Here is a 42307-nt window from a genome sequence, read left to right as displayed (position 1 = left end):
AACTATAAGGGGCAGTATCACTCATCATCAGTTCCGAATGCACCAAATAGAGCATCTTTTTCCTCCGGAGTTACCGTCGTAGTTACCTCGGCAACTTCAATTGATGGACCTTGTACACAATTGCGACCAGCGTGTTTTGCACGATACAACCAGGCATCAACGCGCTCAACAAAGCCTTCAGGGCTATCGCTATGATTACCACGAAATTCGTCAACACCAAGGCTGGCGGTAATTGTGATGCTGTTTTCTTCATGCACTAAAGCTGTTGTTGCAACTATCTCACGCAAGCGCTCGGCAACATTCATCGCTTGGCGCAAGTCAGTGTTAGGTAGCAAAATAACAAACTCTTCCCCACCGAAACGGCAAGCAAAGTCCAACTTGCGGATTGTCAGTGCTACTAGTTTTGCGATGTGAGTTAACGCGCGATTGCCCAACTCGTGACCCCAGCGGTCATTAAATCCTTTGAAGTGATCAATATCCAAAACAATTAACGAGAGCGGCTGAAAGGAACGGCGAGCACGCTCCATCTCCAAAGGTAAAGCATCAGAGAAAAAACGAAAATTGTAGAGTCCGGTCAACGCATCAGTGCGAACCTGCTCTTTGAGCAAATCCACCTCTTGCCGCAAGGTTTGAAGCTCCTGCTGGAATTGGCAGGGAATATCACTGAGTGGACATGACTGGGAAGCAAAATCAGAAGGAGATGCAGGAGAATCCATAAACGTTGCTTTGTTCGATAAGGGATATTTAAGCTGGTTTAAGTCTAGACGATAAAACTGGTCCTCACCAGAAAGTATTTTGCACCTACATTAGGATAAAAAAGCCATGAAAATCACAGCCTCTTAACGTCAATCCCGATAAATTTTTAATAAATCTCCATAGTGCTCTATTCGTCGATCACGCAAATACGGCCACATACGGCGAACCTGTTCGCTACGCTGCATGTCGATAGCAACAACCTGTGTTTCCTCTCGATCAACACTTGCACTGAACAAAAATTCGCCTTGCGGCCCAACAACAAAGCTACTGCCCCAAAAATTCAACCCGGGACCATTAGCTGGATCAGGCTCATGTCCCACGCGGTTAACACTCACAACAGGAATACCATTAGCAATCGCATGGGCGCGCTGAACAGTAATCCATGCATCGCGTTGGCGAACCTTTTCATCTGCTGCTTCTTCCGGGCTCCAACCAATGGCGGTTGGATAAATTAACAACTCAGCTCCCGCCATTGCCATGAGGCGCGCAGCTTCGGGAAACCATTGATCCCAACACACCAAAATGCCCAATTTTCCAACCGAGGTTTGAATCGGATGAAAACCTAAATCACCGGGAGTGAAGTAAAATTTTTCGTAATATCCAGGATCATCCGGGATGTGCATTTTGCGATATTTCCCGGCAATACTGCCATCGCACTCAATGACAACAGCCGTATTGTGATGCAAGCCCACCGCTCGCTTTTCGAATAATGACGCAACAATAACGATATCCAATTCCTGTGCAAGCGCACTTAAAACTTGCGTGCTTGGGCCAGGAATCGTTTCGGCCAAATCAAATTGTGCGGCAATTTCTTGCTGGCAAAAATACAACCCCCGATGCAATTCCTGCAGCACTACCAACTTTGCTCCCTGCTGTGCAACACGACGAATTTGCGCAATAGATTTAGCAAAGTTCGCATCCACATCAGCAGTACAAGATTGTTGTACCACTCCAACCTGCAATATTTTTGTATTTGCAGTTTCTCTAAGATTTGAATTTTGCATCACAATTGCTCCAATACGCCTTCAGGTAATTGCATAGTGATGCAATGTAAACTGCCGCCCTGTTCGATTAATGAAATGCAGGGAATACCGAAGATTTCATAACCAGGAAACGCTTGGGAAATAACTTCCAGAGCATCTTCATCCATAGGTAAATTATAAATCGGAACCAACACTGCTTCGTTAACGATCAAAAAATTAGCGTAAGTTGAAGGCAAGCGCTCATCACTTTCATCACCCAACACAACGCCAGCCCAAGGCAAAGGCAACAAGCGATAAGGCTCGCCATCTGCATTAGTGAAGGATTGCAGTTGCGCTTCCATTTTCTTTAACTCTGCATAATGTTCATCCTGATCATCATCGCAAGCGGTGTAAACGATTGTGTTATTTGGACATAACCGGGCAAGGGTATCTATGTGACCATCCGTATCATCACCTGCGAGATACCCATGATCCAGCCAATTAATTTTCTTAACACCAAACTCAGCGATTAAGCGAGCTTCAACATCTGCCTTTGACAAATTGGGGTTGCGATTTTTATTCAATAAGCAGGAAGAGGTAGTCATCAAGGTACCCTGCCCATCCACCTCAACTGAACCGCCTTCCAGCACCCAATCTTTAGTTTCTAGAGTCGCGAAAGGAAATGCTTTTTTTGAAAATAATTCGCGTGAAATTTGATTATCAAGATCGTGCGGAAACTTGTTTCCCCAACCGTTGAACTGGAAATCAAGCAACTTGAAACCATCCGGTGTTTCAACAGTTAATGGGCCATGATCGCGAGCCCAACTATCATTGCTGGCACAAGGGTATAAATGGATATACTCCATCGGAGCACCCATAGCCTCAAGGCGTGAGCGCACTTCTTCCAATTGGTTTTCCGGTACAGCAATTACTACATCAGCATAATCACAGATGACTGTCGCCAAAGCTTCATACAATTCGACTACATCATCCAAAATCCAATCCCAAGGAGAATCTTTGTGCGGCCAGGTCAGCATGATCGCATCTTGCGGCTCCCACTCGGCGGGTAAACGTTGGTTTGACATAATATGCTCCTCAAAAATGCAAAATGGCCGGTCTAATGCCGGCCATTATAAACAAACACTTTCTCGCAATATATTACCGGGGAGAAATAGTCTCCTGCGCAGGCAATACAATAACGCTATCTGACTGGGCATCAGAACTGTTAACAGATGCTTTTTGCTTTGTCACGGGAGTGTCACCTACCTGCAAAATAACCGCTATCACTCGGGACACTGATTGCTCACCCGTTTTTACCGTCACATGCAATTGAATATAGAAACGCCCCTCTTGCGCAGCATTGATGGTAAGCGGTATCACATATTCCCCACCATCTTGAAGTGCAAACTCGAATTGGGTGATGGGCGATAATATTGCTATGCCATCCCCCGCTGACGCAACCACAGTCATTTCTCCCGCGCTCACAGGCGATATTAACGACAGGTGATATTCATAAGCGCCGGGTACAGATGCATGTAACGGACTTGAATCTTTTAGACTAACAGCAGCGCCTGGTTTGACACGCTTGTGATGCTTTTCTGCATCCTCAGCTGACAGCTCATTTTTAGTTTTAGGCTGCAATTCCGTTTCGGGCGAGGTAGGTTCAGAACGGCAAGCACTCAAACCGCATAAAACCAATAGTATTCCCACTATAGGTACATAATTATTTACATAAGTGTTCATTGTTCAGCCTCAGATTAATTGATGCGCTGCACGCGCACATCAAAACATGCCGTAACTTCACTAATACTTTCGTTGTATTTTGCGCTGTCATCAACCAACTCAAGCACGTAGGTATCTGCTGACAAAAGCCGAAGCAAACTTTCCTGATCCGCGGTAGAGCTCTCGGCATAATCAATCAATTCCCCGCGACGATACAGATATATATCAGGATCGGAACTACCGGAATCGCCTCCCGCTTTCTGCACAGAAAATTGATAAGCACCCGATAAAGGAATATCCAACAAAAGGAATTGGGACACCGCCAACTTGTTGTACGAGCCGAAACGATTAGTACTACATACATTGATCGGAGTATTGTCTGCGGCTAACACCTTATAAAGCGGCAAACTGCCCGCGTAACCACCGCTATTACTTTCACCCACACCAAAAGCATTGGTATTTTCAATATTTTGTTCAAACAACAGAGAATTGAACACCGCAGAATGCTGTGGTGAAATTGTTCTCAATTCATTGGCAAATACATAGATCGAGATCATCGCAGAATTACTTGCATAACCCGAAGAACTGATCACATTAAAAATATCGCTAAACTTTTTCTCATTCTTATAAAAATTATAAAGCACTGACTGGATTGAAGCCTCTGAATACCAACCACGTACAGTGTGGGATTTACGGCTAATATCACTTGCAAAACCGCTAACCTGTTGCACACCACTAGCATCGCGATAATCAGGGTCATCCAGCATCATTGCTGAAAATGCGTTAGCAAATCCCTCGGACATAGCAACACGCATGTCCATTTTATCGCCGTACATATGGTCGCCGCCGATTGAGTCCGAACGAGAAAATTGATCTTCAAGATAATGTCCCCATTCATGCAATATCACATGGCGATCATATTCATCAGTATCGTTATTTTCATCGCCCAGAATATAAATTGCTGAACTACCGTAAAAACTGGTTCCTATTTCACCCAACGCTAAGTTTCCATCTGCTGCTTTATTTTTAACACTCCAACGAAACTCCAATGGCGAAAAAGTGAGACTATTATTCACTGCTGCAATTCGCTCCAGACCGCCGTAGATCGAATCCAGAATCGCAAAAGGTGCTGCAACCCGCGGTTGGGTATAGCCAGTACCCGTCCATCCGGATCCTGCATGTAAATTACGGATTGCGGTCGTTTGATTTGCTTCTACTAATGTTCCATCCATCACATACAAACTGTTGCCACTCGTGTTGTCAGTGACCTTAAAATTCCAAACAGGTAATAGCGTGCGCAGCAATTGCGCCTTAACACGAATTTTTACCGTCTTGTTAAGATCAACCATAAAACTATAGTTGCCGAGACTGTCGGTATTGGTTGTCGCTAATACAAGATTATTGCTGTCGAGTAATTCCACCACCAATCCACGCCCAGCTTGCACACTAACCGCGGAATAATTCAAACCAATTTTATTATCATTGTGTGGGACAAAATCATAAGTGACCCGACCAGTCAGGTTAATAAGTGAGTTGGCTGATGAATTGGACTGGGATGAATTAGCTGCAGAGATTTGACTTGAAGATGCAACACTCACTGACGAAACACTAACGGAGCTTTGGGCTAAAGAAGTTGGCTGGCTGCTGACAGGCACGACTGCCTTAGAGCCGCCACCACCGCCGCCTCCACAAGAGACTAAAGTTAAGCAGCTGCTCAAAAATAAGAAAAATATCCCACGTGCTAACAAGGTTGAATTCATTGTGACCTTTTTGCTCGACAGCATCGACCAACACCTTTATTAAAATTGTAATAATTTAATGACGAAAGCATAGCCAATATAGAGCATGTGCACAAAATTCAGGCTACCGGGACTCAAGGCTAGAGCCTATAATGGCCACCTGTTTAACGGAGGCCCTATGTTTAAGATTCTGGTTTTTGCGGTCATAGTGACAACAATTATCATCGGCAGTGCCCGCTATAAAAAAATGGATCCCGCGCAACAACGCAAAACCTTATGGCGATTGGCTGGCGGCATTTTTATCGGTGTTTTAGTGATATTGGTTGTTACCGGACGTATGCATTGGGTCGGTGCTTTGTTGGGCGCACTCATTCCATTCGTTCGCACGTTGTACGGCTTACTAGGTCATATATTACCCTACTGGTTAAAGCGCAAAGCTGCGCAAGAAAACCAACAACATCAAGGGGCACCAACACCAGCACCTATCAATATGGCAACCCAGGAAGCACTTGATCTTCTCGGATTGTCCGGAGACCCCGCCAAGGGCGAAATAACCGAAACAATGATTCAGGAAGCACATCGCCGACTAATTCAAAAACTTCATCCTGATCGTGGCGGCAACGACTATTTGGCCGCAAAAATCAATCAAGCACGCGATCTGCTCCTGGAAAAAATCAAACAGCCTTAGCAGGTGCTCGCAGCAATAAATGCACATAACGACCTAATGAACGATATGGCTCTTGCTGCGAGAACTCCAACTCTAATTCCAACAAGGTGCGCGGTTCACGCTCACGGTGTTCCTCATTAAAAATGTAGTCATGAAACACCCGAATACCACTGTGACCAAGCAACTGTAACTGTAAATCTGCTGTCCATTGCAAAACTTGCTGCGGTTCAAGTGGGTTGATTGGAGTCAGACTACCTCGTGAACCACCATAATCTTTGCTGATAATTTTCTTAAAATTTGTCCGCAGTAAATTTTTGTAAATCAATGAATGGATATTATAAAAAGTGAGCGACAAATAACCTTGCGGTTTAATGTACTCTAGCAGACAAGGCAGCAATGACTGCGGCTCTTGCATCCACTCCATTACCGCGTGGCAAATAACAAAATCAAATTGCTGCTGGGAGTCAGATAAATGCTGCGGAAGATCCTGTATCGCGCAATGAATAAGCTGCACACGATCTGCCAAACCCAATTGCTCAACTTGCTCCCGCGCCAAAGCCAACATTTCCGCTGAAATATCGCAAATCACTACCTTGTGACCTGCTTGAGCCAAGCGCAGCGAAAACTGCCCTTGCCCACCACCTGCATCGAGAATTGTCCAGCATTCCGTCGATACAGAAAAAGGAGTGATGGGTAAATGCGCAGCGCAATCGCGCTCCAATACTGCAAGGCGGATATCGCCTTTTAAACCGCCGTAAATATTTTTCTTGAAGCGTTTTGCAAGATCATCAAAATTACGATCCTGACCGTTTGATTCTTTTGCCATATAATTCGTTGTACCCACTCAAAACATGCTGTTGCCATATGACGCTGCCGAAGACCTCACCAACCCACTGGTTTGTCTACATGATCCGCACTAGCGATGAACAAGTGTACACCGGAATCACGACAGATATGGTGCGTCGTTGGCGCGAACACGAATCGGGAAAGTTGGGCGCGCGCTACTTTCGCGGGCGCAAACCCGTGCAGCTTTGCTATTTGGAGATGGACCATAATCGCTCCACGGCCAGCCAACGCGAATATGCGATCAAAGCACTGAGTTCCGCCGCGAAAAAACAATTGATTGCAGCACAAGCAACGCGCACTAATGCCACTATCAAACTGCATCAATTAGAGGAGCTACCTCATTGATAGCTGATGAATCAACAAAACGCCCCACTTGCCCGCACTGTACAAGACCGCAGCGCAACTGTATCTGCGCACTGGTAACGAGCATCACTAATCAAGTCGATACACTTATACTCCAGCATCCAGACGAAACTCGAAACGCCAAAAATACCGCCGGCTTGCTGCATTTAAGCCTAAAAAATAGCCAGATCGAAATAGGTGAAACCTTCGATAAGCAAAGTCTGGATAACTGGCTAAGTTTCGCGGGAAAACAACCGCTGCTGCTTTACCCGGATATCCCTGAATACAAGGCGTTGGGCTTAGCAACACCGCCACCACCCATCGCAGCCAATGAGTTACTTCCAGACAAAATTCGCCTGGTTGTCATAGATGCAACTTGGCGCAAAAGCCGAAAAATGATCTACCTCAACCCTGCCCTGCAAAGTCTTCCGCGTTTTGCAATGGCACAAACACCAGCGTCGATTTACAAAATTCGCAAAGCACATAGCGAAAATCAGCTTTCCACGCTGGAGGCAAGTTGTTACGCTCTACAACAACTGGAACAGCGGCAAAGTGAGTATGCTCCGCTTTTGCGCGCGATGAGTCTGTTCGTTGAACAACAGAGTTCGTTTGTTCCCTAACAAATCCGTTTGCTCCCGATGAGAGAATTCCAAGCCTATGAGTTATCCGACGTTTGAATTACTGCGCAGCCAAACTATTGATGCGTTAAAAATCCGTGTTGAAGAATATCAACACCGAGTTACCGGCGCCCAACATATTCATTTGGCCGCGGATAATAATGAAAACGTTTTTCTCGTCGCGCTGCGCACAGTGCCGCATGATTCTACTGGCGTAGCACATATCCTTGAGCACACCGCTCTCTGCGGCAGCCAAAAATATCCCGTGCGCGACCCCTTCTTTATGATGGTGCGCCGCTCGCTGAATACTTTTATGAATGCTTTTACCAGTTCCGACTGGACCGCTTATCCATTCGCCAGCCAGAACCAGAAAGATTTCAACAATCTGCTTGATGTTTATCTGGATGCAGTATTTTTCTCGCGTTTGGATGAATTGGACTTTGCACAGGAAGGCCATCGCGTTGAGTTTGCAGAGGCGGATAATCCTAACTCCGATTTGGTTTTTAAAGGCGTTGTATTTAATGAAATGAAAGGCGCGATGAGTTCTGTATCGTCACAGGTATGGCATACGCTCTGTAAATATCTCTACCCAACTACAACTTATCATTTCAACAGCGGCGGCGAACCGGAAGACATTCCCAATTTAACCTATCAGCAACTGCAAGATTTTTATCGCACCCATTATCATCCCAGCAATGCAATTTTTATGACCTATGGGGATATTCCTGCTGCTGTGCATCAAGAAAAATTTGAAGCACAAGCATTAAGCAAATTTGAAAAGCTTGAAGAAGTCATTGCGGTGGGTGATGAAAAACGCTACCACGCGCCGGTGGCTGTAGAAGAAGCTTATCCACTTGATGAAAACGATGCGGATGATATTGAAAACAAACATCACGTAGTTGTTGCATGGCTGCTGGGAAAAACAACCAACCTTGATGAATCACTTGAAGCGCAATTAATTTCCAACATTTTGCTCGACAATAGTGCCTCGCCTTTGCAGCAAGCGCTTGAAACCAGCGAACTCGGCCAAGCGCCTTCACCTTTGTGTGGACTGGATGACTCATCACGTGAAATGGCATTTGTGTGTGGACTCGAAGGTTGCTCGTTAGAAAATGCGGCAAAGGTCGAAACCATGATTTTAGATATCATGAAAAAAGTCGCCGCAGAGGGTGTACCACAAGAACAAATTGAAGCTTCGCTACATCAACTGGAATTATCGCAACGCGAAGTTGGCGGTGATGGTTACCCTTACGGCCTACAACTTATTTTAACAGGCCTGACATCAGCAACACACAGAGGCGATCCTATCGCATTGCTGGATATGGACGCGGCATTGGAAAACTTGCGCAGTAAAACGCGCAATCCAAACTTTATCCAGGAAACTGTGCATAAATGGTTGGTGGATAATCCGCACCGCGTACGCCTGACCATGCGCCCCGATTTGCAAATGAGTTCACGTATCCAGGCAGCAGAGATTGCACGCTTGGCGCAACTTAAAGCCGGACTCAGCGACGAGGAAAAGCAAAGTATCATTGCTCGCACCCACGCACTGCAAGAACGCCAATTGCAGCAAGATGATGAAAGTATTCTGCCTAAAGTCGGCTTGGAAGATATTCCAGCTAACTTGCATTACACACCGGGCAGCCACGAATCTTTCCATAATTTTCCACTGCGCTGTTACAGCGCCGGCACTAATGGATTGGTGTATCAACAAATTACCTGCAAGCTACCTGCGCTCACTGATGAGCAAATCAGTCTGTTGCCGTTCTACAGTATTTGCCTCACTGAACTAGGTGCAGGTGAAAAAGATTATTTGGCAACCCAGCGCTGGCAAGCAGAAGTTATCGGATCAATCCACGCATTTAGCAGCATTCGCGGCGCAGGTAACGATGTCCAAAATATCGATGCTTACTTAACGCTTTCATCAAAAGCGTTAAGCCGAAATAGCAATGCAATGAATGAATTGATGCAGGAAACATTACTTAATGTGCGTTTTGATGAGCTTGCGCGCATCCGCGAATTGATTGCACAAAATCGCGCACGTCGCGAACAAAGCATTACCGGTCACGGTCATAGTTTGGCGATGACTGCTGCATGCGCTGGCATGAGCCCTGCCGCAAAAGTCTCTCACCAGCTTGGTGGATTGGAAGGCATAGCAGCAGTTAAAACGCTCGACAACTCTCTTGATGACGAAAAAAATCTGGCTAATTTTGCTGCACAATTACATGCAATTCATCAATTGGTATTACAAGCTCCAAAGCAATTTTTAATTGTCGGCGAAGAGGAGCATCTCGATTCTTATCGCAACGCGTTGCAAGCCCGTTGGCCAGCAGAAACAGCGAACGATGATTTTGCATCGTTTGATTTGGCTCCCGTGAGCGAAACCATTCGCGAAGCATGGATCACTAATACCCAGGTAAACTTTTGCGCGAAAGCCTACGCAACAGTACCGAGCGAACATCCTGATGCCGCTGCATTAACAGTGCTGGGTGGGTTCCTGCGCAATGGTTATTTACATCGCGCTATTCGCGAACAAGGTGGAGCTTACGGTGGCGGTGCAAGCCAGGACAGCAACAGCGCATCATTCCGTTTCTATTCTTATCGCGATCCACGCTTGAGCGAAACATTAAGCGACTTCGACAACTCACTGAACTGGCTGCAAGAAACCGATCACCAATGGCAATCGGTAGAAGAAGCTATCCTCGGTGTTATCGGCAGTATTGATAAACCCGGCTCACCAGCAGGTGAAGCAAAATCAACCTATCAAGCTGAGTTGTTTGGCCGCACTCGCGAAAAACGAGAGCTGTTCCGGAATCGCGTATTGGCCGTGACCGCTGAAGACTTAAAGCGTGTTGCCAGTGTTTATTTGAGCCCGGAAAAAGCCAGCATTGCACTGGTTACGCACACGGGCCACAAAGAACTGGCAGAGAATATGGGGCTGGCAATCAAGACCTGTTAATTCAAAAGCAACGAAGTGTGCCGGGGCGCATAGTTTTCCCCCGGTCACATAGTTTTCCCCACTAAAGTCATCTAGTATTGGCACATAACGATTCAATAACAATTCCTACAATAGCATTGATGCTTGCCAATACTTATGACCATCAACCCGCTGGAATATAGCGCCGCCTCCCACCCGGGATTGATGCGCGACAACAACGAAGACTGCTTTCTAAGCCAGCCGGAACATGGGCTTTGGTTGGTCGCTGATGGAATGGGCGGCCATGAAGCTGGCGAAGTGGCAAGCGCCATAGTGCGCGATACCATTGAACGCGAAACACACGAAAACCCCGCCATCTCCCTGCTCGACACCATCCAACATGCCCACGCCACTATCCTTAAATCTGCCGCACAAGGCATAGGCGCGCCAGGCATGGGCTCAACCGTGGTTGCCTTAAAAAGTAATTCGGAGAGTTATCAGGTTGCCTGGGTGGGCGATAGCCGCGCGTATTTGTGGACCCCCTCGCGTGAAGGTGGCCGGTTGGAGCGCTTGAGCACTGATCATTCTTACGTGCAAATGCTGGTAGAAACAGGTGTAATACGCGCGGAAGATGCCGAATTTCATCCGGAAAAGAATATCATTACCCAATGCCTTGGTATGCAAGAACTACCGCAAGTCAGAGTGGACTTTGTTGAACACCAATGGCACAAAGATCAATGGATATTATTGTGTAGCGATGGATTGACCGATGAGGTGAATGACAAAACTATCGCGCAAATTTTATTTGAATCCAACAACTGTCTGGCCGCTGTGGATCAACTTTTACACGCAGCGCTAACTGGTGGTGGCCGCGATAACATCACCTTACAAATTATTGAGTCACCGCTGCGCGATAATCCGCTGCGCAAAGGTTTGTGGCAATGGGTGCCCTACCTCACTGGCAAAACGCTGGTGGACGCCTGGATTTTCGGTGCTGCGCTTGCATCGCTAGTGAGTATCTTATTTTACGTCATGTATTTTTAACGATTCCTGACAACACAAACAGCGGCAAAAAATTAAACTACAAGAATTGATATTGATACAGATTTGATATGGCAATGCATATTCCCGGTTATCGGGTGATAAGAAAAATTAACCAGGGTGGGATGTCCACAGTTTACCTCGCGATCCAAATCAGCGTGGGGCGCGTTGTTGCACTAAAAGTAATGAATCCGCAGCTCAATAGTGATCCTGCGTTTAGTGAGCGCTTCCAACGCGAGGCGACAATCGTCGGGCAATTATCCCATCCCAATATTGTGGCGATTTACGATATAGGTCGCCATGAAGATTTAAATTACATCGCCATGGATTACCTGCCCAACGGCTCTGTGCACGACAAAATGGGTACAGGGCTTAGCGGCGAAGAAGTGCTACGCATCACCCGCGAGATCGCCAGCGCGCTCGATCACGCGCATGAAAAAGGCTACATCCATCGCGATATAAAACCGGAAAATATTTTATTCCGTGCGGATAATTCGGCCGTGCTATCCGACTTCGGCGTAGCGCGCGGACTCTCTACCAACTCACGCATGACTCATGTAGGCACCGTGGTTGGAACACCGCACTACATGAGCCCCGAACAAACCAAGGGCAACAGTGTCGATGGCCGTTCCGATCTCTACAGTTTGGGCATCGTATTTTACGAAATGCTTACCGGCACCCTTCCTTACCAAGGCGACGAAGCAGTTACCATCGCACTCAAACATATCAGCGCGCCTATTCCAAAATTGCCAATGCAATATTTGGCTTACCAGAAAATTCTGGAAAAATTACTCGCAAAAGATCCCGAACAACGTTTTCAGCGCGGGCGCGATTTAATTGCCGCCATTGAAGATCTGGAAAAAAATTACCGCGCGCCCAGTACAACGGTTACTCACCCTGCAGATGTAACAGTAGTCAATCTGGCAAAGGCGTTGGTCTCGGCAACCTATAATGCGGTGCGTTGGCGTTGGAACAAAATAAAGGCAATCCGCTGGAGTCCTGGCAGAGGTTTTTATCAGCGGCCGGCCACTAAAATTACCGAAATTTTTTTTAATGCGCAGCATACTCCAGCGCTCGCTGTGCGCGCCGAAATGGAAACGCAAGTTCACAGCGCCTTCAGCAAAAAAAATGCTTCGTTTGCCAAACTCGCTCTCGCCGCCAGCCTCGTCGTTATAGGCTGGATTGGGTTCAGTTTTTGGTATACCAAAAATACCATCATCACCGAACATACTTCAGCGGCAGGAAAACTGGCAGTAGCGACAGCGGCACTGTTTGGCATTGCTCCGGCAGCAATCAATAAAACAGATGCAGCCATTGTTGCCACAGCCATCTCAAGCATTGCAACTTCAACTAATGCCACTTCATCGGCAATCAGCCATATCAGCAGTAATCAACCAATAGCAGAATCAGTTGGTATGACGGCTACGCTAGAGGAAAGCACTGAATCCTCAGCAGCAAGTAGTGCGCCGCTGGTCACTTACGCTCTCACTGTAAAAACCTCACCGGCACAAGCGCGCGTGCGCATAATGAATATTCCTGAACGATACGAACCCGGCATCCAATTACCTGCAGGTCGCTATCACATTGAAGTCAGTCAAGCAGGTTACGACACGCAACGCACCTGGATTGAGATCGTCGACCAACCACTCGCCCCTACGTTTTCATTGAGTGAAACCATTGCGCCGGGTGATGAAATTAGCAGCCAGGTAGTGACCTCGATAAAAAGTCAGGGGCCTGACATGATCAGCATTCCCACTGGCGAATTCTTTATGGGTAACAAAGACAATCCCACAACCATGCCCGTGCATAAAGTTGCCATCAACAAACCCTTCGCGATGAGCAAATATGAAATCACCTTCGATGATTACGATATGTTTGCCCAAGCGACCAAACGCACGCTCCCGAGCGATAACCGTTGGGGACGCGGCAATCGCCCTGTCATTAATGTGAGCTTTGAAGACGCGCGCGCTTATGCACAATGGCTGAGTGAAACTACCGGCAAAAAATATCGTCTACCAACAGAATCTGAATGGGAATATGTTGCGCGCGCCGATACCACAACACTGTTTTGGTGGGGCAATGAAATAAAAGAATCAGCCGGAAAAGCGAATTGTCGCCGTGGATGCAACAGCAAATTTTCCGGTTTATTTGGTGCTAAAACGGCACCTGTTGGCAGCTATCCGGCAAATGGTTTTGGTGTTTACGACACAGCAGGTAATGTCGCCGAGTGGGTGGAGGATTGCTTCGCCGAGAACTACACCCAGCACCCTAAAAATGGTCAGGCAACCATCTTGAAAAGCTGCGATGCACATGTTGTACGTGGCGGATCAGCTAAAGATAATGCCGAGCGCTTAGCTAACCATATCCGCGATTATCATCGCGCTGAAATTTTTGATGCGCATTTAGGTTTTCGTGTGGTGATGGAATTAAAGTAACCCATCACCACCGAATAATGTTATTGAGCATTACGAACTAACACGGCAACAAACATCGTATCCGAATCCAATTCCGGCACACCCAAAACACGCTGCGATTGAATGGTGAAGTCAGGATGCTGCTGCACAAACCATTCGATTTGCTCTTCATTCTCGCTCACCTGCCAACTGCAAGTTGCATAAACAAAATGGCCGCCCGCGCGCACCGCAGGCGCAGCGTTCGTGAGCAATTGACGCTGCAATTGAATCAGCTCTTGTGTGTCTCTCGCATCAAAACGCCAGCGCGCATCGGGGTTGCGGCGCCAGGTTCCCGCCGAACTACAGGGAGCATCAATAAGCACCCAATCAAATCCGCGTTGCTGCGCAATTTCTTTGGGCAAACGCAAAGGTTCCAGACCAGTCCAGGTAAAAGCACGTACATTAAAAATATCAGCGCGTTTAACACGGCGCTTTAGCTCATCTAATTTGTATTCATGCAAATCGGTTGCAACCAAAGCACCCTTGTTATTCATTTTGGACGCAATCGCCAGCGTCTTACCACCGGCACCGGCGCAAGCATCCCACACCTTCTGACCGGGTTTGGCTGCAACAGTTAACGCGATGTGCTGGCTGGCGATATCCTGAATTTCAACGATACCCGTTTTGTATTCAGCGGTGGTATGCACGCCTGCCCCGCCTTGCGCAAACAGACGATTGGCATCATCCAAAGTAACCTTCACTCCTTGCTTCTGCAAACCCGCACAAACTTGCTCAACATCGCTATTTTTTTGCACGCGCAACCATAACGGAGGTGTAGTAACTTGCTGCTGGATAAAATGCTGCAAGGTTTTATCATCCCACTGGCTTGCCAATTTGCGCGCATTAAGCAAATCAATCCATTGCGGACGCAAGCCATACCACAGCAAATATATCGGCATATTGTCCGGTGTTACCTGACCGACAAACTGATTAAAAAACTGGCGACGGTCTTCCGCATCACGCAGCTGCGCCTGATTTTTTTTGGGCTGGTCGCCGTTCATGCGCAGCTGAATCCAATACCAAAAAGAAATAGGCGCTATCGACTGGATACCACGATGCTGCCAATTCATATCCCACTTCAACCAATCAATTTTGTCATTTTGATTTCGATATCCAAACTCCAGCGCAATCGCCAATTGCTGAAAGCGCAGCGCCGAAAACATAGCAAAACTCAATGCAGCACTATCCACCGCCTCCTGCTGGGCATAAGCAGGCAGCGATTTGGGGCTCTTGAATTTATTATGTTTTTTGACCTCATCATATTCCGGCATAGAGGTAGGGCCGGAATGAGCAAATTGGCGCACGCTATTTTTCAGCCACTTATCCAACGGCATACTGCCCGCCACTTCCAACCAGGACCGCCACAGCGGGATCAGGCGAGAATCTTCATAGTCAGCGATACGGTTATTTGAGGGCGAGGAATTGGAGGAGGATTGCATATAAAGGTGCCACTATCAGGATCGAGGCAGGTAAGCCCCGAAAAAGGCGCATTCTACCAGTGGCGTAGCGGCTTTACATCTTATTCGCCTAAAGCAAGATAAGCAGCTCTTTGATATTTTTAGATTATTTAACGCAGGTAATTTTTTGTTTAGCAATTTGCGTGATTAGGCGATGCAGATTACAACTAAATAACGATATTTGCGGAGATAGACTAATGGCACAAATTAACCGTCGCGACCTCATAAAAGCCTTCGGGGCTCTTGGCCTCGCGACAACAGCGGCGCCATTATTTGCGACCAGCTTACCCAAAAAACGCATCGGCGTAGCCTTGGTAGGACTTGGGTACTACAGCCGCGACCTGCTCGCACCAGCATTGCAACTAACCCAGCATTGTTATCTTGCCGGGATTGTCACCGGCTCACCGGAAAAAATTCCGCTGTGGCAAAAGCAGCACAATCTGCTTGACTACAATATTTATAATTACGACAACATGCATCAACTCGCTAACAATCCCGATATCGACGTTGTGTATGTAGTGACACCCACAGGAACGCACAAAAAATTTACCGAGATTGCTGCTAACGCAGGCAAGCATGTGTGGTGTGAAAAACCCATGGCAATGAGCGCAAAAGAATGTCAGTCGATGATTGATGTGTGCAAAAAAAATAAAGTGCAATTAACCATCGGTTACCGCATGCAACACGAGGCCAACACACAACGCATTATTCAATTTGCCAAAGATAAACCTTACGGAAAAATTAAAACTATCACCGCTGAAGCTGGGTATAACAGCGGCAATGCCGGATACAGTTGGCGTGCCGACCCTAAACTCGGCGGCGGCGCTATGTACGATATGGGCGTTTACCCATTAAATGCCGCGCGCTACACCGCAGGCGAAGAACCTGTCGCAGTGACAGCGCGAATGGAAAGCACGCGCGAACTTTATAAACACGTTGATGAAACCACCGTATTTGAATTGGAATACGCCAGTGGCGCACGTGCGAACTGCACCACCAGTTACGCAAAAAATATGAATTTATTGCGCGCTGATTGCGAGTCTGGTTGGTATGAGCTAAGTCCTTTCCAATCCTATTCAGGTGTAAAAGGAAAAACCAGCAGCGGCCTGATACTTAAAGCCTCGCCTGAAAACCAACAAGCGCGGCAAATGGATAATGATGCACTTGCTATTCTAAATAAATCACCCGTGATTGTTCCCGGTGAAGAAGGTATGAAGGATATTGTTATTCTGGAAGCCATTTTTAAAGCAGCGAAAGAAGGTAAACGAATTACGCTTTAATGCATTAATGAAAGAAGGTAAGCAGCTACTGCAACGCAACCATCAAGCGGGATTGGAACCAAATAATGATGGGATAAGCTGCGGGCCAAATCCAAAAGAAACGATTGAGTCCAAAGAGCCACGCGTTCGCCAAATGAAAAAGTCCGGCAACAACCAAGGCTATTATCAAGAGTGTTTGGTGCAAAAGCGCGAGCGGGAACACCAATTCAAAAATAATAACCGCCCAAGACATATACAATAATAATGCGGGGCGCCGAGCCAATAATCGCACCTGATGGCTAACCGGATAAGCGCTGACCGCAAATACCTGTTGCAGCGCTTCACCACTGCGCCATTGGGCGTTGACCACTTTCACCCAGCCCGATTGAAAATACGACAAGATTAATTGTATCGCCAAATATCCCACAGCTATTTCCTGCCAATAACGCGAGGGAGCCAAATGTGACAACCACAAACAACCCAATACCAACATTGTCATGGTATCGCTGCCGCCATTGTAGGGCCCGCGAAAACGACGAATAAGAATGATAGAAGTAACAACTAAAGCCGTTTCAACCAACAACGGCTGAATACCCGCTGTTAGCAAGATCGCGAATAGTGCACGAATGAATCCCAGTGTTTTTTCCGGTTGGATACCGCGCACGAACTCAATACTTTGCTGAAAAATCGCAACACCTAAAACAATTTCCGCTATACGAACTGCCAACTCCAGAGTCATTTATCATCTCCAGAAGTAGGCAGCGAAAACGCACGCGAAATAAACGTAATATCCTCAGTCAATTGTCCATTCTCCGCAACCAGAGCCCGGACGCGAAAAAATAAAGTCTGCGCATTTATAGGCACAGGAATTTCACGGGCACTAATTAAATGCAACAACCGCTGGGCAATTTGCTGTTCATGAAATTCAGAGTGGGATTCAAATAAATGCTCAGCACAAGTATTGATATAGAGGCGATCATTCCATTTGGGATTATGCAGAAGCTGCACAATGCCTGAAGTGAAACTGATTTTTTCTGGCAGGGGAAAAACAGGAAACCAATCGGCGGGTTCAAGCTGAGCTGTAGAAGCAAAGCCCACCTCAATACGCGGAGATGGGCCGATGCTGCTGAAAAAACGCCAGGAGGGAAAAAGGACGGGTAAAATCAATCGTAGCAATTTCAAACACCGCCTCTTATAAAAAAACTGCCCTTATTAAAGAGCAGCTCTTGGCATTTTATATTTACAGCTCTGGCCGGGAGTTTACTCTGCGCGCGCTGTAAAGAAAATAAATCGCCACACCCAATGCCATCCACACCAACAAACGCAGCCATGTATCAAGCGGCAAGCCAGACATCAGGAACAATGCAGACAAGGCACCGGCAGGCGCTACAAACCAAATAGCAGGGACACGGAAGGGACGATGCAAATCAGGACGGGTTTTACGCAACATCAACACACCAATGCAAACGATAACAAATGCCGATAATGTGCCGATACTCACCAACTCTCCTACCAATCCCATCGGTAATATACCGGCGAGAACAGCAACCACAATACCGGTGAAAAATGTTGCCTTAAACGGCGTGCGGAATTTTTTATGGACATCTGAAAAAATGCCGGGCAATAAACCATCGCGCGACATGGAATAAAAAATGCGGGTTTGCGCCAACAACAAAACGAGAACAACCGTAGTGAGGCCTGCAATTGCCCCCAGCTTCACGATGGGCGCCAACCAAGGTAAGCCCAAGGTATCAATAGCAACTGCAATAGGATCAGGCACGCTGAGTTTGTCGTAAGGCACCAGACCTGTCAGCACATAGGCAACCAGAGCGTAGAGCACAGAACAAATTAACAGTGAGCCAATAATGCCGCGCGGCATGTCGCGCTGTGGATTTTTTGCCTCTTGCGCTGCGCAGGAGACTGCATCGAAACCAATATAAGCGAAGAATACTACTCCAGCACCAGTGAGCACCCCACCCCAACCAAAATTACCGAATTCATCAATTGGAGGAACAAAGTTTCCGTCCGGGTTGCCTGCCGTTACCCAATTCTGGTGATCTACCGCATTCCAACCCAAAACAATAAACGTGATAACGACTAACAGCTTCACCGCAACTATCACCGCGTTTACCTGTGCAGACTCACGCGTACCGATTGCCAGAAGCCATGAAGTTATCAAAACAATTAGCGCCGCTGGAAGATTAATAATATTCCCGGTCGAGATCCACTCCCCGCTTAATGCGTTGTACGACCACGGGCCTTGCGTAAGCATGGTCGGAATGTAGATACCAAAATTCTTTAAAAAACTGACCACATAACCGGACCAGCCTATAGCAACAGTAGTCGCGCCCAGTGCGTACTCCAAAATGAGATCCCAGCCGATCATCCAAGCAATAAATTGCCCCAGAGATGCATAGGCATAGGTGTACGCGGAGCCAGCAACAGGAACGGATGAAGCGAGTTCGGCATAACACAAACCTGCAAACACACAGACAATCGCACCGGCAATAAACGATAAAACCACCGCCGGCCCAGCATTAGCGGCTGCAGCGTGCCCACTGAGGACAAAAATTCCAGCACCGATAATGCACCCAATACCCAGCGCAATAAGATTCCAAACCCCCAGCGAACGTTTTAGTCCGCGATCACTGCCATCCACTTCATCGCGCAAGGATTCAACCGATTTGCGAGCCCACATGTTATTCATATTTTTCTCCGACAAAGCTTATCGATAAGCGCACCAGGATTTCACTAACCTCGCCGGATAACAGCGAGACAACCCCAGTGACCATGCAAAAATCCTGCTAAATTCGCAGCTACAGCAAATAAACGGCTACAGCAAAGCCCTAACTAGCAGTCCAACAACAATTGCATTTAACACAGGGAGTTTTACGCACAGATAAAGTGCATCCAGGTACAGTTGAGTGGCAAAAAAACAACCACACAATCACATCATTATTATTAACAACAGTTTATTTCTAACCAACAAAAACAAGATCAAGCTGAACCACCATCATTTATATTTATTTGTTGGCGGAGCATAGCAGCAGAGAATACCCCTGCTGCTTTAAAATAGGAACACTAACGGCATTAATCCGTCGCACTTAGCTTATCGATTTCCTCGATTCGCAAACGAACCATCTCACATTGACCCTTATCAAGCTCACAAGCTCGATTCAGATAGGTGCGCGCCGCAGCGTAATTCTTTTCTCTTAAATAGCGAATCCCAACCACTGAATTAATACTCGCATTGTCAGGATCCAGCTGATGATAAGCCTTAATATGCTCAAACACTTTTTCGCTGTTCCCCAGCCTGTTGTATGCAAAACGCAGAACAACGTGCATGTCTTTATTTCCCGGTGCAAGAGCCAAAGAGCGCTCAGCGTGCTCAATCGACTTTTGCATGAGATTATGCTGCGTGTTTAACGGTGCAACCTTTGTCTGTTCCCAATAATGGTTGGCAAGTTGCGCCTGCAGTTCGGCATTATCAGGATTCTTTTTCAGTGACTTTTCTGCTGCCGCAAACATCTGCAATTCTTGCTCATGCTTTTGGAAAGAAAGCGCAATATCAGCATGTTGGGGAGAATTTTTATTAATTTTCTTAAAATACTTTTCCGCGTAATCATATTCATGATGATGAATAAGTACCCGCGCCATCATATGCCCCAACTCATCATTGCTAAGTTTGCGCTTTTCGATACCACCCTGCACAGCATTGAATTTCAGGCGCGCAGCTTTAAGAGATGGCTCCGCCAAATAGCGCTGATAAGACTCTTGTACAGCCACAATCGATTGACCAAACACCTGCTCGAATCCTTCTCTGGTTTTAGGTGTTTGCGTTGCAAGATAGGTAGCAATTTGCTGTTGATGGTTTGGATAGTTATCAAGCGAACCAAACAAAAAATAATACACAGCAGCGCCGGCATTAAGTTTATAAAATGGATTGGAGATTGTATTTTTATCGCCGAAGATAAGCGACTCAAGCGGAATGGCTGCCGACGGGATAGTTGTAAAACTACGCACCACACCGATGGTTGCCTGATTGTCATGTACGTCTGCTGTATTCAGGATTGTTCGTAAACCACTCGTGTACCAAACAGGATACTTTTCAGCAATCGCAGCTTGCATCAGGTATTGCCACAAGTAAGCATCAATAATCGTCTGCTTTTTGAGATCTGCACTTATTGGCCGCACACCTCGCCCGATCATCAAATACTGGCTGCCTTCGATACGATCAACAAATGCACCTGCATTCTGGGTTGGTTTAATTTTTTGATAAAGCGCGTAATCAGAGTGGGTAATGATCTTAACTTTTGTAATCTGCACGGATGGCGCAAGTGCCTGTACAAGATTAGCTTGATTCTCCAGGGACTCAATCCAACCCGCTACCTGACTTTCAGATGCATCAGAATAAAACTGCACATGCGGTGAGGTGTATTCAACCCATCCACTCGCCGATGCAGAAGCTGCACCCAAGAGAAATGCCATCAAAAAAGCGGGGGTAAACAAGAATCTCTTCATCTGAACTTATTCCATCAAGAAAATGGGGCCTTTTTAGGCTTTATTGTATGGCCACCATTCTATTTGATAATCCTTCTCATGCATACACTCTGCGGGACTATCACAAGCTGCATCATTGTTGACAGGTCACATTGCTTTTTTCTTCAATTTTTCAATCTCATCGCGCAACTTGGCGGCCACTTCAAATTCCAGATCTTTTGCAGCCTGGAACATTTGTTTCTCCATCAATTCAATTGTTTTCCAAATATCTTTCGGATTCACATCAACTGAATATTTGCCAGAACGCTCAGCAATTGCCATAGCTTTATTGCGCGCTGCCCTGCTACCACCACCTGGAGCCACTGAACCCTCCAGAATGTCCGCGATGCTTTTATTAATCCCTTTAGGCGTAATTCCATGTTTGAGGTTGTGTGCAATTTGTTTTTCGCGACGGCGATCAGTTTCATCGATAGCACGCTGCATGGAACCGGTAATTCGGTCAGCGTAGAGAATCGCTTTGCCTTTTAAATTTCGCGCAGCGCGACCAATCGTTTGGATCAATGATCGATCCGAACGAAGAAAGCCTTCTTTGTCCGCATCCAGAATAGCGACCAAAGACACTTCGGGCATATCCAAACCTTCACGCAGGAGGTTGATACCTACAAGCACATCGAATTGGCCCAAGCGCAGATCACGGATAATTTCGATACGTTCAACAGTATCGATATCCGAGTGCAAATAACGAACACGCACGCCATGCTCGGCAAGATATTCCGTAAGATCTTCCGCCATACGTTTAGTGAGCACCGTAATTAATACACGATCTCCCTCACCTACGGTTGCACGAATTTCAGAAAGTACATCATCTACTTGGGTAGTTGCCGGGCGAATTTCAATTTGTGGATCGATAAGACCGGTGGGCCGCACCACCTGCTCAACAACTTGCCCTTCATTTTCCTGCTCGTATTTTCCCGGTGTGGCCGAGACCATAATCATTTGCGGTGCGATACGTTCCCACTCGTCAAAACGCATCGGGCGATTATCTAACGCCGATGGCAAACGAAAGCCGTATTCAACCAGAGTTTCTTTGCGCGAGCGGTCGCCTTTATACATGGCACCAATTTGCGGAATGGTTACGTGGCTTTCATCGATAACCAGCAAGGCATCCTGCGGCAAATAATCAAACAATGTTGGCGGCGCTTCACCGGAGTTGCGGCCGGACAAATAGCGCGAATAGTTTTCGATACCATTGCAGTAGCCAAGCTCTTGCATCATCTCCAAATCGTAACGGGTGCGCTGCTCCAATCGTTGTGCTTCAACCAGCTTGTTGTTTTCACGCAGGTATTCCAAACGCTCACGCAATTCTTCTTTGATATTTTCAATCGCCTCAAGAATCTGTTCCCTCGGTGTTACATAGTGTGATTTCGGATAAATAGTGAAGCGCGGAACTTTTTGTAACACCTCGCCCGTGAGCGGATCGAAAATCGAAATTTGTTCAACTTCATCATCAAATAATTCTATGCGCACCGCTTCAATATCGGAATCAGCCGGATAAATATCAATTACCTCGCCGCGCACGCGATAAGTCGCGCGGGAGAATTCCATATCGTTACGCGTGTATTGCAACTCAGCGAGACGGCGCAAAATTTGGCGCTGATCGATCTTGTCGCCGCGCACAATGTGCAGCAACATTTTCATATAGGCTTCGGGATCACCCAAACCATAAATCGCGGACACAGAGGCGATAATAATGGCGTCTTTGCGCTCCATCAGCGCTTTGGTTGCTGACAAACGCATCTGCTCAATATGTTCGTTTACCGCAGAATCTTTTTCGATAAAGGTATCGGATGATGGGACATAAGCTTCGGGCTGATAGTAGTCATAGTAAGAGACAAAATATTCAACCGCGTTATTAGGAAAAAACTCTTTGAACTCGCCATAGAGTTGCGCCGCAAGGGTTTTGTTGTGCGCCATAATCAAGGTCGGCCGCTGCACCTGTGCAATCACATTGGCCACGGTAAAGGTCTTACCCGACCCAGTCACACCCAGCAGCGTTTGGTGTGCCAAACCCGCCTCTATGCCCTGCACAAGACCGGCAATTGCCGTAGGTTGGTCGCCGGCAGGCGCAAATTCACTATTAACAACAAATTGCTTGGACATAAGAACCCAATAATGAATAAAAGAGGGATTGTAGCGAAAACTGGCCTGATTTGGATGGCAAGCCGTTGTGAATACTCGCTAGACTTGAAGACTATACAGATTAATTCCTGAACCTGACAAACTATGTCAGTAGAACTACCCCCGCAAACTGAGATCCACAATGGAATTTACCTTAGAAATACTGGCCTTTTTATTTATTGCCGCTGCAGTGGCAGGTTTTATGGACACACTCGCAGGTGGCGGTGGCTTGATCACAGTGCCGGCGCTGGTTGTGTCCGGCGTACCGCCACTCGCCGCACTGGGCACCAACAAACTGCAAAGTAGCTTCGGCTCGGGTACTGCAAGCTTTTTATTGTTCAAGCGTAAGAAAATCGATTGGCAAGAATTGCGCCCAATGATGATTGCCGCATTTATAGGTTCAGTAATTGGAACCGTGATTGTTCAATTTATTGATGCAAAATTATTGGGTTTTATTATCCCGTTAGTGTTAGTGATAATCGCTGCGTATTTTATTACTGCCCCCTATTTCAAATTTGAATCCACTAAGCCAAGAATATCAGCCAGCCTTTATCAAAAAACCGTACTGCCTGTTATTGGTATGTATGACGGAATGTTCGGCCCAGGCACAGGCTCTTTTCTTGCGGTTGCCGGTGTGAGCTTACGCGGTCTCGAATTAATCAAAGCAACAGCAACCGCCAAGCCGTTAAATTTCGCCACAAATATCGCCTCATTAATCGTTTTTATTTTTGCCGGTCAATTGGTGTGGGCTGCAGGCTTAACAATGATCGTTGGACAAGTGCTGGGCGCCTGGATTGGTTCGCATTATCTTTTTAAAGTGAACCCCAAAATATTGCGGATACTGATCGTTACAATTTGTTTGGTGATGTTAGGGCAATATTGGTTCAAACAATATGGTGTTTAAACAGGTAGAAATTACATGATGGGCTTGCGCAATAGGCTGATGCTAATTCTCATCACTTGTACACTGAGTGCCTGTGTTGTCGCTCCCAAAAAGGTAGCGAGCTACGATGGAAACTGCATGGTATCAACACAGAAGATAGTGCTTACCACCGCACAACTGCAAGAGTTTAATAAGATCAAATGCGTTACAAATAGTTGCAGAGCAGAATTTGTAGAAGCGACAGTAACTTCAGTGCTCGTGACAACAACAAGTGCCATAGTGTCAGGGTCTATCGCACTCGTCGGCAATACACTTTACTGGCTGGAAAGCCAAGGCAAATGCCCAAATATGCAACAACCAGCTGAAGAAATACCAAAAAAACCAAAAGAAGAATATTTACTTGAAGAAGAAATAATTACGGCGACTAAATCCTGATTTTATTGTTCACATCACGATTCTCTGCAACGGGTCGCTGCTCGATCACATCCCTGCCCGATTTAACCATACGATCATAAAGCACAACATGAACTGTAGCCGCAAGATTCATACAACCGATGGTTGGGATATAAACCACGTGTTTACAGTGATCCAACAACTCTTTTTTAATTGATCCATCTTCCGGACCGAAAATATAGTAAGCATTGTCAGGATGGACGAAGTCCATTAGTGGCGTTGCACCTTCGATTAACTCGACTGCAACCAAAGTTGCGCCCGGCGGAATATCATCGAGCAAATTTTCCACCTCAACTAACGCGATTTTTTTAGTTGCGTTTTTTGTATCTGCAGCAAATTTTTGCGCGCGGGCAAAACGCACACCACTGTAAAACACGGTATCTGCCTCAAAACAACCTGCCGCGCGCATAATCATGCCAACATTGACTGGATTCTTAGGGTTAACCAAACCAATGTGGGAGGATTTTTTACTCATAACAAAAACCTGAGATGATATTGAGGAGATCAAAAATTGGGGGCAGCAAGCGGCATCCCTACGTCAGGAAAGGCGCTGCTTGAAATCGTCGTAGCCAAATTCACGGACGATTTGTAAGTCATCGCTACGCGAATCCCAAATCGCAATCGCGGGCAAATTAATGCCATTGAATGTTGTGGTCTTCACCATAGTGTAGTGAGCCATATCATCAAACATAATACGTTGCCCAACGGATAAAGGCGCATTAAAACTGTAATCGCCAATAACATCGCCCGCTAAACAGGTCATGCCGCCCAAACGATATGTATGGGCCAATTCATCTGGCATGCCAGCGCCCAATACATCTGCACGATACGGCATTTCTAATACATCCGGCATATGGCAAGTTGCAGAGGTATCGAGAATGGCTTGCGCCATTGTATTCCAGGTGATGTCCAACACTTCAGCAACCAACACACCGCTGCGAAGCGCAACCGCCTCACCTGGCTCAAGATAAACTTGCAATTGGTGGCGGGCGCGAAAAGATTTAATCAGTTCGATCAGCTCAGCAACCTGATAGTCTTCACGGCTAATGTGATGGCCGCCACCAAAATTGATCCATTTTATTTGCGAGAAATAGCGACCAAACTTCTCTTCAACTGCTGCGATTGTTCGCTGTAGCGGCGGCAAGTCTTGTTGGCAAAGAGTGTGGAAATGAAGACCGCTAATTCCATCTAAAATATCAGGATCATCATTTAGTGCTTGTTCAAATTGCGCAATTGTCACACCCATGCGTGAACAGGGCGCGCACGGATCATAAAGCGCAACCTCGCCTTCTGAATGCTCGGGATTAATGCGAATACCGAACTGCAACTCCGGACGAACACACTGCGCATTTAAAGCAAGCGGTTTGAAACGAGACCACTGGGAAAATGAATTAAATAAAACGTGATCTGCAACTTTTAAAATTTCGATCAAGTCAGATTCTTTATATGCAGCAGAATAACAGTGAACTTCGCCACCAAACTCTTCTTTGCCCAAGCGAGCCTCATGCAAACCACTTGCGCAAGTACCCGATAGATACTGACGAAATAAAGGCGCAAGGTTCCAACAAGAAAATGCTTTTAACGCAGCCAGCACTTTTGCACCGCTTTCGTGCTGTACACGGTTGAGAATTTTTAAATTATCCTCAACCGCTACTTTATCAATCACAAAGCAAGGTGATGGAACACGCGTAGCATCAAAATGGGCGAAGTATTCACGCTTTTGCATCAATTAACCTTCAATCGCACTTGGATCAACTTCAACAACTTGCCACGGCAAACCGTACTTATTCAGATCGTCCATAAATGGATCGGGATCATACTGTTCCATATTCCATACACCCGGCTTTTTCCACTTACCTTCCAATATCATTTTTGCCCCGATCATCGCAGGCACACCAGTGGTGTAAGAAATGGCCTGGGATTTTACTTCGCGGTAACATTCCTGATGATCACAAACGTTATACACAAACATCGCAACGGGTTTGCCATCTTTAACACCTTGAGCAAAACAACCAATACAGGTTTTACCTTTGGTTAATGGGCCGAGACTTGCTGGATCTGGCAGCAATGCCTTCAAAAATTGCAGCGGTACTATTTCGCGACCTTCAAACATAATCGGTTCAATACCGGTCATTCCCACATTACCCAACACTTCCAGATGCTTTAAATAATTATCGGAGAATGTCATCCAAAAACGGGCACGTTTAATTTCCGGGAAATGTTTAACCAGTGATTCCAATTCTTCGTGATACATCATGTAGATTTTCTTGGGGCCGATCTCAGCCGGAAAATAAAACACCTGATTAACACTCAGTGGTGCAGTCTCAACCCAATTGCCATTTTCCCAGTAGCGTCCGTTCGCCGTCACTTCACGGATATTGATTTCGGGATTGAAGTTAGTCGCGAATGGCAAACCGTGATCACCCGCGTTGCAATCGATAATATCCAGCTGATGAATTTCATCGAAATAATGTTTTTTCAAATACGCGGTATAAACATTGGTCACACCCGGATCAAAACCGGAGCCCAATAAGGCCGTAATTCCAGCGTCTTTAAATTTATCCTGATATGCCCACTGCCACGAATATTCAAATTTAGCGGTATCCAATGGTTCGTAATTGGCAGTATCCAGATAATCAACACCGGTTTCCAAACAGGCGTCCATGATCGTCAGATCTTGATAAGGCAGGGCAACATTAATGACCAAGTCCGGCTTTTCAGCATTGATCAAGGCAACCAGCGCAGGGACATTATCTGCATCAACTTGCGCTGTTTTTATCGGGCGATTTAATTGCGCAGCTATAGCTTTGCATTTGGATTCAGTACGGCTCGCCAACACAATTTCTGAAAATACTTCAGGTAACTGCGCGCATTTATGCACTACAACACCACTTACTCCACCAGCACCGATAATTAACACTTTTGCCATTAATCTACACTCCAAACCAATCTGTAAATAAAATCATTTAACAACATCACTGCACCGGATTAACCTGCGCTCCGTTATTTTTCAAAGTAGGTATATCCACGCAAGCCCTCTGAGTAAGCAGAAAGCATTTGTTGGCGATCCGCCACACTGATAATGCCATCGCGTACTGCTTGCTCGGCGGTTTGACGAAACTGCTCATATAGCTCATTGGGTTTGTACTCAACATAACTCAATACATCCGCAATACTATCGCCATGTAATTCGTGCACAAAATCGATACTGCTATCGGCGTTAATTCGCACGCTGGCGACATTGGTATCGCCAAACAAATTGTGCAAATCCCCCAAGGTTTCCTGATAGGCGCCCACTAAAAATACGCCGAGATAATACTCCTCACCGGCTTTAACAGGATGCAATGACAAGGTGGTTGACTCACCTTCAGGGCTAGCAAATTTCTGTAGCTTTCCATCGCAATCACACGTCAAATCCGCAATGATCGCTTGACGCGTAGGCTCCTCATCCAAACGATGGATAGGCATTACCGGAAACACCTGCCCTATAGCCCATGAATCTGGTAGCGATTGGAATACGCTGAAGTTGCCGTAATAAATATCAGCCAATAATTGCGGTAAACTTTCCAACTCGGCAGGAATACGTTTCATTTGCGGCAAAAGCGCGGCAATTTTTTGCAGCCCCGCAAGGTAAATATTTTCACCCAATACCCGGTGACGCAAACTGATATCACCTGAGTTAAATAAGTCGCGAATTTTATCGCGATAATAAATAACGTCGTTGTAGGACTCTTGCAAATTAGATGTGCTGGTCACATTGCGGGTGTGCCATAAATTCTCAATCATTTCATGGCAATCTGCTGGCAAAACCTCAGGTAAAGCCATAGGATCAAAGTGAGTTACATCAAGAATATTAAATAACAAAACCGATGTATGAGCCACGGTTGCCCGGCCTGATTCAGTCACTATTGTTGGATGCGGAATATTGTGTGCATCCAGGCTTTCCTGAATCGATTCCACTACATCGATACAATATTCCTGCACTGAATAATTACGACTGTGTCCATTAGTGCTGCAAGTACCGTCGTAATCAATCGCCAAACCGCCGCCCAAATCGAGATAACCGAGTGGAGCGCCCTCGCCCACCAGCTCGATGTAATAGCGACAAGCTTCCAATACGCCGGCGCGAATACTGCGGATATTGGGGATTTGTGAGCCCAAATGAAAATGCAGCAGCTGGAAGCAATGTAATAAATTAGCATCGCGCAAGGTATCAATCACGCTGACCAATTCATTGGTATTCAAACCAAATAAACTACGGTCACCGCTGTCTGCGCTCCAATGACCTTCCACTTTGGTCGATAGTTTTAGTCGCACACCAATTAAAGGTTCTATATCCAGTGCACGGCTACGCTCGATGACAAACTGCAATTCCGTCAGTGTTTCCAGCACGAAAAAACATTTAAAGCCGAGTTTGCGCGCTTGCAAACCGAGCGAAATAAATTCTGCGTCTTTGTAACCGTTGCAGATAATAATGCTCTCACGATTGGTAATCGTGGCTAATGCAATCATTAATTCTGCTTTACTACCTGCCTCCAGGCCGTGATTGTAACGCTGACCAAAGCGCGCAATCTCTGCAATCACATGACTCTGCTGATTGACTTTGATTGGAAATGCACCGCGATACTGGCCACGATAATTACTGGCAGCAATTGCTTGTGCAAATGAATCATTAAGAATACTGATTCGCGAATCGACAATATTTTCAAGGCGCAACAACACCGGCATTTGCAATCCGCGCTGCTGTAATCCATCGACAATATCCATTAAGGATACATTTACTTCGCCTTCAGGAGTTGGTGCGCGCACAACAACATCACCCTGTGGCGCAACGCCAAAATAACCGCTGCTCCACTCATCAATACCGTAAAGCTCAGCGGATTTGCGTGCAGACCAAGAGGTTGATTGCTCAGAATTATTCAAAATATATCGACCCTTATGATTAACGGGGTGTTCCGCAAGTGAGAATTGAAACCAATAAGCACTAAAAAAACATATTACTTATGGCAAAAAAGAAAAATGGCGCGCAATTTTCCACATTTTTTGTGAAAAATAAAGCATCGCGCCATTATATGAATAGAAATTAACCAGAAAAAACAGAACTTATCTCTGTGTTAACGCTTGCAGATACTGAATCAGCACACCCATATTCTTAATATAAGTTCCAGTTGAAATACCCATAACCGGTTTTTCTACAGGAAATGGTGAGGTATCCCATTCATTGCCCACCATAGTCGCCGAATAATTATTATCAGCCTTGGTTGCCGGGGCGACACCATTATATGGATTGGTTGTGTAATAAAGTGGAGTTGGCCAATAACCTTCTTTATTCAAACTGTTAATCAGCGCCGCTGCCTGATCAGGAAGTTTTTTTGCTGTCGCTGCTTTTTGCGCGCGAAAATTTAAATCCGATACGCTCACCCTACCAAGCGTGAAATATTTCGGTAACGCAATATTTCCCATCGATTTGAGCGGAGAGTTTGCAACAACATCTTCCGACTTCTGTGCCAAAGCTTCCTCATATGCAGCACGCAATTTCGCCACATTAATATTGCTGGTGGATTTGTAGTGAGCCAGCATATTTCCGGGAGTGTAATCCACGTAGTACTCACCATTTGTCCTATTAGCACCGCTCCGGTGAGTGAATAGTGATTTATTGGTGCCCAACTCAATGAAGGACGGATGACTACGCCCCTCATATTCCGGTTTATTGGGCAACTGCAAGCTCTCCAACCACGCGAGCGCTTCAGGAATGCGCGCAAGAAATTTCGATTCGCCCGTCATGTAATAAAATTTGATTAGCTGCTGGATATTCTCGGCCGTTGTCGGCGTGTGCAGCGCCTTAGGCTCATAGGAGCGCGCGCCAGCAGGTACAAATTCTGTTGTGTACTGCAACGCCCAACCCGGTTGCGGCTGCCCCATCTGCATCACTAAAAAACTATTCATCGCGCGAATGACAGGTTCGCGCACCCGCGCCTCACCCAGCATCTGATAACACATCAGTAAGAAATCGATATTCTCAGCGGCAACATCGTCATTGAAGGTAATAAAAGACGAATAATCCGGATGATCTTTAGATGGATGATCGTGCATTAACGGAAAACGTTGCGGCCAACCACCAATCGGATACTGGCTATCCAACATAAAGTTGATGGCTTTATTGAGCGAAGGGCGATATTTGGGATCGAGCTTCTCCACATAAAGACGCAACAGAAACTTTGCCGCCTCCGCTGTGCCAACATCATCAAACGTTGCATTGCCGTAATAGTGATGAAACTCTTCCAATCTCCAGGCCTGCTTACCCACGGTCGCATACCAATCCTTGAGTGATGCTTCCCCATTAAAATCGGCCACATAATTCCATCCACCACTTGGATGCTGAGCATATATAATTGCGCCCGCCACCCGTTCGGCGGCCGAGTAATAGAACTCATCGTTGGTGGCATGATAGGCATCCAACAATAAATGCCCCACGGTTGCGGTACCAGGCGGCTGCATCCAGATCATTGAGCGACGCGCCTCAAGCTCGCCCCATTGGCGGGAAAAATCAGGCAGATACGACCAGACAAAACCACCGCGATAACTGGCTTTATCCAGCATAAATTGGGTAGCCGTTTTCATGGTGCTTTGGGTTTGTTCAAGCGTGGGGGCAGCCAGCACTGGACTGGAGTAGCCAAAGACAAGGAAGACAAGAAGGATCAAATTCTGGTTGATGGTACGCATAGCCGCTCTCTAATTATAGATATCCGGGTATAGATTCTATTGTTATGAATTTTGCGACCGAAAAACCTTTGCAGATAAATACTTAGCACTATTTTTATAAGTAATACATTAGGCTTGCTTGTCATGATAATAAGCGCCATCACCGGTATCGGATAGGCGTTTAACACTTTTTATCGGTATCCACTCCGTCGCATCAATTAAGCTGCCAGCTGCGGAAACATCCCCTTAATGCCACCTGCGATAAATTCCACAGCAATCGCAGCCAGTAACAATCCCATCACTCGCGTAGACATCACAATACTGCGCGTACTTAAATGCTGACGAAACCAGGGTAGAAATTTAAAACACAGCCACAGCGAACCGCCCACCAACAAAATGCAGCCGGTAATCGCCACATAATGCAGAACTGAATTGGATTGATGCGCATAAACAATAACCGCGCTCATAGCACCTGGCCCGGCTAACAACGGCATAGTTAATGGAACCAATGCGATAGTTTCATCCTGCGCCGCCTCAATTTCTTCCGGCGTATGGCCGCGCGACTTGAGCATCGTCAGCCCCATCAATAGCAACACAATTCCACCCGCACAGCGAAATGCATCGATGCTGATACCAAAAGCCCACAGAATCCATTCACCGATTAACAAGGCAACCATCAACGCAGTAAACACAGAAATAACCGTCAATCGCGCAGTCTTAAATTGCTGTTCACGCGATTGGTGAACTGTTAATGCGAGAAAAACAGGAACGGCGCCTAGGGGGTCAACAATCGCCAACAGGCCGATGAGGAATTTGGTGTATTCGGTGATTTCGAGCATGGTTTTATCTTCGCCCGTTCATTTGGATTATGTTTAAGTCTAGGCAGGATTTAGGGAAATAAAAAAGGCGATCCGAAGATCGCCTTTTAGAAAACACTTAACTAGTAAAATTAATTACCAGCCAGTGATTTCTTTCAGTGCTTTACCGATATCGGCCAAGCTCTTAACAGTTTTCACGCCAGCGTCTTCCAGTGCAGCAAATTTCTCGTCAGCAGTACCTTTACCGCCAGAAATAATCGCACCAGCGTGACCCATGCGCTTACCAGCAGGCGCAGTTACACCAGCGATGTAAGACACAACAGGTTTGGTCACGTTTGCTTTGATGAATGCTGCTGCTTCTTCTTCCGCAGAACCACCGATTTCACCGATCATTACGATCGCTTCGGTTTGTGGGTCAGCTTGGAACAACTTCAGGATGTCGATGAAGTTAGAGCCCGGGATTGGGTCACCACCAATACCTACGCAAGTAGATTGGCCGAAACCGTAATCGGTAGTTTGCTTCACAGCTTCATAAGTCAAAGTACCTGAACGCGATACGATACCTACTTTACCTGGCTTGTGGATGTGGCCTGGCATGATGCCGATTTTGCACTCGCCCGGAGTGATAACACCTGGGCAGTTAGGACCAATCAAACGCACGCCCAACTCGTCACACTTCACTTTTGCGTCAAGCATATCGAGGGTTGGGATACCTTCAGTAATACATACGATCAACTTGATGCCGCCGTTAGCTGCTTCAAGGATTGAGTCTTTACAGAAAGGTGCTGGAACATAGATTACTGATGCATCAGCACCAGTAGCAGCAACTGCTTCAGCAACAGTGTTGAACACTGGCAAGCCAAGGTGAGTTTGACCACCTTTACCTGGAGTTACACCACCAACCATTTTGGTGCCGTAAGCAATCGCTTGTTCAGAGTGGAAAGTACCTTGCGCACCGGTGAAACCCTGACAAATTACTTTGGTGTCTTTGTTAATTAAAACGCTCATGTTCTTCGCCCCTTATTGATTCGCAGCAGCTGCAACAACTTTCTTGGCAGCGCCAGTCAAGTCGGTATCGGCAATAATGTTCAGGCCGCTTTCGCCCAACACTTTTGCACCCAATTCAGCATTGTTACCTTGCAGACGAACAACAACAGGTACTTTTACGCCCACTTCTTTAACTGCACCGATTACGCCTTCTGCGATCATGTCGCAACGTACGATACCGCCAAAGATGTTGATGAATACTGCTTTCACCGCGTCATCAGACAAAATGATTTTGAACGCTTCAACTACGCGCTCTTTGGTCGCACCGCCACCTACGTCGAGGAAGTTAGCAGGTTGGCCGCCGTGCAATTTAACGATGTCCATGGTACCCATCGCCAAACCAGCGCCGTTAACCATACAACCGATATCACCGCCCAGAGCAACGTAGTTCAACTCCCAAGCAGCAGCGTGAGCTTCACGCGCGTCTTCTTGAGTTGGATCTTGCATTGCTTTCAATTCTGGATGACGGTACAGAGCATTGCCGTCGATTACCAATTTCGCATCCAGGCAGTGCAAGTTACCTTCTGGAGTAATTACCAGTGGGTTAACTTCCAGCAACGCCAAATCCTTCTCTTTGAAGAGTTTGGCCAAGCCAAGGAAAATATTAACGAATTGGTTGATTTGCTTGCCTTCCAAACCAAGTTTGAAAGCCAGGTCACGACCTTGGAAAGGTTGAGCACCTACCAGCGGATCAACAGCAACTTTGAGGATTTTCTCTGGAGTGTCATGTGCAACTTTCTCGATCTCTACACCACCTTCGGTAGAGGCCATGAACACGATACGGCGGCTTGAACGGTCAACTACAGCGCCCAGGTACAACTCTTTAGCGATGTCAGTGCAGTTCTCAACCAAAATGCGGCTTACTGGTTGGCCTTTCTCATCAGTTTGATAAGTAACCAGATTCTTGCCCAACCACTTTTCAGCGAAAGCGCGGATGTCTTCTTTGCTCTTAACCAGCTTTACGCCGCCCGCTTTACCGCGGCCACCAGCGTGAACCTGAGCTTTAACGACGAACATATCGCCGCCGATTTGATCCGCAGCAGCAACAGCCTCTTCAACAGTCGCAGCAGCAATGCCTTTAGAAACAGGCAAACCATATTGGGCAAACAGTTGCTTACCCTGATACTCGTGCAAATTCATGGTGTAGTTCCATTTGACGATGGTTGGACATGCAATTATCGATAAACATGCCAACTGGGTTATCGATGGAGACGAACCTTATGAGTTCGCCCCCGCCTAAAAAACGAGGACTCTATGGTTCTCTTAACGCTTCTTCTTGTTGGCGATGTGGATGGCATGACCATGCACCGCCAATGCTGCTTCGTGGATAGCCTCAGACAGGGTTGGGTGACCAAACACCATCATGCCCAGATCTTCCGCACTAGAACCGAACTCCATTGCAATCGCCACTTGTTGAACCAGATCAGCAGCGCTTGGACCAACAATGTGGGCACCAAGAATGCGATCAGTAACAGCGTGAGCAATAATTTTTACCAGACCCTGGGTTTCATTAGCAGCCATTGCGCGGCCAGAAGCTGCGAATGGGAAGGTACCCACATTGTATGGCTCACCCGATGCTTTCACTTGCTCTTCAGTTTTACCTACAGAAGCAACTTCCGGATGGGTGTAAATTACGTTAGGAATAATATCGTAATTAATTTGTGATTTTTGGCCTGCAATACGCTCAGCAACCATCACACCTTCTTCAGAACCTTTGTGCGCAAGCATCGGACCACGCACTACGTCACCAATTGCCCATACGCCCGGCGCATTAGTTTCGCATTGTTCGTTTACAAAAATAAAACCACGCTCATCCAGATTTACACCACTGTCAGCAGCCAACAGATTTTCAGTGAATGGACGACGACCAACACAAACAATTAACTTATCAAACGTTTCTTGTTGCTCTTTGCCTTCTTTATCGAGATAAGTCACGGTTACTTCTTTACCGTTTACTTTTGAGCCGGTAACGCGTGAGCTGGTGCGGATATCCAAACCTTGTTTGGTCAGGATTTTTTGAGTTTCTTTAGCAATTTGTTGATCCATAATCGCAAGGAAACTATCCAGAGCTTCCAACACAGTTACTTTCGAACCAAGACGATTCCAAACCGAACCCAACTCCAAACCAATTACGCCAGCGCCGATTACACCGAGACGCTTTGGCACTTCAGAGAACTCCAACGCACCAGTTGAGTTAACAATTACATCGTTATCAACAGGAGCTGGTGGAATATTGATTGGGTTGGAACCAGAGGCAAGGATTACATTGTCTGCGTCATATACAGTGACTTTGCCTTCAAAGTCAGTAACTTCAACTTTTTTACCAGCCAACAATTTACCAGTGCCAAACAAACTGGTTACACCGTTTGCTTTAAACAACCCGGCGATACCACCGGTCAAGTTTTTGATGATTTGATTTTTACGTGCAATCATCGAAGGAACATTAATTTCAACACCTGATGCAGTAATACCGTGAACTGCAAAATCATCTTTTGCTTCATGATATTTGTAGGAGCTATCGAGCAGCGCTTTTGAAGGGATGCAACCTACATTCAAGCAAGTACCGCCATTTACGCCCTTGCCTTCTTCGTTTTTCCACTTCTCGACACACGCAGTCTTAAACCCAAGCTGCGCAGCACGAATTGCGGCAACATAACCCGCTGGGCCAGAACCGATAACTATCACATCAAATTTTTCAGACATAACAATGTTCCTAAATTATTAACGTCGGCTACAACCTTGTGAGCGGTAACCCTTCACATAAAAAAACGCTCTTAGGTTGCCAAGAGCGTTTCAAAAAGCAGATTAGATTTCCAACAAAATGCGCGCTGGATCTTCTAACAAATCTTTGATTGCCACGAGGAATTGCACTGCGTCCTTACCATCCAACAGACGATGATCGTAAGACAGAGCCAGATACATCATCGGCAGAATCTCAACCTTACCGTTAACAGCCATTGGACGCTCTTGAATCTTGTGCATACCCAAAATGGCAGATTGTGGCAAATTCAGGATTGGAGTAGACAGCAATGAACCGAAAGTTCCGCCATTGGTGATTGTGAAGGTACCACCAGACATTTCCTCAATGCCCAATTTCCCATCGCGTGCACGCAAACCGAAATCGCGAATAGTACTTTCGATACCAGCAAGACTCATGTTCTCAGCATTGCGCAACACTGGAACCACCAAACCTTTATCGGTAGATACAGCAACACCAATATCTTGATAACCGTGATAAACGATATCGTTATTGTCGATAGAGGCATTTACTTGTGGGAAGCGACGCAGTGCTTCTGCAGCAGCTTTTACAAAGAAGCTCATAAAGCCCAAGCGAGTACCACCGTGCGCTTTTTCAAATTGATCTTTGTATTTCGCACGCAGTGCCATGATCGGCGCCATATTGACTTCATTAAACGTGGTCAGCATTGCAGTTGTGCTGGATGCTTCAAGCAAACGCTCGGCAATACGTTTACGCAAACGTGTCATTGGTACACGCTTCTCAACACGATCACCTACTGCTTCGATTGCAGCGGCTGGCGATCCAGCAACAGGAGCTTGTGCAGCAGGTGCGCTTGCTGCAGGAGCTGATTTCAAATGATTAGCTACATCTTCTTTCAACACGCGACCATCTTTGCCTGAACCAGCAACAGCAGCGGTGCTTACATTGTTTTCTTCTGCCAATTTGCGGGCAGCAGGATTAACTGCTTTGTCTGCAGCTGGAGCTGCGGCAGGTGCAGAAGCAGCAGGCGCGCTGGCAGCAGCTTGGCCTGCCGCACCTTCAACAAAACGCGCAATGACTTCATTGCTCAGAATGGTTTCGCCTTCGCCTTTAATAATTTCAGCGATGCTGCCATCAGCAGGTGCGACAACTTCCAACACAACCTTGTCAGTTTCAATATCAACGATCAGCTCATCGCGCTTGACGGCTTCACCTGGTTTTTTGTGCCAAGTTGCTACGGTGCCATCGGCAACGGATTCAGGGAAGGTAGGTGCTTTGATTTCAATACTCATGCTATTCCATCTCTCTGTAGCGCTAGGATTTATTTGATCAAGTTAAAAAAGCAAAAGCACTCACACTGTGAGCGCTTTATTAACAAAACGTTTTTCTTCTTCAATGTGCGCGGACATATAACCACCCGCTGGTGCTGCTGAAGGATCACGGCCAACATACTCAAGATGCAAACCTTTACCATACACATCAGCAACCACATGACGCATGTGATGCTGGCTGCTGTACCAAGCACCCTGATTCATCGGCTCTTCCTGGCACCAGAAAATATCTTTGATATTTTTGAACGGTGCGAGTGCGGCTTTCAATTCTGCTTCAGGGAACGGATAGAGTTGCTCCAAACGAATCAACGCAACATTATCCTGATTACGTGCAGTGCGCTCTTCCAACAAGGTGTAGTAAACCTTACCACTACACAGAATCACGCGCTGTACTTTTGCCGGATCAACGCTTGCATCAGTGATCACGTTTTGGAAACTGCCATTGGACAACTCTTCCAAGGTAGACGTTGCCAATTTATGACGCAGCAAAGATTTAGGGCTCATTACTACAAGCGGACGACGCATTGGGCGAATCGCCTGACGACGCAGCATATGGAAAACTTGAGCCGGTGTAGATGGCACACACACTTGAATATTGTGTTCAGCGCACAATTGCATAAAGCGCTCAAGACGTGCCGATGAGTGCTCTGGCCCCTGCCCTTCATAACCATGTGGAAGCAACATTGTCAGACCACACAAGCGACCCCACTTATGCTCCCCGCTGGTGATGAACTGGTCAATAACGACTTGAGCACCGTTAGCGAAATCACCAAATTGTGCTTCCCAAATGACCAAACCAGTCGGTGCAGTAGTTGAATAACCGTATTCAAATGCAAGAACAGCTTCTTCTGACAAATATGAGTCAAACAGTTCAAAAGATGGTTGTCCAGGTGCCATATTAGCGAGTGGGACGTAAGAGGAACCATCTTTTTGGCTATGTACAACGGCATGGCGATGAGAGAAGGTACCACGGCCGACGTCCTGACCAGTCATACGTATTTGGTAGCCCTGCTCAACCAAGGTTGCATAGGCCAGAGTTTCAGCCATGCCCCAGTTCAGCGGCAAAGCACCACCGGCCATTTTACGGCGGTCTTCATAAATTTTTTCTACTTGCTTCTGCAGCACAACCCCATCAGGGAACTCGCACATTTTATTGGCGGCAGATTGCAGCACTTTTAGATCACAACCGGTATTGGCTGGAGTTTCCCAGTCATGACCTATGTACGGAGCCCAATCCACAAACAAAGTGCGGTCAGGTTCACTTACCAAACCACTGGCAACATTTTCACCGCGATCAAGTGCAGCACGATAATTGTTGGTCAACTCATCTGCAGCGGTTTGCGTCAACAGGTTGGCAGCCACCAATTGGTCGGCATATAAAGTGCGAGTGGTTTTAAGTGCGCGAATAACTTGATACATCAGTGGCTGGGTTGCTGATGGCTCATCAGTCTCATTGTGACCACGGCGACGATAGCAAACCAGATCAATTACCACGTCTTTCTTAAATTCGTAGCGGTAATCCATCGCCAACTGAGCGATAAACAATACTGCTTCAGGATCATCACCATTCACGTGGAAGATTGGACATTCAATCATTTTAGCAACGTCAGTACAGTATTCCGTCGAACGTGCGTCTTCACGTTTGTTGGTAGTAAAACCAACCTGGTTATTGATCACGAGGTGCAAGGTACCACCGGTGCCGTAGGCGCGGGTTTGGGACATTTGGAATGTCTCCATTACCACACCTTGACCGGCAAAAGCAGCATCACCGTGAACCACGATAGGAACTACTTTTGCGCCAGTCTTGTCGTTGCGACGGTCCTGACGTGCACGAACAGAACCTTCAACTACCGGAGAAACAATTTCCAAGTGCGATGGGTTAAACGCCATCGCCATGTGCAATTCACCGCCTGGAGTCATTACGTTAGATGAAAAACCTGAGTGATATTTCACATCACCTGAAGTTTTCAACGAACGCTTGCCATCGAACTCAGCGAACAATTCTGCAGGGCTTTTTCCGAACACATTAATCAATGTGTTAAGACGGCCGCGGTGAGCCATACCCAATACGATTTCTTTTGCACCATAGGTACCGGCGCGTTTTACCAACGCATCAACGAGGGGGATGAAGCTCTCGCCACCTTCCAAACCAAAACGCTTGGTGCCCGGATATTTACTATCGAGGTGACGCTCAAGACCTTCAGCAGCAGTCAAACGCTCAAGCAATGCAAGACGCTGTTCTTTACTGAACTCCGGATTAGAGCGAACGCTTTCGAGGCGTTGCTGCAACCATTGCTTTTCAGCAAGTGGAGTGATGTGCATGATTTCCGCACCGATATGACCGCAATAGGTCTTCTCCAATGCTTCAACAATTTCACGCAGAGTCGCTTGCTCTTTACCGATAAACAGACTGCCAGTATTAAATACAGTGTCGAGATCTGCATTGGTTAGGCCATGGAAGCCCAAATCCAAATCAGCCACAGGGGCACGCTGCATCAACCCCAGAGGGTCGAGCTGGGCTTTTTGATGACCGCGAAAGCGGTAGGAACTGATCAGTTGCAATACTTTGATTTGCTTTTGCTCGTGTTCTGCACTGACAGAACCACCGGCAACAGCAACGGTGCGAACACGGGATTTACCCAGTTGTTCAAATTGAGCGCGAATGACCGAATGGGGAGTATCTTGAGTCAGCACACCATTAACGCGTGGCAGCTGATCGAAATAGTTGCGCCATTCTTCAGGAACGGCATTAGGATTATGTAAATACGAGTCGTAGAGTTCTTCGACGTAAGCAGCGTTCCCACCGGAGATGTGAGACGTACTCCAAAATTGCGCCATAATGCTGTCTTGCATTCCACTCACCTTAATCTTTGGGGACTCAGGCATCCCCTGCTATCAACTAGCGGTTAGCTACTAAACGCTTTCAACTTGTGATTAAAAGCGCCGCTTTTAAGTTACCGTCACCCAAGGCGACAGTGAACAGTTTTTGATTAAACGAGCACAAACCGCTCATCAAATCGTCAAATTTTTACCGGCTTCAGATAAACAAAAGCGCCACCTTAGGTAGCGCTCTGTAACAACATATTACGAATATGGCCGATGGCTCGTGTCGGGTTCAAGCCTTTGGGGCAAACCGAAACACAGTTTTGGATACCATGGCAACGAAATACGCTGAAAGGATCATCCAGATTAGCCAATCGCTTTTCTGTCGCCAAATCGCGGCTGTCAGCAAGAAAACGATACGCCTGTAACAAACCAGCCGGACCGATAAATTTATCGGGATTCCACCAGAATGATGGGCAACTGGTTGAGCAGCAGGCGCAGAGTATACACTCATATAAGCCATCGAGCTTCTCGCGATCTGCTGGAGATTGCAAACGCTCGATTGCCGGAGCAGGCGTATCGTTCTGCAAGTATGGCTCAATTTTCTTGTATTGATCGTAGAACTGGGTCATATCAACTACCAGATCGCGAATTACGGGCAAGCCCGGCAATGGACGTAAAATCAACGTATTGTTTTTGATACATTCGGAAATTGGCTTGATACAAGCCAAACCGTTTTTACCATTGATGTTCATACCATCGGAACCACACACACCTTCACGGCATGAGCGACGATAAGCCAAAGACTGATCCTGCGCCTTTAATAACTCCAGAACGTCCAGCACCATAAGGTCTTTACCTTGAGTATCGATCTCATAGGTCTTCATGTAAGGCGCGTTATCAGTTTCTGGGTTGTAGCGATAAACTTGTACTTTCAACATAATTTTTCTCCCGATCACCCTACACGGTTATTAATAGGTACGTTTCTTAGGCTGGAATGCATCCATAGTGCGCGGTTTAAAATTCACCGCACGCTTGCCAACACGCTTTTCACCGGGGAAATAGACTGAGTGACACAACCAGTTAGTATCGTCACGGTCTTCAAAGTCTTCACGGGCATGCGCACCGCGTGACTCTTTACGCTCTTCTGCTGCAATCGCCGTTGCTTCAGCAACTTCAAGCAGGTTTTGTAACTCCAACGCTTCAATACGCGCAGTATTAAAGGCATTGCTCTTATCGGTAATGGCAACATTCTCGATACGCTTACGCAGCTCGGCAAGTTGCTCGATCCCCTTCTGCATAAACTCACCCTTACGGAATACACCGAAGAAGTTTTGCATAATGGTTTGCAGCTCTTTACGCAGCACTGCAGCGCTCTCACCGCTGTTAGAGGTATTGATTTTATTCAAGCGCGCCATGGCTTTGTCGATATCAGCCTGGGTGGCATCGCGATGTTCAATACCTTCACGCAGTGCTTTTTCGATGTACAAGCCAGCTGCACGACCAAACACCACCAAGTCGAGCAATGAGTTGCCACCCAAACGGTTAGCACCGTGTACAGATACACAAGCCACTTCACCGCACGCAAACAAACCATCAATCACCACATCATTGCCATCGGCATCGATAGTTAGTGCCTGGCCGTTCACGTTGGTTGGAACACCACCCATCATGTAGTGACAGGTTGGCACAACAGGGATTGGGGCATACACAGGATCAACGTGCGCAAAGGTACGCGACAATTCGCAGATGCCTGGGAGCTTGCTTTCGAGCACTTCTTCGCCCAAATGATCGAGCTTCAGCAGTACGTGGTCTTTGTTAGGACCCACACCGCGACCAGCAATGATTTCCTGAATCATGGAACGCGCAACAACGTCGCGACCAGCAAGGTCTTTCGCGTTAGGAGCATAACGCTCCATGAAACGCTCGCCATCGGCGTTGATCAGATAACCACCTTCACCGCGGCAACCCTCAGTCACCAATACACCAGCACCAGCGATACCAGTTGGGTGAAACTGCCACATTTCGATATCTTGCACCGGGAAACCAGCGCGCAATGCCATACCAACACCATC

34 protein-coding genes are annotated in these 42307 nt (G+C 46.6%); 9 read left to right on the top strand and 25 right to left on the bottom strand.

The features are described 5' to 3' along the window. Positions 1–17: 17 nt before the first annotated feature. The 5 genes from AAGC78_RS18235 to AAGC78_RS18215 form a co-directional block, all read right to left on the bottom strand. Positions 18–716 carry a GGDEF domain-containing protein gene (locus tag AAGC78_RS18235; RefSeq protein ID WP_435785536.1) on the bottom strand — a complete coding sequence of 233 codons (699 nt, stop codon included), beginning with the start codon at positions 714–716 and terminating at the stop codon, positions 18–20. A 129-nt stretch (positions 717–845) separates the two neighbouring features. Then, positions 846–1760 (bottom strand): carbon-nitrogen hydrolase, encoded by a 915-nt coding sequence (locus AAGC78_RS18230; protein WP_435785535.1) that lies wholly within the window; start codon positions 1758–1760, stop codon positions 846–848. Continuing rightward, positions 1760–2803 carry an agmatine deiminase family protein gene (locus AAGC78_RS18225; protein WP_435785534.1) on the bottom strand — a complete coding sequence of 348 codons (1044 nt, stop codon included), beginning with the start codon at positions 2801–2803 and terminating at the stop codon, positions 1760–1762. The genes AAGC78_RS18230 and AAGC78_RS18225 overlap by 1 nt, the downstream gene beginning before the upstream one ends. Positions 2804–2876: 73 nt before the next feature. Further along, positions 2877–3461 (bottom strand): hypothetical protein, encoded by a 585-nt coding sequence (locus AAGC78_RS18220; RefSeq protein ID WP_435785533.1) that lies wholly within the window; start codon positions 3459–3461, stop codon positions 2877–2879. Positions 3462–3475: 14 nt separating this feature from the next. Continuing rightward, entirely contained in the window at positions 3476–5200 is a 1725-nt protein-coding gene (locus tag AAGC78_RS18215; protein ID WP_435785532.1) for a hypothetical protein, read from the bottom strand. Between the two features lie 157 nt (positions 5201–5357). Here AAGC78_RS18215 and AAGC78_RS18210 point away from each other — a divergent pair, with 157 nt between their 5' ends. After that, complete coding sequence (locus AAGC78_RS18210) at positions 5358–5867, top strand: molecular chaperone DnaJ (RefSeq protein ID WP_435785531.1); 510 nt, start codon at positions 5358–5360, stop codon at positions 5865–5867. Here the strand turns inward: AAGC78_RS18210 and AAGC78_RS18205 are convergent. After that, positions 5854–6672, bottom strand: coding sequence for a methyltransferase domain-containing protein (locus AAGC78_RS18205; RefSeq protein WP_435785530.1), 819 nt, complete (start codon positions 6670–6672; stop codon positions 5854–5856). The two genes, AAGC78_RS18210 and AAGC78_RS18205, sit on opposite strands and share 14 nt — an antisense overlap. A 38-nt stretch (positions 6673–6710) precedes the next feature. Here AAGC78_RS18205 and AAGC78_RS18200 point away from each other — a divergent pair, with 38 nt between their 5' ends. The 5 genes from AAGC78_RS18200 (at position 6711) to AAGC78_RS18180 (ending at position 14044) form a co-directional block, all read left to right on the top strand. After that, a complete protein-coding gene (locus AAGC78_RS18200; RefSeq protein ID WP_435785529.1) occupies positions 6711–7037 on the top strand; it encodes a GIY-YIG nuclease family protein in 327 nt (108 codons plus the stop codon). After that, positions 7034–7654 (top strand): tRNA-uridine aminocarboxypropyltransferase, encoded by a 621-nt coding sequence (locus tag AAGC78_RS18195; protein WP_435785528.1) that lies wholly within the window; start codon positions 7034–7036, stop codon positions 7652–7654. The genes AAGC78_RS18200 and AAGC78_RS18195 overlap by 4 nt, the downstream gene beginning before the upstream one ends. A 37-nt stretch (positions 7655–7691) precedes the next feature. After that, positions 7692–10610: an insulinase family protein gene (locus AAGC78_RS18190; protein WP_435785527.1), complete on the top strand. Its 2919-nt coding sequence runs from the start codon at positions 7692–7694 to the stop codon at positions 10608–10610. A gap of 135 nt (positions 10611–10745) precedes the next feature. Then, positions 10746–11612 carry a PP2C family protein-serine/threonine phosphatase gene (locus tag AAGC78_RS18185; protein WP_435785526.1) on the top strand — a complete coding sequence of 289 codons (867 nt, stop codon included), beginning with the start codon at positions 10746–10748 and terminating at the stop codon, positions 11610–11612. A 122-nt stretch (positions 11613–11734) separates the two neighbouring features. Further along, positions 11735–14044 (top strand): bifunctional serine/threonine-protein kinase/formylglycine-generating enzyme family protein, encoded by a 2310-nt coding sequence (locus tag AAGC78_RS18180; protein WP_435785525.1) that lies wholly within the window; start codon positions 11735–11737, stop codon positions 14042–14044. A gap of 20 nt (positions 14045–14064) precedes the next feature. Here AAGC78_RS18180 and AAGC78_RS18175 read toward each other — a convergent pair whose 3' ends face one another. Further along, positions 14065–15501 carry an RsmB/NOP family class I SAM-dependent RNA methyltransferase gene (locus tag AAGC78_RS18175; protein WP_435785524.1) on the bottom strand — a complete coding sequence of 479 codons (1437 nt, stop codon included), beginning with the start codon at positions 15499–15501 and terminating at the stop codon, positions 14065–14067. 215 nt (positions 15502–15716) lie between these two features. On the opposite strand from AAGC78_RS18175, the gene AAGC78_RS18170 reads away from it, so the two are divergent. After that, positions 15717–16799, top strand: a complete 1083-nt coding sequence (locus AAGC78_RS18170; RefSeq protein WP_435785523.1) for a Gfo/Idh/MocA family protein — start codon at positions 15717–15719, stop codon at positions 16797–16799. Between the two features lie 25 nt (positions 16800–16824). Here the strand turns inward: AAGC78_RS18170 and AAGC78_RS18165 are convergent, their stop codons facing one another. From AAGC78_RS18165 to uvrB, 5 genes are all read right to left on the bottom strand, one after another. After that, on the bottom strand, positions 16825–17517 hold the full coding sequence (locus AAGC78_RS18165; RefSeq protein ID WP_435785522.1) for an HTTM domain-containing protein: 693 nt from the start codon (positions 17515–17517) through the stop codon (positions 16825–16827). After that, entirely contained in the window at positions 17514–17954 is a 441-nt protein-coding gene (locus AAGC78_RS18160; protein WP_435785521.1) for a hypothetical protein, read from the bottom strand. Before AAGC78_RS18160 ends, AAGC78_RS18165 begins: the two co-directional genes overlap by 4 nt. Before the next feature lie 64 nt (positions 17955–18018). Continuing rightward, complete coding sequence (locus AAGC78_RS18155) at positions 18019–19485, bottom strand: amino acid permease (protein ID WP_435785520.1); 1467 nt, start codon at positions 19483–19485, stop codon at positions 18019–18021. A 383-nt stretch (positions 19486–19868) separates the two neighbouring features. Continuing rightward, a complete protein-coding gene (locus AAGC78_RS18150) occupies positions 19869–21299 on the bottom strand; it encodes a tetratricopeptide repeat protein (protein WP_435785519.1) in 1431 nt (476 codons plus the stop codon). Positions 21300–21425: 126 nt separating this feature from the next. After that, positions 21426–23438 carry an excinuclease ABC subunit UvrB gene (gene uvrB / locus AAGC78_RS18145; RefSeq protein WP_435785518.1) on the bottom strand — a complete coding sequence of 671 codons (2013 nt, stop codon included), beginning with the start codon at positions 23436–23438 and terminating at the stop codon, positions 21426–21428. Positions 23439–23598: 160 nt separating this feature from the next. On the opposite strand from uvrB, the gene AAGC78_RS18140 reads away from it, so the two are divergent. Together AAGC78_RS18140 and AAGC78_RS18135 are read left to right on the top strand one after the other, a co-directional pair. Further along, positions 23599–24360, top strand: a complete 762-nt coding sequence (locus tag AAGC78_RS18140) for a TSUP family transporter (protein WP_435785517.1) — start codon at positions 23599–23601, stop codon at positions 24358–24360. Positions 24361–24375: 15 nt separating this feature from the next. Continuing rightward, a complete protein-coding gene (locus AAGC78_RS18135) occupies positions 24376–24774 on the top strand; it encodes a hypothetical protein (RefSeq protein WP_435785516.1) in 399 nt (132 codons plus the stop codon). Here the strand turns inward: AAGC78_RS18135 and AAGC78_RS18130 are convergent. The 13 genes from AAGC78_RS18130 to AAGC78_RS18070 all read right to left on the bottom strand — a co-directional run. After that, positions 24764–25267 carry an RNA methyltransferase gene (locus tag AAGC78_RS18130; RefSeq protein WP_435785515.1) on the bottom strand — a complete coding sequence of 168 codons (504 nt, stop codon included), beginning with the start codon at positions 25265–25267 and terminating at the stop codon, positions 24764–24766. The genes AAGC78_RS18135 and AAGC78_RS18130 overlap by 11 nt on opposite strands. 63 nt (positions 25268–25330) lie before the next feature. Beyond that, a complete protein-coding gene (nspC, locus tag AAGC78_RS18125; protein ID WP_435785514.1) occupies positions 25331–26518 on the bottom strand; it encodes a carboxynorspermidine decarboxylase in 1188 nt (395 codons plus the stop codon). A gap of 3 nt (positions 26519–26521) precedes the next feature. Beyond that, positions 26522–27721, bottom strand: a complete 1200-nt coding sequence (locus AAGC78_RS18120; RefSeq protein ID WP_435785513.1) for a saccharopine dehydrogenase family protein — start codon at positions 27719–27721, stop codon at positions 26522–26524. Positions 27722–27795: 74 nt separating this feature from the next. Next, on the bottom strand, positions 27796–29715 hold the full coding sequence (gene speA / locus AAGC78_RS18115) for a biosynthetic arginine decarboxylase (protein ID WP_435785512.1): 1920 nt from the start codon (positions 29713–29715) through the stop codon (positions 27796–27798). Positions 29716–29895: 180 nt separating this feature from the next. After that, positions 29896–31515, bottom strand: coding sequence for a pectate lyase (locus AAGC78_RS18110; protein ID WP_435785511.1), 1620 nt, complete (start codon positions 31513–31515; stop codon positions 29896–29898). Between the two features lie 197 nt (positions 31516–31712). Then, complete coding sequence (locus AAGC78_RS18105; RefSeq protein WP_435785510.1) at positions 31713–32333, bottom strand: MarC family protein; 621 nt, start codon at positions 32331–32333, stop codon at positions 31713–31715. A 114-nt stretch (positions 32334–32447) separates the two neighbouring features. Then, on the bottom strand, positions 32448–33320 hold the full coding sequence (sucD, locus tag AAGC78_RS18100; RefSeq protein ID WP_039914112.1) for a succinate--CoA ligase subunit alpha: 873 nt from the start codon (positions 33318–33320) through the stop codon (positions 32448–32450). 12 nt (positions 33321–33332) lie between these two features. Then, positions 33333–34499: an ADP-forming succinate--CoA ligase subunit beta gene (gene sucC, locus AAGC78_RS18095; RefSeq protein WP_435785509.1), complete on the bottom strand. Its 1167-nt coding sequence runs from the start codon at positions 34497–34499 to the stop codon at positions 33333–33335. A 123-nt stretch (positions 34500–34622) separates the two neighbouring features. Next, positions 34623–36062: a dihydrolipoyl dehydrogenase gene (gene lpdA, locus AAGC78_RS18090; RefSeq protein WP_435785508.1), complete on the bottom strand. Its 1440-nt coding sequence runs from the start codon at positions 36060–36062 to the stop codon at positions 34623–34625. A 102-nt stretch (positions 36063–36164) separates the two neighbouring features. Beyond that, positions 36165–37370: a 2-oxoglutarate dehydrogenase complex dihydrolipoyllysine-residue succinyltransferase gene (odhB, locus tag AAGC78_RS18085; RefSeq protein ID WP_435785507.1), complete on the bottom strand. Its 1206-nt coding sequence runs from the start codon at positions 37368–37370 to the stop codon at positions 36165–36167. A gap of 60 nt (positions 37371–37430) precedes the next feature. Next, on the bottom strand, positions 37431–40262 hold the full coding sequence (locus tag AAGC78_RS18080; protein ID WP_435785506.1) for a 2-oxoglutarate dehydrogenase E1 component: 2832 nt from the start codon (positions 40260–40262) through the stop codon (positions 37431–37433). 206 nt (positions 40263–40468) lie between these two features. Then, positions 40469–41173 carry a succinate dehydrogenase iron-sulfur subunit gene (locus AAGC78_RS18075; RefSeq protein ID WP_435785505.1) on the bottom strand — a complete coding sequence of 235 codons (705 nt, stop codon included), beginning with the start codon at positions 41171–41173 and terminating at the stop codon, positions 40469–40471. Between the two features lie 30 nt (positions 41174–41203). Next, the coding region (locus tag AAGC78_RS18070) for an FAD-binding protein (protein WP_435785504.1) at positions 41204–42307 on the bottom strand (1104 nt) is incomplete at its 5' end.

The sequence above is a fragment of the Cellvibrio sp. genome, from assembly GCF_039207905.1.
Taxonomy (GTDB): Bacteria; Pseudomonadota; Gammaproteobacteria; order Pseudomonadales; family Cellvibrionaceae; genus Cellvibrio.
The sequence above is the reverse complement of the archived record's forward strand: the minus strand, read 5'-3'. Positions and strand labels throughout refer to the sequence as shown.

Bases quoted from the DNA above. Each gene is read 5' to 3' on its own strand.
- AAGC78_RS18235 (WP_435785536.1), bottom strand. From the start codon at position 716: ATGGATTCTCCTGCATCTCCTTCTGATTTTGCTTCCCAGTCATGTCCA.
- AAGC78_RS18230 (WP_435785535.1), bottom strand. From the start codon at position 1,760: ATGCAAAATTCAAATCTTAGAGAAACTGCAAATACAAAAATATTGCAG.
- AAGC78_RS18225 (WP_435785534.1), bottom strand. From the start codon at position 2,803: ATGTCAAACCAACGTTTACCCGCCGAGTGGGAGCCGCAAGATGCGATC.
- AAGC78_RS18220 (WP_435785533.1), bottom strand. From the start codon at position 3,461: ATGAACACTTATGTAAATAATTATGTACCTATAGTGGGAATACTATTG.
- AAGC78_RS18215 (WP_435785532.1), bottom strand. From the start codon at position 5,200: ATGAATTCAACCTTGTTAGCACGTGGGATATTTTTCTTATTTTTGAGC.
- AAGC78_RS18210 (WP_435785531.1), top strand. From the start codon at position 5,358: ATGTTTAAGATTCTGGTTTTTGCGGTCATAGTGACAACAATTATCATC.
- AAGC78_RS18205 (WP_435785530.1), bottom strand. From the start codon at position 6,672: ATGGCAAAAGAATCAAACGGTCAGGATCGTAATTTTGATGATCTTGCA.
- AAGC78_RS18200 (WP_435785529.1), top strand. From the start codon at position 6,711: ATGACGCTGCCGAAGACCTCACCAACCCACTGGTTTGTCTACATGATC.
- AAGC78_RS18190 (WP_435785527.1), top strand. From the start codon at position 7,692: ATGAGTTATCCGACGTTTGAATTACTGCGCAGCCAAACTATTGATGCG.
- AAGC78_RS18185 (WP_435785526.1), top strand. From the start codon at position 10,746: ATGACCATCAACCCGCTGGAATATAGCGCCGCCTCCCACCCGGGATTG.
- AAGC78_RS18180 (WP_435785525.1), top strand. From the start codon at position 11,735: ATGTCCACAGTTTACCTCGCGATCCAAATCAGCGTGGGGCGCGTTGTT.
- AAGC78_RS18175 (WP_435785524.1), bottom strand. From the start codon at position 15,501: ATGCAATCCTCCTCCAATTCCTCGCCCTCAAATAACCGTATCGCTGAC.
- AAGC78_RS18170 (WP_435785523.1), top strand. From the start codon at position 15,717: ATGGCACAAATTAACCGTCGCGACCTCATAAAAGCCTTCGGGGCTCTT.
- AAGC78_RS18165 (WP_435785522.1), bottom strand. From the start codon at position 17,517: ATGACTCTGGAGTTGGCAGTTCGTATAGCGGAAATTGTTTTAGGTGTT.
- AAGC78_RS18155 (WP_435785520.1), bottom strand. From the start codon at position 19,485: ATGAATAACATGTGGGCTCGCAAATCGGTTGAATCCTTGCGCGATGAA.
- AAGC78_RS18150 (WP_435785519.1), bottom strand. From the start codon at position 21,299: ATGAAGAGATTCTTGTTTACCCCCGCTTTTTTGATGGCATTTCTCTTG.
- uvrB (WP_435785518.1), bottom strand. From the start codon at position 23,438: ATGTCCAAGCAATTTGTTGTTAATAGTGAATTTGCGCCTGCCGGCGAC.
- AAGC78_RS18140 (WP_435785517.1), top strand. From the start codon at position 23,599: ATGGAATTTACCTTAGAAATACTGGCCTTTTTATTTATTGCCGCTGCA.
- AAGC78_RS18135 (WP_435785516.1), top strand. From the start codon at position 24,376: ATGATGGGCTTGCGCAATAGGCTGATGCTAATTCTCATCACTTGTACA.
- AAGC78_RS18130 (WP_435785515.1), bottom strand. From the start codon at position 25,267: ATGAGTAAAAAATCCTCCCACATTGGTTTGGTTAACCCTAAGAATCCA.
- nspC (WP_435785514.1), bottom strand. From the start codon at position 26,518: ATGCAAAAGCGTGAATACTTCGCCCATTTTGATGCTACGCGTGTTCCA.
- AAGC78_RS18120 (WP_435785513.1), bottom strand. From the start codon at position 27,721: ATGGCAAAAGTGTTAATTATCGGTGCTGGTGGAGTAAGTGGTGTTGTA.
- AAGC78_RS18110 (WP_435785511.1), bottom strand. From the start codon at position 31,515: ATGCGTACCATCAACCAGAATTTGATCCTTCTTGTCTTCCTTGTCTTT.
- AAGC78_RS18105 (WP_435785510.1), bottom strand. From the start codon at position 32,333: ATGCTCGAAATCACCGAATACACCAAATTCCTCATCGGCCTGTTGGCG.
- sucD (WP_039914112.1), bottom strand. From the start codon at position 33,320: ATGAGCGTTTTAATTAACAAAGACACCAAAGTAATTTGTCAGGGTTTC.
- sucC (WP_435785509.1), bottom strand. From the start codon at position 34,499: ATGAATTTGCACGAGTATCAGGGTAAGCAACTGTTTGCCCAATATGGT.
- lpdA (WP_435785508.1), bottom strand. From the start codon at position 36,062: ATGTCTGAAAAATTTGATGTGATAGTTATCGGTTCTGGCCCAGCGGGT.
- odhB (WP_435785507.1), bottom strand. From the start codon at position 37,370: ATGAGTATTGAAATCAAAGCACCTACCTTCCCTGAATCCGTTGCCGAT.
- AAGC78_RS18080 (WP_435785506.1), bottom strand. From the start codon at position 40,262: ATGCAAGACAGCATTATGGCGCAATTTTGGAGTACGTCTCACATCTCC.
- AAGC78_RS18075 (WP_435785505.1), bottom strand. From the start codon at position 41,173: ATGTTGAAAGTACAAGTTTATCGCTACAACCCAGAAACTGATAACGCG.